Annotated in this window: 52 protein-coding genes and 1 pseudogene (1 of these 53 running past the window's edge); 27 read left to right on the forward strand and 26 right to left on the reverse strand. The window is 60.2% G+C overall.

Annotated features, from left to right (window positions below; translation table 11 throughout):
* The 16 genes and pseudogenes from PY649_RS27430 to PY649_RS27505 all read left to right on the forward strand — a co-directional run.
* A pseudogene (locus tag PY649_RS27430) lies at nt 1-135 on the forward strand (S-(hydroxymethyl)glutathione dehydrogenase); the annotation flags it as partial.
* A gap of 322 nt (nt 136-457) precedes the next feature.
* Entirely contained in the window at nt 458-958 is a 501-nt protein-coding gene (locus PY649_RS27435) for an NADH-quinone oxidoreductase subunit J family protein (protein ID WP_285872034.1), read from the forward strand.
* On the forward strand, nt 958-1260 hold the full coding sequence (gene nuoK, locus PY649_RS27440; RefSeq protein ID WP_285872035.1) for an NADH-quinone oxidoreductase subunit NuoK: 303 nt from the start codon (nt 958-960) through the stop codon (nt 1258-1260). Before PY649_RS27435 ends, nuoK begins: the two co-directional genes overlap by 1 nt.
* Nucleotides 1261-1264: 4 nt before the next feature.
* Entirely contained in the window at nt 1265-2731 is a 1467-nt protein-coding gene (locus tag PY649_RS27445; protein WP_285872037.1) for a monovalent cation/H+ antiporter subunit D family protein, read from the forward strand.
* Nucleotides 2728-2982: a hypothetical protein gene (locus PY649_RS27450; protein WP_285872038.1), complete on the forward strand. Its 255-nt coding sequence runs from the start codon at nt 2728-2730 to the stop codon at nt 2980-2982. The genes PY649_RS27445 and PY649_RS27450 overlap by 4 nt, the downstream gene beginning before the upstream one ends.
* The gene (locus PY649_RS27455; RefSeq protein WP_285872039.1) at nt 2975-4750 is read left to right on the forward strand and encodes a Na(+)/H(+) antiporter subunit D; all 1776 of its coding nucleotides are present in this window, start codon (nt 2975-2977) and stop codon (nt 4748-4750) included. The genes PY649_RS27450 and PY649_RS27455 overlap by 8 nt, the downstream gene beginning before the upstream one ends.
* A 9-nt stretch (nt 4751-4759) precedes the next feature.
* On the forward strand, nt 4760-6235 hold the full coding sequence (locus tag PY649_RS27460) for an NADH-quinone oxidoreductase subunit M (RefSeq protein WP_285872040.1): 1476 nt from the start codon (nt 4760-4762) through the stop codon (nt 6233-6235).
* Complete coding sequence (locus tag PY649_RS27465; protein ID WP_285872041.1) at nt 6232-7671, forward strand: NADH-quinone oxidoreductase subunit N; 1440 nt, start codon at nt 6232-6234, stop codon at nt 7669-7671. The genes PY649_RS27460 and PY649_RS27465 overlap by 4 nt, the downstream gene beginning before the upstream one ends.
* A 155-nt stretch (nt 7672-7826) precedes the next feature.
* Nucleotides 7827-8192 carry an NADH-quinone oxidoreductase subunit A gene (locus PY649_RS27470; RefSeq protein ID WP_285872042.1) on the forward strand — a complete coding sequence of 122 codons (366 nt, stop codon included), beginning with the start codon at nt 7827-7829 and terminating at the stop codon, nt 8190-8192.
* Nucleotides 8180-8683, forward strand: coding sequence for a NuoB/complex I 20 kDa subunit family protein (locus PY649_RS27475; RefSeq protein WP_104827771.1), 504 nt, complete (start codon nt 8180-8182; stop codon nt 8681-8683). Before PY649_RS27470 ends, PY649_RS27475 begins: the two co-directional genes overlap by 13 nt.
* Nucleotides 8680-9243 (forward strand): NADH-quinone oxidoreductase subunit C, encoded by a 564-nt coding sequence (locus PY649_RS27480; RefSeq protein ID WP_285872043.1) that lies wholly within the window; start codon nt 8680-8682, stop codon nt 9241-9243. Before PY649_RS27475 ends, PY649_RS27480 begins: the two co-directional genes overlap by 4 nt.
* A 1-nt stretch (nt 9244) precedes the next feature.
* A complete protein-coding gene (nuoD, locus tag PY649_RS27485) occupies nt 9245-10459 on the forward strand; it encodes an NADH dehydrogenase (quinone) subunit D (protein ID WP_285872044.1) in 1215 nt (404 codons plus the stop codon).
* Between the two features lie 17 nt (nt 10460-10476).
* Nucleotides 10477-10989 (forward strand): NADH-quinone oxidoreductase subunit NuoE, encoded by a 513-nt coding sequence (nuoE, locus tag PY649_RS27490; protein ID WP_285872045.1) that lies wholly within the window; start codon nt 10477-10479, stop codon nt 10987-10989.
* Nucleotides 10990-10993: 4 nt separating this feature from the next.
* Nucleotides 10994-12259: an NADH-quinone oxidoreductase subunit NuoF gene (gene nuoF / locus PY649_RS27495; protein WP_285872046.1), complete on the forward strand. Its 1266-nt coding sequence runs from the start codon at nt 10994-10996 to the stop codon at nt 12257-12259.
* Nucleotides 12260-12291: 32 nt separating this feature from the next.
* On the forward strand, nt 12292-14871 hold the full coding sequence (gene nuoG / locus PY649_RS27500) for an NADH-quinone oxidoreductase subunit NuoG (protein WP_285872047.1): 2580 nt from the start codon (nt 12292-12294) through the stop codon (nt 14869-14871).
* 180 nt (nt 14872-15051) lie between these two features.
* A complete protein-coding gene (locus tag PY649_RS27505; protein WP_285872048.1) occupies nt 15052-17349 on the forward strand; it encodes a cation:proton antiporter domain-containing protein in 2298 nt (765 codons plus the stop codon).
* 64 nt (nt 17350-17413) lie between these two features.
* On the opposite strand, the gene PY649_RS27510 is transcribed toward PY649_RS27505, so the two are convergent.
* Nucleotides 17414-18058: a glutathione S-transferase family protein gene (locus PY649_RS27510; protein WP_285872050.1), complete on the reverse strand. Its 645-nt coding sequence runs from the start codon at nt 18056-18058 to the stop codon at nt 17414-17416.
* Between the two features lie 424 nt (nt 18059-18482).
* On the opposite strand from PY649_RS27510, the gene PY649_RS27515 reads away from it, so the two are divergent.
* Nucleotides 18483-18947 carry a YbhB/YbcL family Raf kinase inhibitor-like protein gene (locus PY649_RS27515; protein WP_285872052.1) on the forward strand — a complete coding sequence of 155 codons (465 nt, stop codon included), beginning with the start codon at nt 18483-18485 and terminating at the stop codon, nt 18945-18947.
* 277 nt (nt 18948-19224) lie between these two features.
* On the opposite strand, the gene PY649_RS27520 is transcribed toward PY649_RS27515, so the two are convergent.
* The 3 genes from PY649_RS27520 to nuoH are packed head-to-tail and all read right to left on the reverse strand — an operon-like array spanning nt 19225 to nt 21292.
* Complete coding sequence (locus tag PY649_RS27520; RefSeq protein ID WP_285872053.1) at nt 19225-19665, reverse strand: CBS domain-containing protein; 441 nt, start codon at nt 19663-19665, stop codon at nt 19225-19227.
* 43 nt (nt 19666-19708) lie between these two features.
* Entirely contained in the window at nt 19709-20275 is a 567-nt protein-coding gene (locus PY649_RS27525) for an NADH-quinone oxidoreductase subunit I (protein ID WP_285872055.1), read from the reverse strand.
* 30 nt (nt 20276-20305) lie between these two features.
* A complete protein-coding gene (gene nuoH, locus PY649_RS27530) occupies nt 20306-21292 on the reverse strand; it encodes an NADH-quinone oxidoreductase subunit NuoH (protein ID WP_285872056.1) in 987 nt (328 codons plus the stop codon).
* A gap of 334 nt (nt 21293-21626) precedes the next feature.
* On the opposite strand from nuoH, the gene PY649_RS27535 reads away from it, so the two are divergent.
* Nucleotides 21627-23588, forward strand: coding sequence for an elongation factor G (locus PY649_RS27535; protein ID WP_285872057.1), 1962 nt, complete (start codon nt 21627-21629; stop codon nt 23586-23588).
* Nucleotides 23589-23658: 70 nt separating this feature from the next.
* Here PY649_RS27535 and PY649_RS27540 read toward each other — a convergent pair whose 3' ends face one another.
* Both PY649_RS27540 and PY649_RS27545 read right to left on the reverse strand, forming a co-directional pair.
* Nucleotides 23659-23865: a hypothetical protein gene (locus PY649_RS27540; protein WP_285872058.1), complete on the reverse strand. Its 207-nt coding sequence runs from the start codon at nt 23863-23865 to the stop codon at nt 23659-23661.
* A gap of 333 nt (nt 23866-24198) precedes the next feature.
* Nucleotides 24199-25269 (reverse strand): LLM class flavin-dependent oxidoreductase, encoded by a 1071-nt coding sequence (locus PY649_RS27545; RefSeq protein WP_285872060.1) that lies wholly within the window; start codon nt 25267-25269, stop codon nt 24199-24201.
* Nucleotides 25270-25539: 270 nt separating this feature from the next.
* On the opposite strand from PY649_RS27545, the gene PY649_RS27550 reads away from it, so the two are divergent.
* Both PY649_RS27550 and PY649_RS27555 read left to right on the forward strand, forming a co-directional pair.
* Entirely contained in the window at nt 25540-26295 is a 756-nt protein-coding gene (locus PY649_RS27550) for an SDR family oxidoreductase (RefSeq protein WP_285872062.1), read from the forward strand.
* Complete coding sequence (locus PY649_RS27555; RefSeq protein ID WP_285872063.1) at nt 26292-27185, forward strand: sigma-70 family RNA polymerase sigma factor; 894 nt, start codon at nt 26292-26294, stop codon at nt 27183-27185. Before PY649_RS27550 ends, PY649_RS27555 begins: the two co-directional genes overlap by 4 nt.
* On the opposite strand, the gene PY649_RS27560 is transcribed toward PY649_RS27555, so the two are convergent.
* On the reverse strand, nt 27186-27497 hold the full coding sequence (locus tag PY649_RS27560; RefSeq protein WP_285872064.1) for a potassium channel family protein: 312 nt from the start codon (nt 27495-27497) through the stop codon (nt 27186-27188).
* 191 nt (nt 27498-27688) lie between these two features.
* Entirely contained in the window at nt 27689-28783 is a 1095-nt protein-coding gene (gene cax / locus PY649_RS27565) for a calcium/proton exchanger (RefSeq protein ID WP_285872065.1), read from the reverse strand.
* Nucleotides 28784-29162: 379 nt separating this feature from the next.
* Between cax and PY649_RS27570 the strand changes: the two genes are divergently transcribed.
* Nucleotides 29163-29345, forward strand: coding sequence for a hypothetical protein (locus PY649_RS27570; RefSeq protein WP_285872066.1), 183 nt, complete (start codon nt 29163-29165; stop codon nt 29343-29345).
* A 26-nt stretch (nt 29346-29371) separates the two neighbouring features.
* Here the strand turns inward: PY649_RS27570 and PY649_RS27575 are convergent, their stop codons facing one another.
* The gene (locus PY649_RS27575; protein ID WP_285872067.1) at nt 29372-29770 is read right to left on the reverse strand and encodes a winged helix-turn-helix transcriptional regulator; all 399 of its coding nucleotides are present in this window, start codon (nt 29768-29770) and stop codon (nt 29372-29374) included.
* 97 nt (nt 29771-29867) lie between these two features.
* Here PY649_RS27575 and PY649_RS27580 point away from each other — a divergent pair, with 97 nt between their 5' ends.
* Complete coding sequence (locus PY649_RS27580) at nt 29868-30914, forward strand: quinone oxidoreductase family protein (protein WP_285872068.1); 1047 nt, start codon at nt 29868-29870, stop codon at nt 30912-30914.
* On the opposite strand, the gene PY649_RS27585 is transcribed toward PY649_RS27580, so the two are convergent.
* The 5 genes from PY649_RS27585 to PY649_RS27605 form a co-directional block, all read right to left on the reverse strand.
* Nucleotides 30888-31691, reverse strand: coding sequence for an arginine deiminase family protein (locus tag PY649_RS27585; protein WP_285872069.1), 804 nt, complete (start codon nt 31689-31691; stop codon nt 30888-30890). The two genes, PY649_RS27580 and PY649_RS27585, sit on opposite strands and share 27 nt — an antisense overlap.
* Before the next feature lie 31 nt (nt 31692-31722).
* A complete protein-coding gene (locus tag PY649_RS27590; protein ID WP_285872070.1) occupies nt 31723-32574 on the reverse strand; it encodes an alpha/beta fold hydrolase in 852 nt (283 codons plus the stop codon).
* Nucleotides 32575-32697: 123 nt separating this feature from the next.
* On the reverse strand, nt 32698-34305 hold the full coding sequence (locus PY649_RS27595) for a bifunctional AfsR/SARP family transcriptional regulator/alpha/beta hydrolase (RefSeq protein WP_285872071.1): 1608 nt from the start codon (nt 34303-34305) through the stop codon (nt 32698-32700).
* A 108-nt stretch (nt 34306-34413) separates the two neighbouring features.
* Nucleotides 34414-35796: an aldehyde dehydrogenase family protein gene (locus PY649_RS27600; protein ID WP_285872072.1), complete on the reverse strand. Its 1383-nt coding sequence runs from the start codon at nt 35794-35796 to the stop codon at nt 34414-34416.
* A complete protein-coding gene (locus PY649_RS27605; protein ID WP_285872073.1) occupies nt 35793-37445 on the reverse strand; it encodes an acetolactate synthase large subunit in 1653 nt (550 codons plus the stop codon). The genes PY649_RS27600 and PY649_RS27605 overlap by 4 nt, the downstream gene beginning before the upstream one ends.
* 515 nt (nt 37446-37960) lie before the next feature.
* On the opposite strand from PY649_RS27605, the gene PY649_RS27610 reads away from it, so the two are divergent.
* Nucleotides 37961-38494: a DUF1269 domain-containing protein gene (locus PY649_RS27610; RefSeq protein WP_285872074.1), complete on the forward strand. Its 534-nt coding sequence runs from the start codon at nt 37961-37963 to the stop codon at nt 38492-38494.
* A gap of 78 nt (nt 38495-38572) precedes the next feature.
* Here PY649_RS27610 and katG read toward each other — a convergent pair whose 3' ends face one another.
* Nucleotides 38573-40771, reverse strand: coding sequence for a catalase/peroxidase HPI (katG, locus tag PY649_RS27615; RefSeq protein ID WP_285872075.1), 2199 nt, complete (start codon nt 40769-40771; stop codon nt 38573-38575).
* A 332-nt stretch (nt 40772-41103) separates the two neighbouring features.
* Here katG and PY649_RS27620 point away from each other — a divergent pair, with 332 nt between their 5' ends.
* Complete coding sequence (locus PY649_RS27620) at nt 41104-42042, forward strand: hydrogen peroxide-inducible genes activator (protein ID WP_285872076.1); 939 nt, start codon at nt 41104-41106, stop codon at nt 42040-42042.
* A 28-nt stretch (nt 42043-42070) separates the two neighbouring features.
* Here PY649_RS27620 and PY649_RS27625 read toward each other — a convergent pair whose 3' ends face one another.
* The 4 genes from PY649_RS27625 to PY649_RS27640 all read right to left on the reverse strand — a co-directional run bounded on the left by PY649_RS27625 (nt 42071) and on the right by PY649_RS27640 (nt 46552).
* Nucleotides 42071-42667, reverse strand: a complete 597-nt coding sequence (locus PY649_RS27625) for a class I SAM-dependent methyltransferase (RefSeq protein WP_285872077.1) — start codon at nt 42665-42667, stop codon at nt 42071-42073.
* A gap of 170 nt (nt 42668-42837) precedes the next feature.
* Complete coding sequence (locus tag PY649_RS27630; RefSeq protein WP_285872078.1) at nt 42838-43686, reverse strand: nickel-binding protein; 849 nt, start codon at nt 43684-43686, stop codon at nt 42838-42840.
* A 539-nt stretch (nt 43687-44225) separates the two neighbouring features.
* Nucleotides 44226-44432, reverse strand: coding sequence for a hypothetical protein (locus PY649_RS27635; RefSeq protein ID WP_285872079.1), 207 nt, complete (start codon nt 44430-44432; stop codon nt 44226-44228).
* A 137-nt stretch (nt 44433-44569) separates the two neighbouring features.
* Nucleotides 44570-46552: a mechanosensitive ion channel family protein gene (locus PY649_RS27640; RefSeq protein ID WP_285872080.1), complete on the reverse strand. Its 1983-nt coding sequence runs from the start codon at nt 46550-46552 to the stop codon at nt 44570-44572.
* Nucleotides 46553-46809: 257 nt separating this feature from the next.
* Between PY649_RS27640 and PY649_RS27645 the strand changes: the two genes are divergently transcribed.
* From PY649_RS27645 to PY649_RS27655, 3 genes are all read left to right on the forward strand, one after another.
* Complete coding sequence (locus tag PY649_RS27645; protein ID WP_285872081.1) at nt 46810-47043, forward strand: hypothetical protein; 234 nt, start codon at nt 46810-46812, stop codon at nt 47041-47043.
* Nucleotides 47044-47168: 125 nt separating this feature from the next.
* The gene (locus PY649_RS27650; protein WP_285872083.1) at nt 47169-48920 is read left to right on the forward strand and encodes a tetratricopeptide repeat protein; all 1752 of its coding nucleotides are present in this window, start codon (nt 47169-47171) and stop codon (nt 48918-48920) included.
* Nucleotides 48921-49020: 100 nt separating this feature from the next.
* Nucleotides 49021-50499 (forward strand): MltF family protein, encoded by a 1479-nt coding sequence (locus tag PY649_RS27655; protein WP_285872084.1) that lies wholly within the window; start codon nt 49021-49023, stop codon nt 50497-50499.
* Between the two features lie 94 nt (nt 50500-50593).
* On the opposite strand, the gene PY649_RS27660 is transcribed toward PY649_RS27655, so the two are convergent.
* The 7 genes from PY649_RS27660 to PY649_RS27690 form a co-directional block, all read right to left on the reverse strand.
* Complete coding sequence (locus tag PY649_RS27660) at nt 50594-51547, reverse strand: HAD family hydrolase (protein ID WP_432761418.1); 954 nt, start codon at nt 51545-51547, stop codon at nt 50594-50596.
* Nucleotides 51548-51620: 73 nt separating this feature from the next.
* Nucleotides 51621-52580 (reverse strand): formylglycine-generating enzyme family protein, encoded by a 960-nt coding sequence (locus tag PY649_RS27665; RefSeq protein ID WP_285872086.1) that lies wholly within the window; start codon nt 52578-52580, stop codon nt 51621-51623.
* Nucleotides 52581-52699: 119 nt separating this feature from the next.
* A complete protein-coding gene (locus tag PY649_RS27670) occupies nt 52700-53989 on the reverse strand; it encodes a BatD family protein (protein ID WP_285872087.1) in 1290 nt (429 codons plus the stop codon).
* Nucleotides 53986-55539 (reverse strand): vWA domain-containing protein, encoded by a 1554-nt coding sequence (locus PY649_RS27675; RefSeq protein ID WP_285872088.1) that lies wholly within the window; start codon nt 55537-55539, stop codon nt 53986-53988. The genes PY649_RS27670 and PY649_RS27675 overlap by 4 nt, the downstream gene beginning before the upstream one ends.
* On the reverse strand, nt 55536-56525 hold the full coding sequence (locus PY649_RS27680; RefSeq protein ID WP_285872089.1) for a vWA domain-containing protein: 990 nt from the start codon (nt 56523-56525) through the stop codon (nt 55536-55538). Before PY649_RS27680 ends, PY649_RS27675 begins: the two co-directional genes overlap by 4 nt.
* Entirely contained in the window at nt 56512-57036 is a 525-nt protein-coding gene (locus tag PY649_RS27685) for a DUF4381 domain-containing protein (protein WP_285872090.1), read from the reverse strand. Before PY649_RS27685 ends, PY649_RS27680 begins: the two co-directional genes overlap by 14 nt.
* Nucleotides 57036-57671, reverse strand: partial view of a DUF58 domain-containing protein gene (locus PY649_RS27690; RefSeq protein ID WP_285872091.1) — the 3' portion only. Its footprint extends 315 nt past the window's final position; only the last 636 of its 951 coding nucleotides appear in the window; the start codon falls outside the window, past its right edge; the stop codon is at nt 57036-57038. The genes PY649_RS27685 and PY649_RS27690 overlap by 1 nt, the downstream gene beginning before the upstream one ends.

Below are 57671 nucleotides of genomic sequence, written 5' to 3' on the forward strand. Positions count from 1 at the left end.
ATCGTCGACTGGTACATGGAAGGCAAGATCCAGATCGACCCGATGATCACCCACACCATGCCGCTCGAAGACATCAACAAGGGCTTCGAGCTGATGCATGCGGGGGAAAGCATCCGCAGCGTGGTGCTGTATTGAGTGCTGCAGCGAACCGGGAAAACAGGACGAGAAACTGCCTGTCGCGATAGCTCGATCCAAGGCCGATAAGTTCACACTGTCGCTCAGTCTCGCGAACCATAACCGCGGGGCTGAGCGGCCATTTTGCTCCCAATATGTGCTTAGCCGGCTTCCGAGGCGTCTTTCGGCGCATTCAGGCCTCGCGCGATTGCGTCGTCAACGATAACAATCTTGTTAAATATCCAATACTAGGGCACAATTTACGAATGCACCTGAAGTGCGGAGCTGTCTCAAATCCGGCCGTCTCGCGCCGCGTGAGAGCTCGCGTGGGAGGGTCGCGTCGATGGATCAGGGGTTTTTTCTTCTGTTCGCCACGGTGTCCGTGATCGCGGCCGTAATGGTGGTCGTGGCGCGGAATCCGGTTCACAGCGCATTGGCGCTGATGGCCTGTTTCCTGCAGATCTCCGCAATCTTCGTGCTACTCGGGGCGCCGCTGCTCGCGGTCATCCAGATCTTTGTCTATGTCGGCGCGATCATGGTCCTGTTCCTGTTCGTGATCATGATGATCGACGTGCGCGAAGCGGTGTTGCAGCGGTTCTTGCCGGGCGGCAATCTGTCAGCTCTGGTGCTGCTCGTCCTGCTCGGGATTGAGATGCTTGTGCTGGTGCTCCGGAGCGGTCGCTTTTCGGTCACGGAGCCCGTCGCCACGGGCGGCGGCGATCAAATCAGGCAGCTCAGCACGACACTTTTTGCCGACTATCTTCTGCCGTTCGAAGTCGCCTCCGTCATTCTGCTGGCGGCTCTGATCGGCGCCATTGTTCTGGCGCGCAAGGAGTCGGGGTGATGGTTCCGCTCTGGTGGTATATTTTGCTCGGCGTGGTCCTGTTCGTGATCGGAGCGGCAGGCGTGTTGCTTCGGCGCAATATTCTGGTCGTGCTGATGTCGCTGGAGCTGCTGCTCAACTCGGTCAACATCAATTTCATCGCTTTCGGGCGTCAGTACAACGATTTCCGCGGGCAGATTTTCGCGATCTTCGTCATCGCCATCACCGCAGCGGAGGTCGCCGTCGCCCTCGGCATCCTGGTTGCCCTTGTGCGGAACAAATCCACCCTCAAGGTCGACGACGTGACCATGATGAAAGGATAGCGGCTTGGACCCGGTGACATCGATCCGGCCACTGCTTGCCGTCGCCGTCCCCGGCCTGGCGGCCCTGATAATACTGTTTCTGAACAACCGCGAGAAACTTCGCGATCTCGTCTCGCCATTGGCCGCGGTCGTCCTGTTCGCGATTGTTGCCTCGATGGCCCCCACGGTACTCGCGGGCGGGACCGTCGATTTGCGCTTGTTCGAGATTCTGCCGGGGGTCGAGTTCGCTTTCAGGGCCGACGCGCTCGGCATGGTATTCGCCACCATCTCTTCGCTTCTGTGGATCGTGGCCGCGATCTATTCCATCGGCTATATGCGGCACCTGAACGAGCATGCGCAGACCCGGTTCTTCGCCTGCTTCGCCACCAGCCTTGCGGCGGCTGTCGGGGGCGCCTTCGCCGCCAATCTGTTCACGCTGGTCATATTCTACGAGGCGCTCAGCCTCGTTACCTATCCGCTCGTCTATCACCACGAGGACGAAGAGGCATGGAAGGGCGCCCGCAAGTACATCGTCTATTTGGTGGGAGCCTCGAAAAGCATCTTGCTCGCCGCGCTGGCGCTGACCTACTCCATTGCGGGGTCGCTCGATTTTGTGCAAGGGGGGCTGTTGGCGGGCGTCAATGCCTCGGCGGCACTGCTGACGGTGGTCTATTTTTGCTATCTCTTCGGCTTCGCCAAGGCGGCGGTGATGCCGATGCACGCCTGGCTGCCTGCTGCGATGGTGGCGCCGACGCCGGTCAGCGCGCTCTTGCATGCAGTCGCCGTCGTCAAGATGGGCGTATTTTGCCTGCTGCGGGTGGTTTTCCATGTCTTCGGCGTCCGGCTGGTCGGGGAGCTGGGCCTCGGCATCGCCACCGCCTATCTGGTCTCCTTCACGATCCTGATGGCGTCGATCTACGCTCTGACGCGGGACGACCTTAAGGCGAGGCTTGCCTATTCAACCGTTAGCCAGCTCTCCTACATCGTGCTGGGCGCAGTTCTGCTTTCGCCGGTCGCAATGGTCGGCGGGATTATCCACATGGCCGCGCACGCATTCTCGAAGATCACGCTCTTTTTCTGCGCCGGGTCGATCTACTGCGCATCCGGCAAGCGAAACATCAGCGACATGGCGGGCATCGGCCGCCGGCTGCCCTGGACGATGGGCGCGTTTTTCATCGCTTCGCTGAGCATGATCGGGATACCGCCGACGGCGGGCTTCATCAGCAAATGGTATCTGACTATGGGCTCCGTGGAGGCCGGGCAGATCGCGTTCGTGGTCGTGCTCCTGATGAGTTCGGTCCTGAATGCAGCCTATTTCCTGCCGGTCAGCTACGCCGCCTTTTTCGGGACGGAGGCGCAGGAGAGCCCGACAACGACGATCCGTGAAATTCCGATGGTCACGATCCCGCTCGTCGCGACTGCCATCCTGTCGGTGCTGATGGGCATCTTTCCCGGCTATTTCCTCACCCTGGCGGATGGAGTGGTCAAATGATCAAGCATGTCATCCACTTCTTTGGCGACGAAGAATATGCGAGGCCGCGGCGCCGGCTGTTCTATCTGGTGCTCATTCTGATCGTTGCTGCTGACTTTCTGGTCTCCCGGGAAAATGCCGAATATCTGTGGGATCGCGTGCCTGGCTGGTCCGCTGTCTACGGCTTCGTCTCCTGCATAGTGCTCATCTTCGTTTCCAAGTTTCTCGGCCACCGGGTCGGGCTGATGCGGCGCGAGGATTATTATGACTGACTTCGTCCATCCGGCTCTGCTCTTCATACTCGGTGCTCTGCCGATCCCGTTCCTCGGCGGGTCGATCCGCAAGGCCTACCTGCTGCTGATCCCCACGCTCGCGATCCTCGCCGTGCTCACGATGCAGCCCGGCAGCTATGGCGAGGTGCGGTTCATCGGGCAGGAACTCCTGATCGCGAAGGTCGACAAGCTGAGCATCGTCTTTGCCACCGTTTTCACCATCATGGCGCTGATCGGCACGGTCTATGCACTGCACCTGACGGACGCCGGCCAGCATGTGGCGGCCTTCATCTATGTCGGCGGCGCGCTCGGTGTGGTGTTCGCCGGCGACTACCTGACCCTCTACATGTTCTGGGAAGCCATGGCATTCGCTTCTGCCTACCTGGTTTTCGCGCAACGCGGCGGGCCGGCGATCCGGGCGGGGTTCCGGTATCTCATGGTCCATATCACCGGCGGCGTCGTTCTGCTCGGCGGCATCATTCTCCACGGGCTCGCTACCGGCTCGCTGCTCTTTGGCCCAATGGGGCGGGGGCCGATCGAAAGTGGGATGGACGTCGGCGCCTATCTGATCCTCGCCGGTTTCATCCTCAATGCGGCGGTGCCGCCGCTCAACGCCTGGCTGACCGATGCCTATCCGGAGGCGACCGTCACCGGAGCGGTGTTCATGAGCGCCTTCACCACCAAAACCGCAGTCTATGTCCTGGCGCGTGCGTTTCCGGGCACCGAGCTTCTGGTCTGGCTCGGCACCATAATGGCGCTTTACGGCGTCATTTATGCGGTGCTGGAGAATGATTGCCGGCGGCTTCTTGCCTATCACATTGTCAGCCAGGTGGGCTACATGGTGGCGGGGATCGGCATCGGGACCGAGATGGCGGTGAATGGTGCCGCCAGCCATGCCTTCGCGCATATTCTCTACAAGGCGCTGCTCTTCATGGGCGCCGGCGCGGTGATCCACGTCACCGGGCGGCGCAAGCTCACCGAACTCGGCGGGCTCTACAAGACCATGCCATTGACGGTGGCACTCTACATGGTCGGCGCTTTCGCGATCTCGGCATTTCCGTTCTTCTCGGGCTTTGTCACCAAATCGATGGTGATAGCCGCGGCCGGAGAGGATCATCGTGCGCTGGTGGTGCTGGCGCTGACGATGGCATCGTCCGGGACGTTCCTGCATACCGGCCTCAAGCTCCCGTACTACATGTTTTTTGGCACGGATCGGCAACTGGAGGCGCGGGAGCCGCCGCGCAACATGCTGATTGCGATGGCCATGGCGGCGGTGCTGTGTATTGCGATCGGCGTGTTCCCCCAGCCGCTCTATGCGCTTTTGCCCTATCCGGTCGATTTCCAACCCTACACCGGCCTCCATGTCATGGAGAGCCTCGGCCTGCTGATGTTCACTGCCCTGGGATTCGTGCTCTTCCTCAAGGCGCTTGATCCCGAGAACACGATCAGCCTCGATACCGACTGGTTCTATCGCAAAGCAGCGCGCGGTTTCATGTGGCTCGCCGATAAACCTTTCGCGCGCTATGAAAAGGCGGTGAGCGACCTGTCCGAGACCGCGGCGCTGCCCTTCCTGCATGGCGCGGCACGGGCGGGACTGCGGATCGATCTCACCGGCGTCGACGCTGTCGTGAACGGTGTTGCCCGCTCGATCCTGCGTAGCGGCGGGCGGCTGCGGCAGCTCCAAACCGGCGTCGTCACCCATTATGCGCTGGCGATGATCGTCGGCGTGACCGCAGCCATTGTCGTCTTCGCAGTGGCGTGGCGGTAAGGGGGTGCCATGGCATTCCCGCTCCTTACCTTCATCGTATTCACGCCTGCTGTCGGGGCCGCGGTTCTGATGTTTCTGCGCGGCGAAGATGCGGTGCGCTGGGCTGCGCTGGGCGTCACCCTCTTGGATCTCGTTTTCTGCATCGTCATGCTGGCTAGCTTCGACACCACCAGCAGCGCGATGCAGTTCACCGAGACGCGCCCGTGGGTGCCTGCACTAGGGATCACCTATGCGCTCGGAGTCGACGGGATCAGCGTGCTCTTCGTGTTCCTGACCGCCCTCTTGGGTTGGATCTGCGTGCTTGCCTCGTGGGTCGCGATCGACCGCAAGGTCAAGGAGTTCATGATCAGCCTGCTGGTCATGCAGACGCTGATGCTGGGCGTATTCTGCGCGCTCGACCTGTTCTTGTTCTACGTCTTCTGGGAGGCAATGCTGATCCCGATGTACCTGATCATCGGCGTCTGGGGCGGCGAGGGACGGTTCTACGCGGCGTTCAAATTCTTTCTCTATACGTTGGCGGGCAGCCTTCTCTTCCTGATCGGTGTCATCGTGCTCTATCTGCACAGCGGCAAGACTTTCGACATCCTCGCCCTGACAGCGCAGGATTTGCCGTTCCAGGTTCAGTCCTGGCTCTTCTTCGCCTTCCTAGTCGCCTTCGCGGTCAAGGTGCCGATGGTGCCGGCCCACACCTGGTTGCCGGACGCCCATGTGCAGGCACCGACGGCAGGCAGCATCATCCTCGCCGGCGTGCTCCTGAAGATGGGCGCCTACGGATTCCTGCGGTTCTCCCTGCCGATGCTGCCGGCAGCATCGGTCTATTATTCGCCGCTGATGCTCCTGCTTTCGGCGCTTGCGATCGTCTATGGCGGGTTGCTGGCGCTGGCGCAGGACGATCTGAAGAAGCTGGTGGCCTATTCCAGCATCAGCCACATGGGCTTCGTGACGCTCGGGATTTTCGCGCTGAACCTCCGCGGACTCGAGGGCGGCATTCTGCAAATGTTCAATCATGGCGTAACGACGGGCGCGTTGTTCCTCTTCGTCGGCTTGATCTATGAGCGGACCCATACGCGCAGCATTGCGGATTATGGCGGGTTGATGAAGCTAGCGCCCGTCTATACCGCGTTTCTTGCGCTGTTCACCCTGTCGTCGATGGCGCTACCGGGAACGAATTCTTTCGTGGGTGAGCTGTTGGTGCTGTCCGGCGGGTTTGCGGCGAACCTGGCCGCCGGCGCGGCTGCCATTCTGGGTGCTTTGCTGGGGGCGGCCTATCTGCTCGGTATGTATGGGAAAGTCGCACTTGGTCCGCCCAGCGTCGGTTTCCAGTTCAAGGTACGCGACGTGAATGCCCGCGAAATGGTCGCGATCTTGCCGTTGGCAGTCTTCGTGCTTTGGGTCGGGTTCTATCCGAAACCCTTCCTCAGCATCATCGATGGCTCCGTGCAGCATCTGTTGGCGCAGGTGCACGCCAAGGGGAGCGGCCAATGACCAACGCCATGCTCTTTCAGTCGATCCTGGCGAGCATACCCGAGATCGTGGTGGTCACGGGGGCTTGTATCCTGCTGATCCTGGGACAGTTTGTGCGTAAGGAGCAGCAATATCTCCTTGTCTGGGCTTCCATCGCGGTCGTACTGATCGCCGCGATTGCGACGCTCATGCTGGCGGGCGAGGTGCGGCCGGCCTATGCGGGCATGTTCGTCGCCGATCGCTTTTCGGTTTTCTTCAAGCTCGTCTTCTACCTGGCCACCATTCTGACATTCCTCCTTTCGCGAAAATATGCCGACATCGAGGGGATCGAGAACAGCGAATATTATGTTCTGCTGCTCTTTGCGCTTTCGGGAATGATGATCATGGCCTCGGCGACCGATCTTCTGTCGATCTACGTGGGGCTCGAACTGATGGTGCTCTGCACTTATGTGCTGACCGGCTTTATGCGGCGTGAGCGTCGGTCGAACGAAGCGGCGCTGAAATATGTGATCCTTGGCGCGGTCTCGACCGGGATCTTCCTTTACGGCGTTTCCCTGGTCTACGGGCTTACCGGAACGACGCAACTGGACGCGATGGCTGCGGCCGCGAGCGGTCACCCGCTCGATCCAGGATTGCTGCTGGCGGTGGTGTTCATCGTCGCGGGGCTCGTCTTCAAAGTCGGCGCCGTCCCCTTCCATATGTGGCTGCCGGACGTCTATGAGGGCGCGCCGACGACGATCACCGCCTTCATGTCGGTTGGCCCCAAGGCGGCGGGGTTCGCGGTGATCCTGCGCGTGTTCCTCAACCCTCTCGTCGCAGCCTCCGACGTTTGGATCATCGTTGCGGTCATGGCGGTGGCGACGATGGCGCTCGGCAGTTTCGTCGCACTGGTCCAGGATAATTTCAAGCGCCTCCTGGCCTATTCCAGCATCGCCCATGCTGGGTTCGCCATTTTCGGCGTGGTGGCCGGTGGTCCGGATGGCATCGCCAGCGTGATGCTCTACCTGCTGATCTACTCTTTCATGAATCTCGGAATTTTCGGTACCGTCATCATGATGCGGAACGCCGAATTTTCGGGCGAGGCCATCGAAGACTATGCGGGTTTGGCCAAGTCGCATCCCGGGCTTGCGCTGCTGATGCTGCTCTATCTCTTCTCGCTGGCCGGCATCCCGCCGACGGCCGGCTTCTTTGCCAAGTTCTACGTGCTGGTCGCGCTTGTCGAACGAGGTTTCGTCACGCTTGCGGTGATCGCTGTGCTGCTGAGTGCCGTTGCCGCCTACTTCTACATCCGTATCGTCATGGTGATCTATATGCGCGAGCCAGGGCGCGCCTTCGCCCCGGCGCTCACGCCCATGGTGCGCGCCGCGCTCGCCTTTACCGCCGTCGGCACCATCGGTATCGGCCTATTTCCGTCGTGGTTTCTGAGGCTTGCCCAATATTCGGTATTCGGCGGCTGATCGATTGGATTTGCAATGATCGGGCTGACGGAATAAACTCTGAGGTTAGGAAAGGATTGCCCAAGTCGCTTTCCGGGCGACCGCAAAATCGGCCCCAAATGAGGTCCGTCGCCGCCCGAGGAAAGCCCTTAGCTGGGTGATCGGTGCAGTGCGACATGACTGCGATGGAATTCCTGCCGGTTCTTTTTATGGTCGCCGGAGTAGTCCTGGTGGCGATGGTGACGTTGTTTGTTTCCTCGCTGCTGCGTCCGTCCAATCCCTATCTGGCGAAGAACATGCCCTATGAATGCGGCATGGACGCAGCCGGCGAGGCCGCCGGTGGCCGTTTCAGGGTGCCGTTTTTCATTCTCGCGATCCTGCTGGTCGTCTTCGATGTCGAGGCGATGTTCCTCTTTCCCTGGGCTGTCGTCCTCAAAGAGATCGGGCTGGTCGGCTATGTCGAGATGTTCGTCTTTATGGTGCTGCTGCTTGTCGGCTTCGCCTATGCCTGGCTGAAAGGAGCGCTGGAATGGGAGGCGTAAACAATGCAATCCGCGACAGCGTTCTGTTCACCACAGCCGACAGCATCATCAGCTGGAGCCGGAGATCGGCGCTGTGGCCCGAGACCTTCGGCATTGCCTGTTGCGCCATCGAGATGATTTCGGCGGGCTGCGCTCGCTATGATCTCGACCGCTTCGGCGTGGTGTTCCGGCCTTCGCCGCGGCAGTCCGACGTGATGATCATCGCCGGCACCGTGACCCGGAAATTCGCGCCTGTCGTGCGCCGGCTTTATGATCAGATGCCGGAACCACGTTGGGTGATCGCCATGGGCACCTGCGCTATTTCGGGCGGGGTCTATAACACCTACGCCGTGGTGCAAGGCTCGGAAACCTTCGTGCCCGTCGACGTGCATGTGCCCGGTTGTCCGCCGCGGCCTGAGGCGCTGATGCACGGCTTTCTCCTGCTTCAAGAGAAGATCAAGAGGTCCCGAGCGTTGGCGGGGACGCCTCTCGACCGGGTTGCGACGTCATGAGCGCGGAGCAGTCTTTCGATCGCGATCTAATCATGGAGCGGTTCGGGGGAGCAATCGAGGACCTCGGCGTCGCACACGGTATTCATGCCTTTGCTGTCCCGCCCCCTATGATCGTCGAGTTCTGCCGGTTTCTGAAAGAACATCCGACGCTGCAGTTCAATTTCCTCTCGGACATCTGCGGGGTCGATCATTACCCCGAAACGCCGCGGTTCGAGGCGGTGTACCACCTCTATTCGCTTCCCAACAGATGGCGGGTTCGCATCAAGTGCCGGCTCGGGGATCCCCCGCGGGTTCCCTCGGTCACGGGAGTATGGCGCACGGCCAACTGGCATGAGCGCGAAGCCTGGGACATGTACGGCATCGGGTTCGACGGACATCCCGATCTGCGCCGAATCTACATGTGGGAGGGCTTTCAGGGCTTTCCCCAGCGCAAGGATTTCCCCCTGCGCGGCTACAAGGACAAATTGAATCCCTTCGGTGCCGAAGGTCCGCCGCCAACACAGCCTGACCTCGCCACCAGGGACATTCCGCAGGGAGGCCGTTCTACGCCGGAAAGTTGAGATGACTGAAGTCACCGAGCTCAGCAGGCCGGAAGGCGAAGCGCTTAATACCAAGGAAGTGCTTCTCAATCTCGGCCCGCAGCACCCCAGCACTCACGGGGTTCTTCGGCTCGTCCTCCAGCTGGATGGCGAGTATGTCGAGCGCGTGGACCCGCATATCGGCTACCTCCACCGCGGCACCGAAAAACTGGCGGAGAGCTTCACCTACACTCAGATTTTCCCGCTGACGGACCGGCTCGACTATCTCTGCCCGCCTTCGAACAATCTGGCCTTTGCACTGGCGGTGGAGAAACTCCTCGGCATAGAGGCGCCGCCGCGGGCGCAATATATCCGCGTGATGATGGCCGAGCTGGCGCGGATATCCGGCCATCTCCTGATCACTGGCGCGTTGCCGATGGACCTGGGCGCCATGACCGCGCTCCTTTATGCCATGCGCGAGCGCGAAATGATCATGGACCTGATGGAAATGATTACCGGCGCGCGCATGCACACCTCTTTTTGCAGGGTTGGCGGGGTGCGCGAAGATCTGCCTGATGGTTTCCTTCCCAAGATCAGGGAGTTCTGCGACATCTTCCCGAACCGGATTCGCGACTATGAGCGATTGCTCGAAGATAACAGGGTGTTCCTGAAGCGCACGCGAGGAATAGGCGTGATCTCCGCCGAGGACGCCATCGATCTCGGCCTGAGCGGCCCAAACCTGCGTGCTTGCGGAGTCGACTGGGACATCCGTCGCGACGAGCCCTACGAGATTTATGACCGGCTCGATTTCAACGTCATAACCCGCAACGAGGGCGATTGCTACGCGCGCTGGCAATGCCGGGTCGACGAGATGCGCGAAAGCCTCCGGATTATCGAACAATGCATCGAGCAGATGCCCGAGGGACGGTTCCTGATCGACATGCCGACAATCGCCTTCCCGCTGGACAAGGATCGGGTGCACTGCTCGATGGAGGCGCTCATCCAGCATTTCGACCTGTCGGCCTACGGCTTTAACGTGCCGAAGGGTGAGGTCTATTCGGCGATCGAAGCGCCAAAGGGCGAGCTCGGCTTCTACATCATCAGCGATGGGTCGCCAAAGCCGTTCCGCATGAAGGTGCGGGCACCCTCGTTCGTCAACCTTCAGGGACTTTTCGGGGTCACTAATGCTCGCTACCTGGCGGACATGATCGCCGTGCTCGGCAGCCTCGACCCCGTGATGGCGGAGGTGGACAAGTAGCAGGGGATTTGGACGCGATGACCATGCGCGAAAAGATCGAAGAAGCCGCAGTGCGCTATCCCGACCGGCGCTCGGCGATCATGCCCGCGCTTCTGATCGCGCAGAGGGAACATGGCCATCTGCCCGGCCCGGTGCTCGAAGAGGTCGCCGATATTCTTGGAGTCGAGCGGATCTGGGTTTACGAACTTGCGACCTTCTACACCCATTTCCATACCGAGCCGGTGGGGACGTTCCACCTGCAGCTTTGCGACAACGTCTCCTGCATGCTGTGCGGATCCGAGGCCCTGCTGAGGCATATGGAGGATGTCCTCGGGATCAAGAAGGGCGGCACGACGGCGGATGGGTTGTTCACGCTTTCGACCGTCGAATGCCTCGGTGCCTGCGAGATGGCTCCGGTGATGCAGGTCGGAGACGATTACAACGGCGAGCTCGATGTCACGCGGATAGACGCGCTCTTGAACAGCCTCCGCGCGACAGCGGCGCGTGAAACGAACGTTGATCATGCCTCTGTCCAGTCGCCGGGAGAGTAGCGCTATGTTCGAGCCGGTTCTTCTCAAAAACATCGATGTTGCCGACGGCCGCTCGCTGTCGAATTATGAGGCCGGCGGGGGTTACCAGGCGTTGGCGAAGGTGCTGCGCGAGTACACACCGGACGAGGTCATCGACCTCGTCAAACGGTCCAACCTGCGCGGTCGCGGCGGCGCCGGATTTCCGACGGGCATGAAGTGGAGTTTCGTGCCGAAGCAAGCCGGCAGGCCGAAATATCTGTGCTGCAACGCCGATGAGGGCGAGCCGGGTACCTTCAAGGACCGGATCATCATGGAGCGCGACCCGCACCAGCTCATCGAAGGGCTGGCAGTCAGCGCCTATGCGATTGGAGCCGAAACCGCCTACGTCTATGTCCGCGGAGAATATGTGATGGCGATACGTCACCTCGAGCGGGCGATCGCCGAGGCTCATGAAAAGCACTATCTGGGAAGGAGCGTCCTGGGCTCGGACTTTAATTTCGCGATACACATCCATTGCGGCGCCGGCGCCTATATCTGCGGCGAGGAGACTGCCATGCTCGAGTCGCTCGAAGGCAAGCGGGCGCAGCCGCGATTGAAACCGCCATTTCCGGCCGTGGCCGGGCTCTATGCCAGCCCGACCGTGATCAACAATGTCGAGACGCTCGTTTGCGTGCCGCATATCATTTTGCGGGGGCCGGACTGGTTTCGAGGTATCGGGCCGGACAAGAGCCCCGGACCGAAGCTTTATTGCCTCAGCGGGCAGGTGCGCGGACCTGGCCTCTACGAGTTGCCGATGGGCATACCACTGCGCGAGCTGGTCGAGGACTACGCCGGTGGCGCGCTGCCGGGGCGGAAGATCAAGGCGGTTATCCCCGGCGGGGTTTCCGCGCCGGTGATTCCGGAGCGCGGTCTGGACGTGGGAATGGACTTCGACTCGCTCGCCGCTGTCGGCTCGATGCTCGGCTCGGCCGGGGTGATCGTGATCGATGACTCTACCTGCATGGTCAAGGTCGCCACCCGGATCATTGAGTTCTTCCACCATGAGTCCTGCGGCAAGTGTACGCCCTGCCGCGAGGGGCTGGACTGGGTCGTGAAAGTGCTGCACCGGATCGAAGCAGGGCAAGGCGCGCCGGGCGATCTGGACCAGCTCAAGGCGCTCTGCAAAGGCATTTTCGGCAATACCTTCTGTGCTCTGGGCGACGGTGCGGCCATGGGGCTGAGGGCGGCGCTGGAGCATTTCGAACCCGAATTCGTCACCCATATCGAGGAGCACCGATGCCCCTTCCACTGAATAGTGCTTTGGGTGAGAGGTGTGAGGAAGCCATGGTTAGCATCACGATCGACAAACAAACGCTGGAAGTTGAGGCTGGCTCGACAGTGCTGCAGGCCGCCCAGCGTTTGGGCATCGACATACCGACCTTCTGCTATCTGAAGCGCCTGCCGGCGCTGGCCTCCTGCCGCATGTGTCTGGTGGAGATCGAGGGGTTGCGGCGGCTGCAGCCCTCCTGCGCCACCCAGGTCACTGATGGCATGGTGGTGCGGACGAACACGCCGCAGATCGAGGAAACGCGCTCCTCCATGCTCGACATGCTGCTTGCCAACCACCCGCTTGATTGCCCGATCTGCGACAAGGGCGGCGAATGCGAGCTTCAGGACATGGTGATGGCCTACGGCCCGCGTGAAAGCCGGTTCCGCGACGACAAACGTGTGTTCCACTCCAAGGATATCCGCCTCAGCCCGGTGATCATCATGAACGTCAACCGCTGCATCCAGTGCCAGCGCTGCGTCCGGATGTGTGAGGAGGTTGTCGGTGCGGTCGCGCTCGGCACCGTCGAAAAAGGGATGGACACGGCCGTCACCGGCTTCGAGGGCAGCCTCGCAAGTTGCGATCAGTGCGGCAATTGCGTCGAGGTCTGCCCGGTCGGCGCGCTGATGAGTTTCCCTTATCGCTATAAGGCGCGGCCCTGGGATCTGATCGAGACGGACACGATTTGCCCGCATTGCGGCACCGGCTGCCAGTTGACGGTGGGCACGCGCAAGGGCGAGTTCATGCGGGTACGCTCGAAATGGGACGAGGGGGTCAATCACGAAACGCTCTGCGCGCGGGGACGCTTCGGCCTCGATTTCGTCGCGAGCCGGGACCGGATCAAGCGGCCGATGATCCGTCGTGACGGGGCGCTGGTGCCCGTTTCCTGGGACGAAGCAGGGGACTATCTGCGCCGGCGCTTGTCTGCCGTCGAGAGCAAGGCTGCTGGCGGGCTGGCGTCGCCGCGCTTGCCGAACGAGGTGCTTTATCAATTCCAGAAGCTGATGCGGACGCTATTCCGGACCAACAACATCGACTGCTCGACGCGCTGGTCCACGCCCTTCGATGTACTCGGTCCGTTGGCGGCAAGCTTCTACAGCCGCACACCGCTCGAAGACGTCATCGGCAGCGACTGCGTGCTCATCGTTGGCGGCAACGTTACTGAAGAGAACCCGGTCACCGAATATCTGCTGCGGGACGGCGCGCGGCGGCGGCATACCGCTTTGCTCATGCTTTCGGCGCGGCCATCCCGTCTGGACGCCGATGCCCGCGCGGTCGTTCGTGTCCCGCCGGGCGGAGAAGCGGCAAGCCTGGCAGCGGTGGTAGCTGAGCTCGTGGCGGCCGATCAGACCTTGCGGAGCGACGTCTTGGCCGGCATCAGTGCAAAAATCGGCAGGCCTGCGGAGAGCGCCGGCGGTGACGGGCTGGATCGTCTGGCGTCCGCGCTCAGGGAGGGTCGCAGCGTCACCGTGCTTGTCAGCGTCGACCTCTTGAGATTGCCGGAAGCGCGGGCGACGCTGCAGCAGCTCAACAATCTACTGCAGGTTCTGCGCCTGCTCGGCAAAGGCCCTGCAATGCAGTTCCTCTTCGACCGCGCCAACCAGATGGGCGCCTGGGACATGGGGGTTCTGCCGGCGGCCTTGCCGGGATTGCAGGCGGTCGACGACGATGAGGCGCGCGCAACTCTTGCACGGCATTGGCGTGCCGAAATACCGTCTGAACCCGGCGCGGGTCTCGACGCCATGCTGGAACTCTGCGTCGGCGGACAGATGGGCATGCTCTACGTCGCCGGTACCGACCCTTTGGTCGCCTATCACGACAGGGATTTTGTAGCCCGGGCACTTGGCGCCGCCGACCTCCTGATTGTGCAGGACACTTTCTTCACGGATACGGTGGGCCTGGCGGAAGTCGTCCTGCCCGCGGCAGGTTACGGCGAGGAATCCGGCACCTTCACTAACAATGAAGGCCGGATCCAAAATCTCCGCAAATTCCGCGAACCCGTATTCGAGGCGCGAGGCAACCTGGCGATCTTCGACTTCGTCGCCGCACTTCGCGACCAAGCACTGCAGCGTTCGACGCAAGGCGAAGTTTTTGCCGAGATTACCAAGCTGGTCCCCGCCTATCAGGGTTTGACGCAGGAGCAGCTCGGCGCCGATGGCGCCTTCACCAAGTCGGTCCCGACGCCGCCGTCCGGCGCTTTCTTCGAGCCGCCATCTGCCCCGAACGTGGCCGGCCCGCTCATGCTGGTCACCGGTAACGGCTTGTTCCACAACGGATATCTCTCCGAACGCTCGGAGATCCTGAATACGATCGCGGATGATCCCTATGTCGAAATGAGCGGGGATGATGCTGCCCAACTTGGTCTTTCGGATGGCGATCAGGTGATCGTGCGATCCGCTCAGGGCGAACTAACGGCGAAGCTTAGAGTCAACAGACGTTTTCCCAGGGGCCTCGTGTTTGTTCCCGAAAACTACAGAACGTTGCGTCTCAACATGCTGATGCGGCGGGGCGAATACCCATGTCCGGTGAACGTACAAAGGGTCCACGCAGCCTCCGAGAGCGGTTTAGCTTTTCATGGAAGCGCAGAGCCGCTCTAATCTGATCGCGCGAACTCGAACGACTAACCGGGTTTGCGTTTCAATCTCCCCGGAATTCCCTCTGCTTCTTCACATCTTGCCCGTAGTGAGCGGTTCCCTATATCCGCGCGATTTCGAGCAGCTTGGAACGTCGCAGGAGTTCGCACGTTCTCACTTCGAAGTTTTGCGGTGCCAAACAGAATGATATCCAAATCTCACCTCAAGTCGCTTCGCCCGTGCCTTTCGGCGATGCTCGCTGGCGGCATCTTTTTCCTGTGCTCTGAGGCGTTTGCGGCTGAAAGCACAAAGGCGGGTGGGGCATCCGAGGGCTTGTTTCTTATTCAGATTATCATCCTGGTGATCGTCGGCCGGTTGCTTGGCGAACTTATGGTGCGGATTGGCCAGCCGTCGATCATGGGCCAGATTCTTGGAGGCGTCCTGCTTGGTCCTTCAATGTTGGGGACGGTTCTGCCTGACCTCCAACAGCAGCTTTTCCCACCGGCGGGAGCACAAAACAACATGACGGAGGCCGTGGCGCAGCTGGGCATCCTTTTCCTGCTGCTGCTTGCGGGGATGGAAACCGACCTCGGCCTGGCGAAGCGCCTGAAGAGCGCCGCTCTTGCCGTATCGTTGACCGGTATCGCTATCCCATTCGCCTGCGGCTTTATATTGGGGGAACTCGTTCCGGATAGCGTTCTTCCCTATCCCGAAAAGCGACTGGTGACATCGCTCTTCCTCGGAACAGCGCTTTCCATTTCCTCTGTCAAGATCGTAGCATCGGTCGTCCGAGAGATGGACTTCATGCGGCGTAACATCGGTCAGTTGATCGTGGCGTCCGCAATTATCGACGATACAGTCGGTTGGGTCGTCATCGCAGTCACCTTCAGCCTGGCCCAGCGCGGCACGGTAGATTTTAAGACCCTCACGATGAGCGTGGTCGGGACGTTCGCTTTCATGGCCTTCAGCTTCACGATCGGGCGGCGGTTGGTTTTCGAGGCAATCCGGTTGACCAACGATAAATTTCGCAGTGATCTCCCCGTCCTCAGCGCCATCATCGCCATTATGGGCGGTATGGCCATCATCACCGATCTGATTGGCGTCCATACCGTGCTGGGCGCGTTTGTGGCCGGAATATTGGTAGGAGAATCGCCGATCCTTACGCGCCAGATCGACGGACAACTCCGCGCTTTGACGACAGCTCTCTTCATGCCGGTATTTTTCGGCCTCACCGGATTGAAGACCGATCTGAGCGTTCTTGGCAATCCGACCACCCTCATGCTCGCCATCGGCCTTGTCGTCATCGCGAGCGTCGGCAAATTCGGCGGCGCATTTGTTGGTGCGAAGCTCGGCGGCTACTCGAACGCCGAAGCGATGGCCCTTGGCAGCGGCATGAACGCTCGAGGATCCACGGAGGTCATCGTTGTCTCGATCGGCCTTTCGGTGGGTGTCCTAGACGAGAAACTGTTCTCGATCATTGTGGCAATGGCGGTTGTCACGACAATGGCAATGCCACCGTCTTTGCGGTGGGCGCTCGCGCGCCTGCCGATGCGTGCGGATGAGCGCGAACGCCTCGAACAGGAGAAGTTCGAGGAGAGCAGCTTTCTTGGAAATTTTGAAAGAATCATGCTGGCGGTCGACATAACGCCGAGCAGCAATCTCGCGGCGCGGATCGTCGGCCACTTTGCTGCCGAGCGGAAAATGCCTGTGACGGTTCTCAATATCGAAGCCGATGCGGGCCAACAACAGCGGCCGCAGGCTGGTCCATTGGAGACGACGGCGGCTGAGGCGGGAACGAAGGCCGTCGCGGACCGCGTAACGTCAACTGCAGATGAGGCGATCAACTCGGAGGGAGGCACGGGACGGACGACGCAAGGTGACATTCACGTCAATACGAAATTGAAAGACAGCGATTTGGCGAAGGTTCTGGGGGAGGGCTCCGAGCAGGGCCACGACCTTTTGTTCATCGGCGTGGAGCCAGTCTCGGGCGTAAACGGCGGTTTCGACGATCGGCTTTCATTGATGGCTTCCGCCTTCAAAGGCACCGTTGCCATCGTCTCGTCTCGGGGCCGAAGCATACCTCAAGACGACAAGAACATGCGCATATTGGTGCCGATAAGCGGCACGCAGCGCTCGATCAGGGCCGCGGAATTCGCCTTCCTCATCGCTAAGGTAACGGGATGTTCGATCTCAGTCTTGTATATCGAAGAGGCGATGCAAGCTCATAGGCATCAACGGTTGAGCGACAGCCGATACAGTTATCTCGAAGCGTTCGAAAAAATTGACGAAATTGCACGCTTTAATAGCGTCACCGTGGAGAAGATCGTTCAGGAGGGGAGCTCTCCGGAGCTTTCGATTCTCAGTCAATCCCGCAAGGGACGTTATGATCTAATTGTGCTCGGTGTTTCGAGGCGGGCAGGCCCGCGCTTGTCTTACGGTCGCATTCCCGACACACTTGCCGAGGCGGCCGACCGTTCTTTCATCTTCGTTGAGACCGAGTGACGGATAGAGGCTGGTCTGAAAAAGCTTGAACCGCCGGATGGGGATGTTGTCTCGACCAAACCCGTCAAACGGCCGGTGCGTTGATCGCAAGCTGCGCGGCGAAAGCCCGGATATAAGCGGGCCGAGCCTCCCCGCGAGCGACATAGGCAGCCAGGTTTTGATATTCGTCCAGAATGCCTGACATTCTTAGTCGCAGCAGCACTGATACCATCAATAAATCGCCGACGCTGAACGCACCGTCGAGCCAGTCGGCGACGCCTAAGTGAGCCGAGAGTTTGTCCAGCCGAGCGCGAACACGGTCCTTTACCAACGGCAAGCGCTCCTCGCTCCAAGACTTGTCACTTTCGAATATTTTTGCCGTCGACAATTCGAGGATCGGCGGCTCGACGGTGTTAAGTGCGGCAAACATCCACGTGATCGCGCGTGCCCGGGCATCGCGATCCTTCGGCAGCAAGCCCGCATGCTGCTCAGCAAGATGAAAGACGATCGAGCCGGTCTCGAACAGCGAGAGAGAGCCCTCCTCATAGGTAGGGATCTGGCCGAAGGGGTGGATGGCCAGATGATGAGGCCCCTTCATCTCTGCGAAGGAAAGTAGACGAACCTCATAGGGCTGCCCCACTTCTTCGAGCGCCCAGCGAACGCGCGTATCGCGCGCCAGTCCCTTGCCGCCATCGGGCGATCGTTCAAATGCTGTGATGGTGATTGTCATCGCCGTTTCCTTGCTTGGGCGAATTACTTCGCCTTCCTATCGCGAGGACGAATGGGCAGCCCGGAAAACGACATCGGCCTTGCACTATTTTCATTGCAGGCCGCCGATCGCGAATGCCCGCGACACGATCCCTGCGATTTCGCCCGAATCGATCGCAATCACAATGTCGAAGAACGGGGAACAATGGCGGGTCTGACGGCTTAGTTTTTCCTGGGAGGAATTCTTCCGGATATTCGACCAGAACGAACTCGCCTTTCTCTATCAGGACTAGACGGAAAGCGGCGGCACTAGCCGGTTCACGAAAGTCGTCAACCGCCACTGACCGCTCCCGCCATTCGGAGCGAGAATCGGACCATGGTACGAGGCTTCAATCAGGGAAGCGGTCAAAGGAAGCGATCACCCCAGACATTGAAAGGAGAATGCCATGGCTTTGACATTGATCAGCAAGGCCTTTGCGCCGGATCAGCCGATCCCCAGGAAATATGCACGGGCGGGCGAGAACCTCTTTCCGCCGCTTGCCTGGAGCGGGGCTCCCGATGGAACCAGGAGCTTTGCTCTGGTTATTGAGGATCCCGATGCTCCCAGCGGCACTTTTCGCCATTGCGGTATTGCCAACATCCCGGCGCAATGGACCGCTCTTACCGAAAACGCCGATACGGCGCCGGATCGGGCGCCGCGGTTCTACAAGAACGATTTCGGCAACGCTCGTTACGACGGCCCGCAACCGCCCCGCGGGGATCGTCCTCATCACTACATTTTCCGCCTTGTCGCCGTTGATGTCCCGAGGCTTTCGATCCCGGATGCCGCCGGCATAAGCGCGATGTGGGCGGAGGCGAAAAAGCACGCGCTGGCGGAGGCGAGCGTCACCGGCACGTACCAGACGCAGTAACCGAGGAAAATGACAAAACAAGATAGCCGGCTCTGGCACCGCAGGGGCTAGCACTTTCACGTCGTCATGGAAATAAACATAGACGTCGCGGCCACGGGCCGCGCGGATGAACCGCACATCATAGGCGCCACCGTCAAGGTCAATCATCATGACGATTCAATTTCGCTAGGCACCTCAAGGCTTGCGATGACAAACAGCATGCCCGGCGATTGGTGACGCCTAGACAAAAGACCCTCGATCTTCAAAATCAATCCGCACCATCTGCAGGACCGCACATCTAGTGATAGCGGGTCCCGGCAATGTATTCGTGCAGCGCCTCCTCGTTGCGCAGGGATTCCTCAAGCCGGTGCTTGACCACGTCGCCGATACTCACCACGCCGATGGGGGTGCTGCCATCCATGACCAGCACATGGCGCGTACGCCGTCTGGTCATGATCGCCATCACATAGGGCAGCAAATCGTCTGTCGAACAGGTCGCCACATTGCGGTTCATGATGTCGGCGACCCGCATCAAGGGTGCGTCGGTCCCGTATTCTGCCACGGCGTTGCAGCAGTCCCTCTCCGACAGCGTGCCCAGGCATTCTCCGGGCCTGCGGCCGACGACGACGAAGCCGATGTTATTTTCCCGAAATAGCCGCAGGACCTCGACCATCGGCCGATCCGGCCTGATCGAGATGAGTTCGGGAGATTTGTCCTTCAAGATCTGGCAAACATGCATCTGAGCCTCCTGTCTGCACACTCCGGCTGTACGGCAGGCGCGTTCACGTTCGCCGGATATTCCGCCACCAGTTGTAACCCTGCGGCTCGCTCGTTTCGATCAGAACGCCCTGTTCGGTGTTCAGACGCGCAGCGACCACGCCGCCGCCGGTTATAGCCTTGCCCGGCTTGCCGAGCAGATCCTCGCGCCCGATCACTAGGTCACGGGATGAATAACTCGAGAATTCGTACTGCTGGCCAAGCGCGATCGCGTCCGCGGGACAGGCGTCTTCGCACAACCCGCAGAACAGGCACCGGGCCGTATCGATCTCGAATTTTGCCGGGTGACGTTTGCCCTTCTCATCTTCGTAAGGAATGACTTCGATGCAGTCGCAGGGACAAATCCGCGCGCAGAGTTCGCAGGCCACGCATTTGATCTCGCCCTCATCGTCGCGCTTAAGGAAGTGGTGCCCGCGGTAACGGGAGTAGGGCAGCCATTTTTCCTTGTCGGGATATTGCATGGTCACAGATCTGGAGAACATGTAGCCGGAGGTCAGAGCCAAGGCTTTCGCGAGATCGGCGAAGAATGCCCAGCCGATCCATGTTCCAAGTCTGTCTTGTGCGCGCGACATTGTCGCCTCGCTGCGGAGCCACTGTGGCCCCTAAAGGAAAGCAATACCGGTTAGGATTATGTTCGCGATCGATAGAGGAAGCAAGACTTTCCATCCGATCGCCATCAGCTGGTCGTAGCGGTAGCGGGGGAAAGTGAAGCGGAACAACATGAACAAATAGACGAAGAACGCGACCTTCAGTAGAAACCAGAGGATCGGCGGCAGTGGGATTAATATACCGTTCCAGCCGCCGAAGAACAGGATCACCACCAGCACCGACATCAGCAACATGATCGCATATTCGCTGACCATGAAGAACGCAAAGCGGATACCGCTGTATTCGGTATGGAAGCCGGCCCCCAGATCGCCTTCCGCTTCCGCCAGGTCGAACGGAATACGTTGCGCTTCTGCCAGTCCGGCGACGAAGAACACGAAGAAGCCGATCGGCTGATAGACGATATTCCAGACATGAGATTGTGCTCGGACAATCTCGAGCAGACTCATGGACTGCGCCAGCATCACCACGCCAATGACCGAGAACCCCATCGGGATCTCGTAGCTGATCATCTGCGCGCAGGTCCTGAGGCTGCCCAGAACGGCATATTTGCTGTTAGCGGCCCAGCCGCCGAAGATGACGCCGTAAACCTCGATCCCGATCACCGCGAAGATGAAAAGGATCGCCACATTCATGTTGGAAACGTGGAGCGAGATGTCGGTGCCAAGGACCGAGACATTTTCGCCGAAGGGGACCGCGACGAACACCACAAAGGGTGGCACGAGCGCCAGAATCGGCGCCAGTTTGAACAGGAAGCGGTCCGCCTCTGCCGGAATATGATCTTCCTTGGTGAGGAGCTTGATCCCGTCCGCCATCGGCTGTAGCAGTCCGTGCCAACCCACGCGCATAGGCCCCATCCGCTGCTGCATGTGTCCGGCGATCTTGCGTTCCAACCAGGTCAGCGGCAAGGGCAGCAGCAGGAGGATCGCAATCAGAAATGCGACCTTGAAGACGATGAGGCCAAGGGCGACAATAAGTTCCATGATCCGCGGCTACTTGTTCACGGGTTGAAACGTGCGACCGGAATTCGGTTCCTTCTCTGCATTGGGCACTCTGCACACTTGTCGCTTACAGAGTACAACGGCGACGCACCTCATACAATGCCATCACTATTTGCCTGGCCAGGATATAAAGCTCGAACCCTTTCGCACACGATTGCCGTTGGTAGGATCTGCGGTTCTCATCGTTCGGGAGGTTTTTTACTCGATAGTGGGGCAAGGGCCGAAACTTTGATCAACAAGAAAATTGCGCCTTGCCGCGGTTCAGGGCATCCTGTGAGGGCTGAAAAGTGTGCCTATGGCAGTTGGAGGAATGCCGATGCGTTGCTTTACCGTACTTGGACCCTCGCAGACTGGAAAATCGACGGTCGTCGAAAAGCTCGGCTCGCTGGAGGGAACGCCGAGAAAATCCAGCTCTCCCTACGGACTGAATGTGACAGAATTCACCTTCGCAAACGAAGCGTGGTGTGCGCTTGATGCGCCTGGACCGAACGAAGCGTTGGCGCATGTCCAGCACGCTCTTCTTGCCAGCGACGCCTGCATTCTATGCGTTTCATCGGCTCCCGAGGAGGCCGTGCTCGCCGCGCCTTATCTGCGCATAATCGAGGCTTCGGAGACGCCTTGCATCCTTTTCGTCAATCGGATGGACGAACCGAGAGGGCGGCTAAGGGATGTGATCGCAGCGCTTCAAGACTATGCCAACCACACTCTTCTGCTTCGCCAGATCCCGATCCGCGAGGGAGATAGGATCGTGGGCAGTTGCGATCTGATTTCGGAACGGGCGTGGCGCTACCGGGAAGGCCAGACTTCCGCGTTGATCGCGATCCCGGAAAGCGCCGCCGAGCGCGAGCACGAAGCGCGAAACGAGCTCCTGGAACACCTGTCCGAATTCGATGACTGGCTTCTTGAGGAACTGATCGAAGACCGAGAGCCGCCCAGCGACGCGATCTATGCCATTTCATCACGAGTTCTCAGGGAAAACAGGATCATTCCAGTCCTGATCGGTTCCGCAAGCCATGGCAACGGCATGATGCGGCTGATGAAGGCGCTGCGCCACGAGGCGCCGCCGGTAGCGGCTCTTCGACAGCGTCTTGCACGCGCGAGCAATGTCGATGATGGCAAACTGGCCGCCGTGAGCTTCCATGCCTATCATCGCCAGAATATCGGCAAGACGGTGCTCGTGCGCGCACTTGGCGAAGGTTTGCGGCAGGGTGCATCATTGGGCGGCTCCAGCCTCGGCGCCGTGCAGAGCCTTGCAAACGGGCGATCCAATTCGGCGGTTGCGCCGGCGCCAGGGGACGTGTTTGCGGCCGTCAAGTCCGACCATCTGCCTGTCCCCTCGCTCTTGACGCTTGACGCGGTGGTCGCGCCGCCGGAGTGGACGGAGCCGCCGACGCCGATGCTTGAAAGGATCCTCGTGCCGGGGAGCGAGCGCGATGAAAACAAGCTCTCCGAAACGCTGGCAAAACTTTCCGAGACGGATCGCGGCCTAACGGTTCTGCAGGAGGAGAGCACCGGCGCCCAACTGGTCTGCGCCCAAGGGCCGGTGCATCTGCGTGATCTCTGCCGAACCCTGTCCGATGTCTTCCACATCGACGTAACCGATCGTACGCCCAGCCCGATCTACCGCGAGACAATCGCGAAACCATCCGAGGTTCATTACCGCCATCGCAAACAGACCGGTGGTGCCGGACAATTCGCCGATGTGAAGCTGAGTATCCGCCCCAATGAGCGCGGCCGGGGCTTCAGCTTCAGCGAAACCGTCAAGGGTGGCGTCGTTCCGCGCAACTACATCCCCGCCGTCGAAGCGGGCGCGCGCGAAGCGATGGAGAAAGGGCCGCTCGGCTTCCAGGTCATCGATGTCAGCGTAACGCTTTACGATGGCCAGCACCATGCCGTCGACAGTTCGGAACACGCCTTCCGGACCGCGTCGAGGATGGGAGTGCGACAGGCGCTTTCCGAAGGATCGGCTGTTTTGATGCAGCCGGTCTTCCGCAGCGAGATTCACATTCCATCGGTCTATTCCGGCAACCTCGTCCAGATCGTCTCCGCCCTCAAGGGCCAGGTTCTCGGCTTCGACCGCGATGAAAGCGCCAAGGGATGGGATATCTTCCGGGCGCTCGTTCCGGGCAGTGCACTCGACGATCTGGCGCGGACGCTGCGCTCGGCGACGCAAGGCATTGGCTATTTCTCCAAGACCTTCGACCATTTCGAGGAACTATATGGCAAGGAAGCGGACGCTATCGTGCGGGCGCACGAGACACAACGCGTCGAACACTGAAACCTTTGCGGCTGGACGCACGCAACATTTCAGCAGGACTCTCGGGTTCCTACCCCGGGCGACCGTTATGTCAGCTTAAGGGAAGCCCGCGCTGTAGGGCGACGTGCTCAAGGACCTGCTTGACCTGGAGTGCATCTGTGGGTGGCTGGCTGATCACACCCGTTGCCGCTGCCTTGAGCGTCTTATTAAGGTGATCGATCGCGATGATCAGCTCATCGTCACCGATAGCAGGATTGTCGACGATCGAATCCACGAGATGTGCAATCTGCCAATACATGTTTCATTCCCCTTCAGTCATTGAAGCAAATGAAAGGTACACGATTCTCCGGAATGGCAGTTTTGCACCGGCGTGCATGGTTGCCAGTTGATAAACGGCATCCCGCCAATGTTGGACAACCGCTTGATGCCTTTACGTCACGTGTGCCGCTTTAGGACATGCATGCTGTGGAAAACCGCCTCCCGCATATGGGCTGGAATTTGGAAGGCCACGGTTCGCGGCGGCGGCAAGCGGCTCATAGGCGGTTGGCCGAGCCTTCGCCCAGGATGCGCGAACGGCCAATTTGTCCTTGTCGACGTCAACGAAATATCGAGTGAGGCGCGGGCTGCGGCCTCAGTTGTGCAACAGCGGAAGCAATTGACTGCCCTGCCTCTTGATCTCGGAGAGGTACGGCGTGTCGGAGAGCACGAAGTGGGTGATGCCGAGGTCCTGGTATTTCCGCAGCGAACTGGCGACGTCGGCCGCTGAACCGACCAGCCACGTCGTGCCGGCGCCACCGCCGCCAAACTTCCCGGGCGCGGTATAGAGGTTGTCGTCGAGGACATCGCCGCGCGTGTGCAGATCGAGCAGTCGCTGCTGGCCGACCGCCACCGCCCGGCGGTGGTCGTTCCAGCCGTCGCCCTTGCTCGTGGCCATTTCCGCGACCTTCGCCTCGGCGTCGGCCCATGCCTGCTCAGTGGTGTCGCGGACCAGCGTGGTGATCCGCAGTCCGAATTCCAGTGGAGGAAGGTCGCGGTCCAGTTCCCTGCCTAAGGCTCTCAGCCGCTCGATCCGTTCGCGAACGCCGCCGAGAGGTTCACCCCAGAAGAGCTGGACATCGGCCTCGGTGGCGGACACACGCTCGGCTGCCTCCGAGGCTCCGCCGAAATAGAGCTTGGGGTGCCGGCGGTCGCCGCGAACCTGTATGCGCGGTTCTACGGTGGATTCGGTGACGCGGAAGTGCTCGCCCTCATAAGTGACGTTCTCTTCGGTCCACAGTCGGCGAACCAGCCGCATGAATTCCTTGGTGCGGGAGTAGCGGTGCGCCTGGTCGCCCTCGCTGTCGCCATAGGCGGCGAGGTTATCCTGGCCCGATACGATGTTCACGCGTACGCGCCCGCCGGTGAGGTGGTCCAACGTCGCCGCGGCGGCAGCAAAATTCGCCGGCCGCCAATAGCCCGGGCGGATCGCGATGAGCGGCTCGAAGGTTGTGGTTCGCGCTGCGAGCGCCGTCGCGACGGTGAAGGTGTCGGGCCGGCCCCAGCCGGTTCCGATGAGTGCACCCTTCCAGCCGTGCTCCTCCAGTGCCTTCGCGTGGTCGGTCAGCGTCGCGAGGCTATTGTGGTTGTCGACGGCGGAATCGCCGCGATGGCCGGCTTTGACGTCGTTGGGGATGTACCAGAGAAATTCGGAATTGTTGCTCATGATGTAATAGGCTCGATGTAGTCTACTAATATTATAGATTATAAAACCAATTCCGATCGCAAGGAAATTGCGGTCATGCCCGATAATGACCGACAAAATAGAATATTCTTCCAAATTTCATCGTGTTCCGATGACACCTGCCGTCAGCATGAAAAGCCAAACAAGCCGGCTGAGAGCGGCATATTCGTTTTCGTGCGCTGAGGTGCATTTTGTCTGACTCTTTTGCCAGGTCTCATTCGTCCTTCTTTCAGGATTGCGAAGGAGAACGTGATGAGCCTGAAAAACAAGCGCGTGGTGGTCACCGGTGGAACCCGTGGCCTCGGACTGGGACTGGTGGAAGCTCTCGTTGATGAGGGGGCTAAAGTCTGGGTGGTGGCGCGTGGCGCCGCCGATCTTGAAAAGGTGCGGACACGATTGGGGGTGGAGACGGTTTCGGCCGATATCACCGACGCGTCGTCCGCCAACAGCATCCTCCGGGATGTGCATCCGCAGGTGTTGGTTCTCAACGCCGGGGCGGTGCCGCGCATGGCGCGGTTCGATTGCACGAGTTGGGAAGAGTTCACCGCGACCTGGGACACGGACGTCAAGGGCGGCCTCTACTGGATGCAGGCCGCGCTGAACCTTCCGCTTGCTCCGGGCAGCCGCGTGCTGGTGAGTTCGAGCGGCGCGGCACAACAGGGATCGCCGATGTCTGGCGGCTACGGAGGCGCCAAGCGGATGCTGTGGCTGATGACCAAATACGCCAATGGCCTGTCCGAACAGAACGGCCTTGACATTCGCTTCCAGGCGATAGTGCCTAAGCAGATGGTCGCGGGGACAGGCGTCGGTGGGGCGGGTTCCAACGCCTACGCCCAGGCAATGGGAATAGAGCAGGAAGCCTTCCTCGCTCGGTATCCTGCCATGCCGCCGCGCCAATTCGGCAGTCACGTCGTTCGGGTTCTGACCGACGCGACGTATGATACAGCGCTTGCAATTGGCATAAGGGGTGACACGGGCGTCACCGTTTTGGAAGAACAGGCGGCATGAACCAAAAACAAACCGCGGGCCTCGATGAGGAAAGCTTTCTTGCCATGGTCAGCGAGCTCCGGCCCGAGCTTCATCGCTATTGCGCGCGCTTGACCGGCTCGGTCATCGATGGCGAGGATGTGCTGCAGGAGGCGATCGTAAAGGCCTATCAGACCCTTGGGACCTTGAAGGCAAAGGAAGCTTTGCGCGCGTGGTTGTTTCGTATCGTCCATAACCGCGCGCTCGACTTTCTGCGCAGTCGCGCTTTAAGGGCTACCGAACCGTTGGAGGCGGCCTCAGAGATGCCCGATAACGATGCGCCCGATCCTTTGGAGACGCTGATGCGTCAGGAAGCGATTACAACGGCCGTATCGCGGTTCGTCGAACTTCCGACGATCCAGCGGAGCGTCGTCGTCTTGAAGGATGTTCTCGACCAATCGCTCGACGACATCGCAGGTCTGCTCGAGATTAGCGTTGATGCGGTGAAGGGCCACCTCGCTAGAGGGCGGACCCGGCTGAGGGAGATCAACGCACGGGCGCCGAAACGTTCGGCCAACCGAGCGCACTCGCCGGAAAACCAGCGCTATGTCGAGCTATTTAACCGGCGTGACTGGGAGAGCCTTCGGGCGCTCCTGGCCGACGACGTCAAACTACATCAGGCCACGCATGCGGTCCGCTCCGGGGCTGATGTAGGCATGTTCTTCACGATCTATGCGCGGAATTCAGCAATTCACCTTGCCGTTGCATGGCTCGAGGGACAAGAGGTGATCGCCGTGTTCGAAAATGGTCCGGCGCCAAGGCCGCACCACTTAATGCGGATTGAATGGCGGGACGGGCAGATCGCCTTCATTCGTGACTATCGTTACGTCCCCTACATTCTGGAAAGTGCGGAACTGGTTCTCGATGGTTGATTATTCCTCATCGTGCTGGTCTGTCGCGTTCAGCGCCTTCACGGCGACGGCCGCGACGAGCCCAGTCAGCACGATGCCCGCAAAACCGATCACTAGTGCCAGCACGCGCGCCGAGACATGTTTGGGCGAAAAATCGCCATAGCCAATGGTAAGCCCGGTCACGAAGGTGAAGTAGAGGGCCTCGTCGAGCCGCCAATCCTCTATGCGCCAAATGACAAGCCCGCATGCAACCATTACCGAGATCACCCCAGACAGGATTGGCCAGACCACACGAAGTTGCTGGAGGAGCGAGACGAAGAATAGGCGCCTCATCCGCTTCGAGTGTCCCCTATTGCGTTTTGGTGCTGACACGACTTTTGACCTCTCTGCGGTTCAGTGTCGGAGAGCCGTGAAGGGAGGGGCCTTTTGCGGCGGCCAACAGGCGCCAATGTATCCCGCCCATCCTCCACTTGCTGCAGGCAATGGCCTTGCTAGAGCGCGCGAAACTCTATCGCAGGTCGAGTTCACTTCACCGCCGGTGGCAAGATATACAGCGTCATGGCAAAGATCGCATACACCATTAACACCAATACGCCGATGAACCATGCCGACCGTCCGCTGTTGGTGACGAACATCGCGGTAATGGTCGCAAAGAGCACCATCACCACGGCACCCGGCCAGAACTGCAGGTCCATCGGTGAGGGGCCGATCAGATAACTCACCAGCACCAAAACGGGTGCGACGAACAACGCGATCTGGGAAGCGCTCCCCAATGCGATACCGACGCTGAGGTCGAGCCGGTTCTTGCGCGCGCCGGAAAATGCCGAAGCCATTTCCGCGGCGGCGCCAACCAGTGCGACGACGATGAAACCGACAAAGGCGGCCGTCATTCCGAAAGCTTCGGCTGCCTTTTGCACGGATTCGACGAAGATCTCACTCACCAGCGCCACGAGTACGGTGACACCGGCAAGTGTGGCCAGTGCCAAACCGATCGGCCACGGCGCTTCATTTTCTTGATCATGCTCCGCTCCGGCGAAGACCTCACGGTGTGTCCCGAGCGTGAACAACAGCCCCAGTCCGTATCCGATGATGAGCAGAACGGCCAGGCCGAGGCTCAGTTTTTGGGTGGCTGCAGCAGCCGATGTCGAGTCCATTTCGGCAATCGCCGAAGGCATCAGCAGCGCAACCGTGGCCAGAAAAAGCAGGCCCGATTGAAGTCGCGCGTTAGCGCGGTTGAACTCCTGCAGGTGGTATTTGAGCCCGCCAAGCAGAAACGAGGCGCCCAGCATGAATAGCGTGTTGGTTACGATCGCGCCGGCGATGGATGCCTTTACCAACGTATATTGCCCGGCGCCTAGGGCAGCCAATGCGATGACCAGTTCGGTGAGATTTCCCAGGGTGGCGTTGAGCAGCCCGCCGGCGGCGTCGCCCGTCTTCGCGGCAACGGATTCGGTCGCGTGACTTAGCAAGCCGGCCAGTGGCACAATGGCAAGTACCGACAGGACAAATAGCGCGGTATGGGCTTCGGGGGCGAGTGCCGCGGCAACGAAAACCACCGGCACGGCGACCAACAACCAGAGCATAGGGTTGTGGCGAATCTCTTTCAAAAGGGGGCCCAATTGTCTACTCCCGTTCGGACGCCAAAATGGCTCGGTCTTCGCCGATGCCAATAACCCACGCCTTACCGATAGGCAGACGTCGGGCAATCTATTCGTCGTACTGCTCGCGGTGTGGCGAGGGCATCATCATGGATATGTCGAGAGCAATCAGGTCCGCCGATGGATAGCCGAAACTTACGTGGCCGCCGGATTGATGCTCTGGATTATACCAGCGTTCGCGACGGGATTGCAAACTGCATCGTGTGCAATCTTGTTCAGCCGTTCGGGGTAGCTCGGCGTTCGAAGCGGCAGCACCGTCGGATGTTTTTTATCCGCTTCCTGTCGATGAGAAGTGCACGGCTAAATTGAATCTACGTGATCACCATGTAGGGATTTCGCGATGTTCAAAGTCTTGCTCGCTACCGCACTACTGGTGAACGTTGTCGTCCTGCGCAGACACGGTAAGAGGGATGGCGAAGGACGCAAAGGAGACCGGCCGGGCGATGGGTTCAAGCGCCCACAGGGTCCTGAAGGCTTCGTCGAATTGACGGGATCGGGCGTGCTGACGTCCACCACCGGGTGAGTGGACCATAGAGACCTACGTCACAGTCAGGCCGCGGTGTTTGCGCGAGCCTGGCTCGCTCGTGGATGGACAATGCAATCGGCCAATTCGTCCAACTCGTTTTGTTCCTCCGCGTGACGCTGACCCCAACGGCAAAGTGCCAGGAGCACCGGCTCCAGTGCAAGCCCGAGCTCCGTTGCCGTATATTCCACGCGGGCAGGGACCTCGGCGAAGACCCGGCGCCCGACGAGCCCATGCTCCTCCATTTCCCGCAATTGCTGGATCAGAACCTTCTGCGTGATGTCGGGCATCATGCGCTTCAGCTCCGAAAGGCGTTTCGGGCCGTCAAAGACATAGTAGAGAATGACCGGTTTCCAGCGGCCGGCGATGACTTTCAATGCGCGTTCGACCGGCAGTTTCGGCAGTCTCTTCGTCGGATCCGCCATGGTCACCTCCTGGTGGGTATGGAACGAAAGAGTGTGTATTTTGGCGTGAATTCTATAGCTAAACCGTGCCTCACAGCATTTCAACGTGAGGTCTGCCATGAGAGCCGTTCAATTCAGCCGCTTCGGTCCGCCGGATGTCCTGCAAGTCGCCGAGATCCCCTTGCCGGAGTTGGCGCCGGGTGAGGTGCTGGTGCGGGTCCACGCGGCCGGCATTAACTATTTCGAAGTGCTGATGCGGGCCGACCGCTACGCCGTGACGCCGGAACTGCCGATGATCCCGGGCGTCGAAGTGGCTGGCATCGTCGAGCGGATTGGGGTCGGGGGCGATCCGGCGTTGCTTGGCGCTCGCGTCGGTGTTCCGCTATTTGCCCTTGGACGCGCCGGAGGTTATGCGGAGTTCGTCGCGGTCGACGGCGCTTCCTTGATCAGCCTGCCCGATTGCATCCGCTTTGACGATGCCGTCGCATTAATGGTTCAGGGCTTGACGGCGCTGCACATGACGCGGCGCAATCCTGCGAAAGGCAAGCGGGTTCTTGTAACAGCCGCCGCGGGAGGCGTCGGTTCGCTGCTCGTGCAGTTGGCGAAGCGTGAAGGCGCCCGCCAGGTGATCGCCGCGGCCAGCACGAGGGAGAAACGGGAATTCGCACTTTCGCTGGGCGCCGATCTGGCGATCGACTACGGCGAAGCGGATTGGGCCGATGCCGTCAGGGCGCAAACCGATGGGTTCGGCGTCGATCTCCTGTACGACACCGTCGGCGGCGCGGTGACGAAGGCGGCTTTGCGAGCGCTCGCCCTGGCTGGCGGATTGGTCTTCGCCGCCCTCGGTCGTTTCGATCTCGGCAAGAGCGACATGGATCAATTGTTTCAGCGGAACCAGTCGCTAACAGGGTTTTCTCTATTGCCCCTGCTTTCACCGGAAAACGTCAGGGCCGACCTTGCAAAGCTTTATGAACTCGCTGCCAGCGGTCAAATCAGCGTCTCGCAAGGCGGACAATTTCCGTTTCACGAGGCCTGGCGTGCGCACCAGGCGTTCGAAGATCGCGCCGTTGGCGGAAAGGTCGTGTTGGTGCCCCGAGGAACCGGTTGCCGCATGAGGACCGCTCGATTCCCGGCAAGGCTATTGGCCGTCACGATACCAGCGTAGCGACAGGCAAGAGAGACCTGCATCGATCCTGCCGATTTCCGCGGTCTTCATCGGGACGATCCTGTAACCGAGCTTATCGAGAATTTCGAGCGTACGCGGGTAATCGGAAGGCACCATGAGGACGTCATTGACACGCAGCGCATTCGCAGCCGGCTCTTCGCCTTCCGGAATAATGATCTGCTTGAAGTTCTTAAAGACGCCGGAGCGTGCAAGACGGGCCGTCGCGAGCACCGTTTCTTCGTCCAGCAACGAGCAGTCCGTTTTAAAATGAAGCACGCCTTCCGGCGTCATAACTAATTCGGCTTTGCGGCCGAGCTTGTCGATGCAACCGGCGAGAGCCTCGGCGCCCGCCTTGTCGGTTCGTGCCGAAAGGCCGATCATGACGCTCTTCGGCGTTGTCAGAACATCGCCGCCGTCCACGTATCCATGACCTGGGAGATCGAGGACGGTGTCGAACATGTCGCGCAAGGCGGGTGCGATTGCCGTTGCTTCGCCAGTGCGGCTTGCCGCACCCGGCCGAAGCAGGATCGCACCTTCGGTGAACACGAGTGCGGGATCCTCGACGAAGATAGAATCCGGGAAGGCCTCGAGCGTGGGCAGGATGGTCACCTCAACGCTGGCTTCGCGCATCGCGGCGATGTAACCATCATGCTCCGCTTTCACGCCCTCATAAGTCGGGCTGGCATGGTCGCCGGCACGCAGGCCGTCGACAACCGACCGCGATGGCTCGCGAACGATCGCGGAGTTGAAATGATAAACTGATTTGGGTGAAGCCATTTCCAACTACCTTTTTTGCCGTTCAGCGCTTTTATCGTGATTGTCCGTGGTTGTCGAAATGCGCGTCACGAGCAAACTGATATAACTCGCTGTTGAACCTACCAGGATTCTCCAGAAACGGTGCATGCCCGGCCGCGGCATACCACGATGCTGTCGCCCTTGGGCAGGATGCCAGAAGGTGCCGCCCCATGGCCGGCAGGATTACCGTGTCCTCTTCGCCTTGCGTCATAAGGACAGGAAGTGCAAGTGCGGTTAGCACATCGTCGGAATCGATCTCGCGGGCGAGCAGAGCAGCCCGAATCTTCGCCGGCACGGTCATGTTCCAGCAAATTGCCGTCTCGAGCAGCTCGGAAGGCAATTGCGAATAGGTGCAGCCGCGTACGAAATTGCGGATTGCTTCGATGTTGGTGGGCAAGTCGTCGCTCGTGGCGCCAATGACATGGTCGAGAAAGCCCGGGCCTATCAGGGTGCCGAGCGCCGCCTTGTTCATGGTGGTCGCCGCGCCCACGAAATTGATGCCTGAAATACGGCCAGGTCCATGGGCGCGAAGATAGTCGCAGATGATGTAGCCGGCATAGGACCAGCCCACGAGAACCGGACTTGCAAGGTTGAGCTGATCTATGACGGCGGCGATATCGTCTGCCCAGAGCTGCGGATCGGTATAATGCGCCGCTTCAAGCGGGGCGTCCGACATGCCGTGACCGCGCAGGTCCATGGCTACCAGGCGAAAATCCTCGGCAAGCGCGCTTTCGTATTGGCTTTTCCAACATAGGTGGTTCTGTGACCATCCGTGGATGAAAAAGATCGTCGGCGCGTCTTCTTTGCCCCACTCGCGAACATGCAGGCGCAATCCTGCGCCGCCGGTTACAGTATGAATCCTCATCGTCGTGCCTCCCTGTGAGCGTCGAATTCAGCAGTAAGCATCCTATTTTGCACGCGTGAGAAAGAGTGTGGGAGCGAGCGTTGAAAATGCCGACCCAATCGTTGAAAGAGTGCAGCTAACAGGTCAAGGCACCCTAACCTGCACCTCCGCCGTTTCGGCGACGAATCGCCTCACTTCGCGAACAAACTGCCGGAAAGCGGGCTCTTCGGCGAGGAGAATGTGATTGGCGCTGTCGAGATCGACAAATCGAGCCCCAGGGATTCCGGCTGCAAACTCCCTTCCGGACTGAAAGGGTACGACAGCATCTTGCCTGGCATGCAAGACGAGCGTCGGAACCGTCACTTGCGACAGGACGTCCGAAACGTCGATCTCCCCGAATGCTTCGTGCAGGCGACCGGCGTTGCCAGGCGACACCGAAATGCGCTGCAATTCGTCAAACCAATCCATCTGAACCTGGCTCGCCCCCGGAATGAACATTGCCGTGAACAGATGCCGAAACACCGGATTGTTCTGGCCCCAGCCTTCCCGGATCAGCGCGGTCATCGCCTCATGCGTGGCGACTTCATGGCTGTCGCTTCGCTTGCGCCACCCCTTTACAAATCCGCCGTATAGGATGAGCCCTGAGAGCCGTTCAGGATGTCGGACGGCATAGGCGACCGAGACGGCGCAGCTTTGCGATACGCCGAGAAGTGTGAATCGGTCGAGGCCCGCCGCATCGACCACGCTCTCCAGGTCCGCGATCATCGCCGAAAACGAGAGATCTTCGGCGACCCAGTCCGAGAGACCGTTGCAACGTTCGTCGTAACGTACGAGCATCGTTTTTTCCGAAAGGGCGTCGATCCAATGCCTCCACACCGGGCTTTCCCAATCATGCTGGAGGTGCGACATCCAATGTGCTGCGCGCACAACCGGCGACCCGTGTCCACACGCCGCGTAGGCAATCGTCACCTGGTCGGCGGTCTTGCAGAAGCGAATATCCTGCGATCTCTTGCCCGACATCGCAGATGGCAATGGGGCGTCTGTTTCAGAGGTGTGGGAGTTGGATCCTGATCCCGGCGCTGAAAGTCCAAGCGACGCGTATGCAGTATCGCGACGAAACTGCACCGGCCCGGCCGCGGAGGTTGAAGGCTCCTTCCGCTGCTCGGGCGGGTCGGCGTCGGCTATCTCTTCGATAAGCCTGTCGAGCACCATGGAATGTACATGCATTCGCTCGGGACTGTCGCGAAGGCGTCGGATGAGGGCGCGTAGGATCGCCGCGTGCAGCCGAAGTGCTCTGTCTCGGTGATATAGGCGCCACGCTTCGAAGTTCGGGCAGTGCGGCAGGCATAGGCCTTCGAGAAATTCACCGCGAAATGTCGTCGCCAGCGACTCTAATGTCTCCGTATCCAGGACGTCGAGGTCAGCGGGTGGAAGGGAAACCATGCCCTTGAAGTCTACGCTGATTGTCTGGGGGCTGAGATGAACGGAATTGTGGTCCGCATGCAGACGCTCATGACCTTCCGCATTTACGATTGGCCTGAGTTTGTGAAGGCTCCACCTCAAGGAAGCCCGAGGGTCGTCCGGAACTTCCCAGAACATCTTGCAAAGGTGGTCGCGACGCTGGGGTCTTCCGATGACGGCCAGATAACCGAGAAGGGCGCGGGTCTTCTTCGACTGCGGCAGAGGCACAAGCCGTCCCTGCTGCCTGACATTGAGTTCGCCCAAGACCTCGATCGTTAGCTGGTCGACCATGATACACCGACTTGACGGTAGTCTTCGGTCAACAGCTTAGAACAATGCGGTTCAAAGTGAAATCAGCCCGGTTGCCGCCAGATGATCAACGGCAGGGCCCTAACGCTCTTATCGCCGTAGAACGATCATCTTTTCCTCAGACATATCCTTCATGGTCCAGGGAATGCCGCCCACGCCATAGCCAGACTCCTTGCGGCCGGCGAATGGCATCCAGTCTGTCCTGAACGCCGTATGGTCGTTGATCATGACGGCGGAGGCTTCCAATCTTTGCGCAGCCGTCAGGGCGGGTCCGATATCCTGCGCAAAAACGCTTGCCTGGAAGGACCATCGGACTCCGTTCGCTGCTTCGATGGCGGAACCGAAGTCCTCGTAGGCGTAGACACAGACCACGGGCCCGAACACCTCGAGCTGCGAGACCTTCGCCTCGGGCGGCGGATTCAGCAAGATGGACGGCTTCAGCGTCGTTTCCGAGAGATGTCCGCCGCCGATCACGCGGGCCCCGGCAGTGGTCGCCTCGTCGATCCATTCGGTGACCCTGCTCGCTTCGCGCGGATGGATGAGCGGTCCGACCTCGGTATGGGGAAGTAGCGGATCGCCAACCCGAAGTGCGCCCACACGCGCCGAGAGGAGCTCGACAAATTCATCGAAACGCGCACGGTCGACGAAAATGCGTTGGGTGGAAACGCATACCTGGCCGGCGTGATAATAGGCGCCCTTCGTGATCGGCTCGATAATCGTCCCGATATCGGCGCTGCCATGGATCAACACCGGAGCTGCGCCTCCGTGTTCCAGCGCACATCGCGTGCCGGGGGGAAGCTTGCTCCTGAGATACCATCCGACTTTCGCCGATCCGATAAAGCTGAGGAATCTCACGCGCGGATCGGTCGCGAGTTTCTCCGCCAGCAGGTTGTCGTCGGTGATGAGCGTCTGACACCAGCGTTCTTCCAGTCCGGCTTCGCGGAACAGCGCCACGAGAGCGAGGCAGCTCAGGGGTGTCGCAGCCGCCGGTTTTATGATGACGGGGCATCCGACCGCTATGGCAGGTGCAATTTGGTGGACGATCAGGTTCACGGGATGGTTGAATGCGGAAATCGCGGCCACGACGCCGATGGGCTCCTTCGTCGTAAAAGCCCATCTGCCTTCGCTTGCCGGCGTCAGCCCCATCGGGATTTCTTTGCCGGCGAAGTTCCTTAGCTCGTCGGCGGCGTTGCGAAGGCCGTCGGCAGCTCTCGCGACTTCGACCGCGGCATCCGGATAGGGTTTACCTCCTTCCAGCGCGATCTGCTTCGCGAAGGTTTCTGCCCGCGCGTTTAGAAGGTCGGCAACCTTCCGGAGGATGGCGACACGCTCATATGTCTTGAGCCAGCCGTCCCGGTCTTTGAACGCTGCAGCCGCTATCGCAATCTTGGTCGCGAGCGCCGGCGCATCGTCCATAGGTATTTCACGCACGGGCGAACGGTCGAAGGCTTGAAATACGGTCAAAGTGCTCATGCTGTCTGCTCCGGCAAAACGGGAAGTCTCTTGCTTAGTTCGTCAACGAGGACGCGCTTATTCTCGGAATAATCGACTGGGACCACGACGAGATGAACCCCGCCTTCTAGGAACGCCTGCTCCAGTGTGGGAACGAAGTGATCGATGCGTTCCACGCGATGGCCCTTGGCCCCATAGGCTTCGGCATAGGTCACGAAGTCGGGGTTTCCGAAAGTCATGCCGTAATCCGGGAATTCGTCGACCGCCTGCTTCCAGCGGATCATCCCATATGCACTGTCTTCCAGCACCAGAATGACAAGGTTGAGCTTGAGGCGAACCGCCGTTTCGAGTTCCTGGCTGTTCATCATGAAGCCTCCATCCCCGCAGACCGCCAGCACCCTGCGATGCGGATAGAGCAGAGCGGCCGTCATGGCAGATGGAAGGCCCGCACCCATGGTGGCGAGCGCATTGTCCAGTAGCAGCGTATTCGCAACTTGCGTCCTGTAGTTCCGGGCAAACCAGATTTTATACATGCCGTTGTCGAGTGCCACGATGCCATCGGGCGGTATGACGGTGCGAACGTCATGGACGATCCGCTGCGGTGTGAAACGATCTTCCTCCGCGCGTGCGGCGACTCTTGCCAGGATTCCTGAGCGCAGCGGCAGAAGGGCTTTCGCGTCTGGAAGCTGCCCTTCAAGCCTGTCGGCGAGCAGCTTCAGCGAGGGACCGATATCGCCGATAACCTCCGTTTGCGGGAAATAGACCTGCTCAACCGTTGCCGGCTGATATCCGACGTGGACCACCTGAGGACCGGTTTTTCCCATGATGAACGGCGGCTTCTCGATGGTATCGTGGCCGATCGTCACGATCAGATCCGCCCGCTCGATCGCTTCATGGACGTAATCGCGTTCGGAAAGCGCTGCCGTACCGATATAGAGTTCGGTGCCGCCGGATACCGTGCCCTTGCCCATTTGTGTGGTGAAATAGGGGATCCCGGTCCTGATGACGAAATTGGCCAGATCCGATGTTGAACGCGGCCGGGAGGCGGCAGCGCCGAGCATGATGAGCGGCCGTTTCGCATGCCGGATCAACTCGGCCGCCCGATCCAGTGCGTCCGCATTCGCGACGGGCAGCTCTACAGGATGAGGCGGCACCATCGGGACCGGTGCGCTTTCCTCGGTGGCGATATCCTCCGGCAGCTCCAAATGGACAGGTCCCGGCCGTTCCTCCTGCGCAATCCTGAACGCCTCGCGCACCAGCGTCGGTATGATCGACGGCGAAACGATCTGGCGGGAAAGCTTGGTCAGCGGTCTCATGCTGGCTACGACATCGACGACCTGGAAGCGCGCCTGGCGCGAAGACAGAACGCCCTTTTGCCCGGTGATCATAATCATCGGCATGGCGCCCAAGAGAGCGTAGGCAGCACCTGTCGAGAGATTGAGCGCGCCGGGGCCGAGGGTGGAAATGCACACGCCGGGCTTTCCTGTCAGTCGGCCGTAGGTCGCGGCCATGAAAGCGGCAGCCTGTTCGTGTCTGGTCAGCACAAGCTCGATCGAGGATGTCCGGATCGCCTCCACGACGTCGAGGTTCTCTTCTCCGGGAATGCCGAATATGCGTTCGACCCCTTCATTTTCCAACGCGGCGACAAGAAGTTCCGATCCTTTGGGCATGCCGATCTCCGAATGGTTGGTCAGTCATCATCCATGCCCGCACCTGCCGGGCAAGGCCTTTGTTGGCGGCGCAACCGTTGGGCCGGAAAGCTGGTAGCCTCCGTCTCACGATACGGAGGGGAGCCCAACCAACCAAGCCGATGCGGCTGCATAAGCGACTACGCTATTGAAGCGAAAGGACACCGGCGACGCAATTTTTCGTCACCATGGCATTGGAGCGCCCGTCTTCAAGGTTGCCGCGGCTCTACTTGCCGGGAGAATAGCGCCGCTATCTCTTCCAGGGCAACCCAACAATGCCGTGAAACATCTGGAGGTGTAACGGCCGGAGGTGTAGCATCCGCAGGTGTAATAGTATTGAGAGTGCATTTCAGGTCGGGCTCTTTCATCGACCTCTCACACGGTTGTGGTAACAGCAGGAAGCAGGTTGTAGCTGCAGTTCGTTTCGTGGACGAACCGGGGACGAACCAGGTTGCAGCGCAAGGTTCAGATCGCGATCTCAACACGGAGGAATTTCCATGTCAGAACTCGTAGTGCTCGGCTTCGATGACGTAAACAAGGCCGATACGATCCTCAACAGACTGTCACAGCTTGAGAAGGAATACCTCATCGATCTCGAGGATGCCGTGGTCGTCGTACGCGACGGCGCAGGCAAGGTTCGCCTCAAGCAGAGCGTGAACCTAGCCGCTGCAGGCGCGACGCGTGGTGGTCTTTCCGGCGCGTTGTGGGGCGCGCTCGTGGGCTTGCTGTTTCTCAACCCGCTGGCCGGGATGGTGCTTGGCGGCGCCTTCGGAGCGGGGTCCGGGGCGCTCGCTGGGTCGATCACCGACTACGGCATCAATGACGATCTGATCAAGAAGCTGGCTGAAACGATTCCGGCCAACAGCTCCGCGCTTTTCCTGCTGGTACGCAAGGTCCAGCCGGAAAAGGTGCTTGAGGAGTTCAAGGGCGAGCATGCACGCATCTTGCGCTCGTCGCTATCGCCAGAGCAGGAGCGAAGGCTTCAGGACGCACTCGCCACGGGCACGGTTCAAGCATCGCCGGCCAGCTGACGGGGCAGACAATCTTTGCACACACCTCAGTCGGGCGCGGCCGAAACCCAGCCGCGCCCGACTAGTTTTCCATGCGGATCAGATCAGATCGAAGCGATCTGCGTTCATCACCTTCGTCCAAGCTGCCACGAAGTCATGCACGAACTTCTCTTGCGCGTCGCTTTGGCCGTAAACTTCGGCAAGCGCCCGGAGCTGGGAGTTCGAACCGAAGACGAGATCGACGCGAGTGGCTGTCCACTTGACGTCATCGGTGTTGCGGTCGCGTCCCTCGAACACATATTTCGAGTCCGAAGAAGCCTTCCACACCGTCCCCATGTCGAGCAGGTTGACGAAGAAGTCATTGGTAAGCGTTTCCGGGCGCGTGGTGAAAACGCCGTGCTGGGACTGTCCGGCATTGGCGTTCAACACGCGCATGCCGCCGACCAGGACCGTCATTTCCGGCGCCGTCAGCGTCAGAAGCTGCGCCTTGTCGATCAGCAACTCCTCGGGCGAGATGGCATATTCGCCCTTCTGATAGTTACGGAACCCGTCGGCGATCGGTTCCAGAACGGCAAAGGATTCCAGATCGGTCTGTTCCTGCTTCGCGTCGGTGCGGCCCGGTGCGAACGGAACGGCGATGTCGTGGCCGGCGTTCTTCGCGGCCTTTTCGACCGCCGCCGAGCCGGCGAGGACGATCAGGTCCGCGAGCGACACCTTCTTGCCGCCGGACTGGGCGTCGTTGAACGCCTTCCGGATGCCTTCAAGCTTCTCGAGCACGGTCGCGAGCTGAGCCGGCTGGTTGACCGCCCAATCCTTCTGTGGAGCAAGACGGATGCGCCCGCCGTTCGCACCACCGCGCTTGTCGGAGCCGCGGAAGGTTGCTGCCGAGGCCCAGGCGGTCGAGACCAGCGCCGAGACCGGCAGTCCCGATGCGAGGATCTTGTCCTTGAGATCGGCGATGTCATGCGCGTCGATCAGCGGGTGATCAACGGCGGGGAGGGGATCCTGCCAGATCAGTTCCTCTGCCGGAACCTCCGGGCCGAGATAGCGCACGCGCGGGCCCATGTCGCGGTGGGTCAGCTTGAACCAGGCGCGGGCAAAGGCATCGGCGAACTGATCCGGATTTTCCAAGAAGCGCCGCGAAATCTTTTCATAGGCCGGGTCGGCGCGCAGGGCGATGTCCGTGGTCAACATGGACGGCGCATGACGCTTCGACTTTTCGTGTGCATCTGGCACGGTACCGGCGCCGGCGCCATGTTTCGGTGTCCACTGATGCGCGCCGGCCGGGCTCTTCGTCAGTTCCCATTCGTAGCCGAACAGGTTCCAGAGGAAGTTGCTGCTCCACTTTGTCGGCGTCGTCGTCCAGGTGACTTCCAGGCCGCTGCCGATCGTGTCGCCGCCCTTACCGGTGCCAAAGCTGCTTTTCCAGCCCAGGCCCTGCTCTTCAATGCCAGCGGCCTCGGGTTCAGCGCCGACATGCGCTGCGTCGCCTGCCCCGTGGGTCTTGCCGAACGTATGTCCGCCCGCAATGAGAGCGACGGTCTCTTCGTCGTTCATGGCCATGCGCGCGAAGGTCTCGCGGATGTCCGTGGCGGCTGCCAACGGATCAGGATTGCCGTTCGGGCCTTCCGGGTTGACGTAGATCAGACCCATCTGCACGGCGGCGAGGGGATTTTCGAGGTCTCGTTCACCAGAGTAACGCTTGTCGGCGAGCCAGGTGTCTTCGGCGCCCCAATAGACGTCTTCCTCCGGCTCCCACACATCCGGGCGGCCGCCGGCAAAGCCGAACGTTTTGAAGCCCATCGACTCCAGGGCGACATTGCCGGTGAGGATCATCAGGTCGGCCCAGGAGATTCTGTTGCCGTATTTCTGCTTGATCGGCCAGAGCAGCCGGCGCGCCTTGTCGAGGTTGACGTTATCCGGCCAGCTGTTGAGCGGGGCGAAACGCTGCTGACCTGCGCCTGCGCCGCCGCGGCCATCGCCGGTGCGGTAGGTGCCTGCGCTATGCCATGCCATGCGGATGAAAAGTGGACCGTAATGGCCGAAGTCGGCCGGCCACCACTCCTGCGAATCCGTCATCAACGCGCGAAGGTCCTGTTTAAGGGCATTCAGGTCGAGCTTCTTGAATTCCTCGGCATAATTGAACGCCTTGCCCATCGGACTGGACAGGGAGGAGTTCTGATGGAGGATCTTGAGGTTCAACTGGTTTGGCCACCAGTCCCGGTTCGATCTCCCGCCGTGGGCCGTATGTGTGTGCGCGACCGGACATTTGCCGGCAGTCTCGGCTTTCGTATCCATATTTCTCTCCCTCGTAGTTACTTGAATTGAGCCGTCCAGAGTAAAGTCATCTTGTATCCTCTGGAAAGCGACCCGGTTTCGTGGCCAGCGCGATGACGACATGCCAGATACATGGAATATCCTCGTTGTTTCGGGCCTTCTTCGCAGCTGGCTGTCCTGAAGCAGCCTGGGGTGCCGGCGTTCTGGATAGTCTGGGCGTCAATGAGCGGCACGTTGCCGGCGGTCATTGTATGGACCAAATGTGACAACACCTCATTTCCGTCGATGTATCATACCCAAGCTGCTTCATTAATTTAAGTTGGATTTACTGATTGCGGCGATAAGGTGGAGTTATGACGAACTTGACACTCAAGCAGCTTCGCTATTTCGAGGCTTTGGCACGGCACGGTCACTTCGGACGCGCGGCGGATGTCTGCGCGATCTCCCAGCCTGCTTTGTCGATGCAAATCAAGGAATTGGAAGAATCGCTGGGCACGGAGCTCTTCGAAAGAGGCATGCGCCAGGTGCGGCTAACCAGCTTCGGAGAAGCCTTTGCACTACGTGTCCGCGACATCCTGCGCTCGGTCGATGAACTCGGAGATCTGGCGCGCGCCTCGCAGGATCGGCTCGTGGGGCGGCTGCGAATAGGCGTCATCCCGACGATCGCACCCTATTTTCTGCCTCAGATCATCGCCAATCTTACCCGCATGCATGACGGGCTTGATATCCACATACGAGAGACGCTGACCTCCAGGCTGGTGCAGGAGCTGACAGACGGCCGGCTTGACGCGGCCATTGTTGCATTGCCGGTATCCGAACCCTCGCTGACCGAGGTTGCGCTGTTTTCGGAGAATTTCGTGCTGGTCCGGCCCAGCGAGGACGAGGGCAAGCCGGTACCCAATCGCGAAGCGCTCCGCGAAATGAGGCTGCTTCTGCTGGAAGAAGGACATTGTTTTCGCGATCAAGCTTTGTCTTTTTGCAATATGCGCTCGATGCTTCCGCGAGAACTGCTGGACGGCAGCTCTCTCTCTACCCTGGTTCAGATGGTCAGCGCCGGTATTGGCGTCACCTTGATTCCGGAAATGGCTGTATCGGTGGAAACGCGCTCGGCATCGGTGTCTGTTGCTCGCTTCAATACGCCCCAACCCTCGCGAACAATTGGGATGATCTGGCGCAGGACAAGCCCCTTGGCCAAACAGTTCCTTGAGATTTCCGAAATCGTTCGTCAGTCAGCCGATGCGATGCGCGAGCAACATGATCTGATACCTTCGTCGCTACAACTGAGCGGCTAAGAGAGGGCGGTCTTGAGGCCTGCATGGATCACCCCACGCGCTCCAGTATGATGCCGTAGTGATAGGGCGGTAGCTCCTCGACGCGAACCGTCCGAAATCCCGCAGGTTCGACCACCTTACTGACTGCGTCGTGCGACATGCGCATATCCGTCCTCGGCCCGCGCGGCTTATCGAGCACGATGGTCTGCTCCCGGGGCAGCGGATGCCAGTTGACGATCGCGAACAGGCCTCCGGGCCGCAGAACATGCCAGACCGCCCGCGCGAGGCCTGGCTGGTCGGGAACGCCATGGAACGTGTTGGCCATCAGCACATAGTCAACGCGTCCGTCAAGCAGCGATGCGATCTCACGGGCATCAGCGTTGATCCATCGGCGGACGGTCGCCCCGAGGCGCTCGACCTCGACCTTTGCCTGTTCGATCATTTCGAGATCAAGATCGAGGGCATAGATGCGGCCATCGACGAGCTTGGCGAGCGGCGCGGTGAAATAGCCATCGCCACAGCACAGGTCGAGGACGGTCATGTCAGGCCGAATGCCGAGCTGCTCCATTACCTCCGTCGGTCGGGGCCACAGTGCGGCCCACCAATCCCGGTCCGGCATAGAGGTCGAGGGGAACAGATCGTCCATCGTTCTTCTCCTTCTGCGGCGACCCCCATTTGGCGTCGGCGGCAGAACCTATATCGCACCGAACCGGCTCGATGCTAGGTTCGGCCCGTTGCCATCGCAACTCGTTCAAAGGATTGCTCGAAACCCCATCCTCAGGAGATCCGTACCCCAATGGACGCGCAGGCGTATGGCTACGCGGTGCGCGAACTCGATCGTTGTACGCCGGCTTTGGTCCAGTCACATTGGAAGATCAGCACAGGTTTCGAAAAACCCTTCAGGCGCCGCCGTGTCGCACGTGTGAAGAGGTCGGCGGCGCCGTATTCCCGAAAAATGCTCTCCGACACGAGGACCTGGTCGGTAGCGGCCGCGGCGCATAGACGCGCTGCAAGCTGAACGGTTGAGCCAAACAGATCGTTGCTGTCTTCGACTGGCTCGCCGCAATCCAATCCGATGCGTATATGAATGGGCTCGGGATTGCCTTGGTTGTAACGCTCGAATTCCTGCTGGATCGTTATGGCGCAATCGACGGCGGCGGTGATGGAGACAAATGTCGCCATTATGCCGTCGCCGGTGTGCTTCACCTCGTGGCCTGAAGCTTGCCCAAGGCATCTGCGCACAACGGCGTCATGTGCCCTGACCAGCTCGATCGCCATGCGGTCGCCGAGGCGCGATGTCATTTCCGTCGAGCCGACAATGTCGGTGAAAAGGATCGCCCTGTGGCCTGCATCCATTTCGGCGGAGGATTGCCCGGGCGGCGTCTCCGGGTCGTGTATTCGGCCGAGAAATGCCTCGACAGCCGACAACGAAACCTCGACAACTTCGGCGGCGACGAAGCCATGCGCCTCGCGGTGCACGCATAGGGCGGTTTCCATGTCGGGGGCGTCCATGAGGCAAAATGCAGTTCCGCGCCGCTGATCGAACCAGTATGTGAGGAATTTGACCCCGTACCGATCTTGAATGTCGAGGTCCTTGCGATGTGCTTCGGCAACGTCGGCTGCTGTGGTTCCCGAAAGATCATGCCGATCCATGAAGATAGCCATTATTCGCCCCCGCTGGAATCTTCCGCCTTTATATAAGGATATCCTAATTATAGAGCGTGGCCCAGCCCGTCCTTGGGATGGGTGCGAGCAAGTGTCCTGACGGGCATTGCCGACGGGCGGATTTTGCACGCTGATGCGACAGCATCGATAATCTTCAGCCATCATAGAGTTGCCCTCCGTCCGGGGTGAGACGGAGGGCACGGAGCATGGGCTCCATTGCGCGTTATATTGCTAGGGGGCACCTTAACGCATGAATACAATATCGTTTTGGAAGATGTTTTTATAGAGAAATATTTGGCTAGTCTTGATTAATTCATTAGGTGTGGGAAAGGTTACTGTAATTGATGGGGTTGTGCCAATTTTCTAGCATCAATTTGAGTATTTCACTGTCCACTAGCGCGCCATTTCTGGCGTCTGGGTCCCGCCTGGGTGCCGGGCTGAACGATTCCGTCGGAGTTATAACGTCAGATTCGGCGGAAATAGCTCGTTAGTTGCTGTTCGGATCGGCCTCTGGTTTCCGCGTCGGTCCATGCCGAGACCTACGGACGATGGTCCGGTCCGCGCCGGATTCCGAACCACCGCCACACGGTCGGTCCGTAGATCATCGCAGCGATAAAGCTCGCTAGCATCACAAGCGCGATGCCGAGCTGCACGACGTCGTAGCGCAACGTGCCTTCGGCAACGAACCAGCCCGCAATGACTCCTGCTATCGCGAAGGGCAGGCGGGCGAGAATGGGGAACCACATGGCGACCTCCATAGGCTAGAGAAGCAACAACCGCTTCGCGATCGGCCCGAGCTGATGGTACGACAGATAGGACGCGCCGACGACCAGCAGCGGAAGGCGCGGGGACGAGAACGTGCTCGATGTCGTCGGCGGCCATGTCAGCCCTCCGGCATGGCGGCCTTCGCCTGCTCCGCCTTGGCCGCGGTGACCGTGGCCGAGGCGGCAGCAACGGCAGCGGCCTTCTCCTCGCCGCCGACCTGAACGGTCGGCGTCGCGAATTCGATCCCGTTTGCCATGAAGACGTCGCGGATCATGGTGTAGGCGCGGCGGCGGATCATGGACTGATGTCCAGGCGCGGTGGTGAAAGCGAAGCTAATTTCCATCCCGAAATCGCCGATCTGTTCGACCCCCTTCATCTTCACCGTCTCGATGATGAAGGGTCCGAGTTCCTCATCTGCCAGCAATTCGGCGCCGACGCCTTTCACCAGCTTCTTCACTTTGGCGACATCCGTGTTGAAGGGGACACGGAGCATGAACTTGTCGATAACCCAGTCTCTGCTCATGTTCTGGACCGCACCGAGAGAGCCGAAGGGGACCGTGAAAATCGGACCGCGATGATGACGCAATCTGACCGAACGCAGGCTGAAGGATTCGACGGTGCCCTTATAGCTGCCGCTCTGAATGTATTCGCCAACCCGGAAGGCGTCGTCCAACATGTAAAAGATGCCGCTTATGACGTCCTTGACCAGCGTCTGCGATCCGAAACCCAGGGCCACGCCGAATATGCCGGCTCCGGCAATCAGCGGGCCGATCTGAACTCCCAATTGGGCAAGCACTGTGAGTACCGTTGCCGCCAGTACAAAAACCGCAAGCGCATTTTTGAAGATCGGCAGGAGGGTGGCAATGCGATGCTGGCTCGCAGCTTCGCCGCCATGAGCCGAAGGGTCGGCGGAGAATGTCTGGAGCTTATCGTCTATGAAGCCCCTGGTGATATGCCAAATGAGATCGGCGACCAGGAGAACGACGACGCTCTTTAGAAGGCCGTAGAAGATGGCAGTTAGCGTGGGGTCCTGATGTGCAACGGAGTCGGGATTGAACTGCCAGACGACCGCCAGCCACCCCGCCGCTATTGCGATGACGACCGCACGGCTGCCGCGGACCAGGAAAATGGTTCGAACGCGGCTCTGGTGGGAGCCGTCTTCTGAGGAAATCGCCCCTTCAATCGATCGCCCGACGGCTTTCAAGATGCCGGGCAATATGAGTGCATAGATCCCAATCCAAACCAAACCTTTGAGATTAAGACACCACAGCACCCAAAGGGCGACGAGGAACAGGGTGAGAGCGCCCTTGATCACGCGGGATTTCGTGGATGTCCGCCAAATGGCTTCCACTCCTATCAGTAGGAGCACTACCGAAAGGCAGTAGGAGATGGCCATCGTGACGGTGGGATCAACACCCAGCGGCGTGCCAAGGCTCCTGGTGGCGATCGCGAGTGCGAGAATGCCCATGAAGAGGCGCACGCGCCAGAGCAGTCGATCGTTGTCGACGCAGAACACCGCAAATACGGCTAGAAAGCGGTAGGCCACGAAGGCGATCAGGTAGACGAGCAGCGTGATGCGTGCCAGCGGGGGCCAATCGAAGGCAAAGAAGATCACCCCGATAACAAGAGCAAAGATAACCACCGGAAGGAGCTTGGCTCCGGCGGCGGCGAAAGCGCCGGGCGCCTTGGCAAACCGAACCGCGCGGATCCGCAGGAATAGCTGTTCCGCCGCGGCACCGATTGCGACCAGAACCGCGAAGATGGCCATGACCGGCGCGTAACCGTGCGACATTGCATCCGCCCTTGTTCGGGCGGACGCGGCCGCAATTTCAGTGGGTATGCGCGGGATCGCTGATATGACGGTACGAATGCGGCTGCGCGTCTGGTTGTCCCAGTCTTCCAGATCCGAGGCGGGCGCCGCGGACGTTGACGGAGGCGCTGTTGCGCTCTTTGGCTTTTGGCTTTCCAGCCATGCCCTGACATCCGGGTCCTGCAGGAGGCGCACCAGATCATCGATCTTCGGTTGAGCGGAGGGTGTGGTCTGCGCATGCACCGTTGTCGAGAGAAGAAGAGCGAAAAGGACCGCTGCCACCCATCTCATATTTCGTCCCCTTCTCCGCTGCTTTTGACGGAAATAAGATCACAAATTCTTCTGTAATGCGAGTACGCAACGGTAAATGCCGGCGTAACATTCAGCCGATCCATCGCGGCACCAGGCGTTTACTGTAACGTACTTACGGAAATCGTGAGACCGCATAGTATGTCTTCCTTCAACCCGAATGGAGAGCAAAACGGTCTATGGGCACGGGCAGCACAAAGTCGCTGGATGAGGCCGCCCGGCGGGGACTTTGGAGGCTTATGCTAAAGCTGCCGGCGATGCGCGGGCGCCTTCAGATTCTTGGCGCCAAGTCGTCCGCTCTCCAGGACCTCTTCGAAGCCTATGAGGACGCAAGCGTGACACTCGAGCGCCTGCTCAAGGAGCCGGACGGCAACGCTCGCTTGATGATCCGCGAATATGAGACGATCTGCAGCGAGATCGAAAACGACGTCATCGAATACTGTCTTGGGCACAGCCCGGAAATACCAAGATAGGACGGAGAAGCGTCCGAAAACATCACGTTTCGGTTTTGTTAGCGTCTTGGCTTGCAACCGCCTGTCATCTGCGCAATATATTCGTCTGTTCTCATGGACTTGGACCAAGCGTAGCGGGGGCTGTAATGCACGCTGAGGAACATGGCACAAGGGACTGCGAAGTCACGGAAACCGAGGCGCGCGCTGAAGTCGAGCGGCTTCTTTCCGACATCAGGTTCCATGCAACGGAGCGCCAGCGCGCCATATTGCGCTATCTCGCCGAGCGGCATTTCGGCGGACATGACGATGGAGTCAAGGCCTACTCGATCGCAATAGACGTGCTTGGCAGATCAAGCAGCTTTGAACCCTCCCTCGACCCCATCGTGCGGATCGAAGTCAGCCGTCTACGATCTGCGGTCGCGAACTATTACGAGGCTTTCCGACAACCAGACTGCGTTTCGATCGACCTGCCAAAGGGAAAGTACGTCGTCGTGTTCTCAAAGGCGGCGGTGGATGAACCTGCGGAGAGCGGCGAGGCCGTGGAAAACGGCGAGCAGGAAGCGGAGCAAGCATATTCCGCGACGCCAGTGGAAATGGTCATGCCGGCAGCGGGCCGTGCCGCGCGGCCCAGGAAATGGATCACTCCGCTGTCGGCCGCTGCGATGTTTTGCGTAGCTGTGTCGGCTGCCACCGCTGGATGGCTCTATACCCGTCCGGTGTTTACCATGAGGCCGGCGGTCTCGGTCAGCATCTCCGCACCCGATCAGCAGCTGGAGGGGGAAGCGACCTTGACACGCGACATGCTGATCACGGCGCTGACCCAGTTCCAGACTCTGACGGTGACATCGGAGGACGACGCCACCGGGTCGGTACCGCCCCCATTGCATGTCCAGCCGGGGCGATCCTACCGCATAGACATGAAGTATTACGGCGACAATGGCGACCGGAGTGTCTGGTGGCAGATCGTCGACTCCGGATCCGGGGACCTCCTGAAGGCCGGGCTCGAGAAGGTCGACGGAGATGGAAAGAGCCCGCAGGCGGTAAGCGGCGAGCTGGTCGCGGAATTGTCGCGGCGGTTCGCCACGACCCGCGGTGTGATCAACAGCATCGAGATCCGCCACAATGCGATCGGGGCGCTTGGAAATGCCTGCATTTTGAGAGCGGAATTCGAACTCGACGACGGCGGCCCTTCCGACGTCGCCGCAACGTCCGGATGTCTTGAACGGATGGTGGCGAAGGAGCCGTCCAATGCGGATGCCGCCGCAACGCTGTCGCGCGTGCTCATCGCGAAGGAGGAGGGCGTCGTCCCGGAAGAAACTGTCGCCCGTTCGCTCATGCTCGCCAATCGCGCCGTGTCGCTTGCACCGGCCTCGGACCGCGCGCAGATCGCCCTGATGGTGGCGCAGTTCGACGCTGGGCGCATCCAGACCGCGATAAGCGCCGGAAACCGTGCCTTGGCTCTCAATCCCAACAATCCCGACGCCACTGCCAAGCTCGCAATGGTCCTGTTCGCGGCCGGTTACTGGCAGGGAGCGGCAGGGATGGCGGAAGCCTCTGCAAAGTCGGTGGATGTCGTTCCGCACGATGCCCTGCTTGTACTTGCATTGGACGCCTATCGAAGAGGGAATTGGTCGGAAGCCTCATTGCTTGCCGAGCAGGTTAACTGCAGCGATTTCGTTGTCAGGGCGCTCAGGGCCGCGTCTCTCGGCCAGCTGGGATCGGATGCGGCGGCAGAACGGTTGGCGCAACTCCGCAGCCGGAATCCAGACTTCGAATCCAACTTCCGCAACCTGATCGCGGACAGGCGCTACCAGCAGACATTGGTCGCCTCCATGGAGGAGGGGCTGAGGAAGGCCGGTGCTCACCTGAGCTCCGAAGGCTTGGCGAGTGCGTTCTGAAATATTGACGCACACCAATTTGCCGTAACGTACTTGTGCGCGTCGGCAGCTTTGCGAAGCTCGGCGAGTCATCCGGGTGGGATGATGGGGCAGAGCAAAAATGAAAAGAAATCGCATTTCGGCGTCTGCCGGCGGCTGGGCACTATCGGTCATGCTGGCAATGGCTATGTCATTCGTTGTGCCGATGATGTCGCCACCGGCAATCGCCGAGGAGATCAGCATACCGGTAAAGGGTGGGACCTATGATCTCGACGTCATGGAGAAACGCCGTCTTGTCCGAATTCTGGTCCCCTTCAGCAAGACAATCTACTTCGTCGACAAGGGGCGGCAGCTTGGCACGGCGGTGGAGTTCGGCCAGGCCCTGGAGGCTTACCTCAACACCGGACGGAAGAAGGAAATCGAGCACATCCGAGTGGCCTTCATACCGGTGCCCCGCAACAAGCTCCTTGATGAGCTCAATGACGGCGTCGGCGATATCGTTATGGCGAATCTAACCATCACGCCACAACGGCAGGCGATCGTCGATTTTACTGATCCTCTATTCGACAAGGCGACAGAAGTGCTTGTGAGCGGTCCGGCTTCCCAAACTGTAACAGGGATCGACGACCTGGTCAGTGCGCCTCTTATGCTGCGGCCTTCGAGCAGTTACTGGACCCACGTAGAGGAGATCAACAAAGCACGCACCGCAGCAGGGAAGCCGCCGATTCAACTGCAGCCCATCGACGAGAACCTCGAGGACGAGGACTTGATGGAAATGGTCAATGCCGGTCTGCTGCCATACACGGTGGTCGACCAATATAAGGCGGCAATATGGGCGGAAGTGTTTCCGGACATCAGGGTACGTTCGGACGTGGTCATTTCCGATGCCGGTAAGATTGCTTGGGCGGTCCGAAGGAACAGTCCTTTGCTCCTGGCGAAGCTGAACCCATTTGTGGCGACGCACCGCATCGGAACGACCTTCGGCAACATTCTCAAGACGCGGTACTTCAAGAGTGACAAGATCGTCAAGCGTGCCTATTCCGTGGCCGATGTCCAAAGGTTCCTGCATGTCGTGGACCTCTTCAGGCAGCACGCCAATACCTATTCCTTCGACTATCTGATGCTGATCGCGCAGGGTTATCAGGAATCGCAACTCGACCAGCAGCGGCGCAGCGCGCGCGGCGCGGTAGGCATCATGCAGCTCCTTCCGGCGACTGCGGCCGACAAAGCCGTCGGCATAACCGGCATTGACAAGGATGAGAGCAAGAATATCGAAGCGGCGTCGAAATATCTTCGTTATCTCGTTTCGACCTACATTACGGACGCCGGCATAACCGACAGGGACCGGCTGCTGTTTGCCTTTGCCGCCTACAATGCCGGGCCAGGAAATCTCGCGAAGTTCCGCAAGAAAGCGATCGATATGGGATTGGACCCTAATGTCTGGTTCGGCAATGTCGAAAACGCGGCGGCCGCCATTGTCGGTCGCGAGACCGTGCAATATGTGAGCAATATCTACAAATACTATGTCGCCTACTCGCTCCTCGCCGCGCGCGACCAGGCACATGCAACGGCCGTCGGAGCCAGCGAGGGTGGAAAATAGGCTTCCAGTTTAAGGACGCGCTCCCGACCATTTGTACGGTGGTTGCTATTTCCGGAACTCTGATCCGTCGAACAACGACAGCCGGGGGTGCTGTTCACTCCCATCCGAAGATCTTCCGCCAGTCGGCCTTCATGTCGACGACTAGCCAGTTCCGCCTCTCCGCTTCGTCCAGGGCCTTGTCCAGCTTGCCGAATGCCGATTGCCGGTCATAAGCGTATTCGCGCGCGGCGTCGGTGTGATGGATCAGCATGGCGAAGCCAGGTCGCTTGCCCGCGGTCACCCAGCGCAGCATCTCGTAGTCGCCGTCCGAATTGCCAGCCACGAAAATCGGCTTTCTGCCAATGAACTGATTGATGCCGACTGGTTTACCTGGACCGTCATCCACGAAATCGATCTTCGGCAGCCGCCTCAGAACCGGAACGTCGTCAACCAGGGTGTATTCCGTGGTGATCGTACTGCCCACGACCTGTTCCGGTGGAATGCCATAGATCTTTTCCGTTATTGGACGCATGAACTCAACACCGCCGCCGGAGACGATGTAGGTCTTGAAGCCGTTGGCGCGCAGATAGTCGAGAAGCTCCCGCATCGGCGCATAGGTCATCTCCGTGTAGAGCCTCCCGGTCTTCGGATGCTTCGCTGTCGCGAACCAATCGGTGACGATCTTGGAAAATTGGTCGGTGGTCATGCCGGCATGCGTTGCCATGCCCAACTCGACAATGCCTTTCTCGCCGCTTTTGGCGACGCCCTTCAGGTCTCCGGCTAGGACGGATTTGAATGGCTCCTGCTCTTTCCATTCCGGGTGCTGCGGAGCCAGATCCTTGACCCGATCAAGCATAAAGCCGAGCTGGGTGTAGAACGGCTGCTCCACCCAGAGCGTCCCGTCATTGTCGAAGACCGCGATGCGATCCTCGGGCGCGACATAGCCTTCGCCGCCCTGCGTGGTCGTCGCGTTGACGAAGTCCATGATCCGGGTTTTTGCAGCTGTATCGTTCCAGGAAGGCAGCGATTCCTGCGCCAGCACTGGAGATATTGCGCCCGCGACCAGCATGATCAGTGCCACGAGCAGCGATGCAAAGATCGCGTCGGAGGTCTCCAAGCGGTTTTTCATCGGGCCTCTCCTCTTAAGCGGGAACTCTCTTCACGCACCGGAAGCCGACATGGCTCGTCGAGGTATCCTCAGGCTCGGCATGCCGGGCGGCAGGTCGGTAGCGGCGGCAATAATTCGGCGCGCAGAGATGCGAGCCACCTTTCAGTACGCGGCGCGGTATCCGTATTTGCGGCTGCCTTGGATCGTAGCTCGCTTCGATATCGCCGCCGCGCGGATTTGTCGGGACGCAGCAGGATTTGGCGGCTGGCTCCGGATGCCGCGTTGACCAGTAATCGGTAGTCCATTCCCAGACATTACCGATCATGTCGTAGAGGCCGTAGCCGTTCGGCGGGAAAGATCGGACGGGCGAAGTGCGCTCGTGGCCTTTCGGCTTGGTGGAGTGTGTCGGGAAGGTACCCTGCCAGGTATTTGCCATAGCCACCCCGCCCGGCATCAGCTCATCGCCCCATGCAAATTCGGCATCATCCAATCCACCTCGCGCGGCCAACTCCCATTCGGCCTCGGTGGGGAGGTCGAGCCCAGCCCATTCCGCGTAGGCTTTCGCATCGACATAGGCGACGTGGACGACGGGATGATCGAGCTTGCCCCGGAGATCGCTCAGCCCTCCGAGCGGCCGCCGCCAGTTGGCCCCGAATTTGAACGACCACCATTGGGTGATGTCCGATCCGCTGACCGTCTTGGGCTGATGGAACACCAGCGATCCGGCTTTCAACATCTTCGGCAACGCGCCCGGATAATCCTTCGAATCAGGGGTTTTCTCGGCGAACGTGACGTATCCAGCGGCCTTCACGAACTCCATGAATTTCCGGTTGGTGACGAGGGTCTCCTCGATCCAGAAGCCGTCGACCTTCACGGGATGGGCGGGGGCCTCTTCCGGATAATGATCGTTTGAGCCCATGGTGAAGGTGCGGCCGGGAATCCAGACCATACCTGCCGGTGCTTTCGCGGGTTCGTCCTCGAATGCCAATGACATCACAGCCTCCGAATTTCGAAGGCTGTAGCTTCGCGCCTGACAAGTGGGAGGGGAAGTACGTTACTGTAAATTCCTGCGTCAACTACGCAATGGAGGGCACATGCAGGCGTCCGTTCGGGTCAAACCGGATTGAGGTCTGGCAGGACAGGCTTTGTCGCGGAAGTAGTGGACGAACCGCGTATTCCAACAAGGCTGGCAAGCCGTTTCCTATCGACTTCAACGGCGGTCTTTCCTCGAAACAGCCCTTCTGCGAGGATGGCGACCTGGCGCGAGAGTTCGGGCGAGTTCTCCGATGAGAGCCAGTCCGCCAGTGTCCGGTGCCCGAGCTTTGCGGACCATGCCTGCAATCCGGCATAGATCGCCGCGGGATCTGCTGTTCGGATCGTCCGACGCAATTGTCCGAGCTGGTACCGAGGGGAGTGTCGTCTCCTCTCATCGCTCTCGGAAATCCAGTTCGCAACCCGGAAAGCCATTCGACGTGCGGGCCGGAAAAATATAGCGAGCAGCACGATGATGGCGGCGCCGGCGACGATGAGCCGAGCTAGAATTCTGAGCAGTCCGTTCTGGTCGTCCTCAAGTTCGGGTGTGATTGCCTGCTGCGTCGCGGCTGCCGCGGCGACCACGACTTTCACCGCGGATAGGGTTGCCAACTTTCGGGCGTGGTCGCCTGCATCGAACCAGGGATAGGAGAGGGAGGGGATATCGAAACTCCCCGGGGTCTGTGCGGTATAAACCACCACCTGTATGCGCCGGCTGCCGGCCCCCCGATCGGTCGCGACGCCGTCTTCAACCTTCGGCGGCTTTTCGTACTGCCGCAAACCGGGCGCCGTTCCGACGCCGACGGGCGGGATCATCATCGCCTGCGTGTCGTTAGCGAAGACGGTAATGGTTCGGACCAATGCATCACCTGCCTTCAGGGTCGACGGGTCGCGGTCGAAGGACTGCGTCAGTGTCAACGCGCGCGCGGCAAAGACCGGCGCCGTAGCCGCGCCGTCCGCCGTTGCGACGACCTGGAAGCTCGTGGAAGGCGCACGCGCCGTCGCTTTCGTCGGTCTTCCGTCCTGCGAGTAGCCGAGCTCGATCGCGATTTCCGGCAGGGTGAAGGTCCCCGCAGTCTCGGGCACGACGACGTAGTGTCGGCTGATCCCGGAATACTGGACGCCATCCACTGTCTGGATGAGGTTCTGCGCGCGTTCATCCGGAAGCGTCACGAGCGCATTCGCAACATTGAAGAGCGGAAATTGCGGCGGCGACGTGAAGAAGTCGGGGACGAAAACGTCGACGGTGACGTGCACCTGCTGGCCCGGTACGATCTGTCCGTCACCATCGACTGTGACCTGGGCGAACGGCTCCGCCGCAATCGCCATGCGGGATGCCGCCAGCCAGAAAAGAACCACCAGCAATCTCATGGCTTCCTCTTCTCTACTTCAAGCGAGAACTTTCGCGCCATAAGGTCGGCCGGGCTCACCTGAAGGTTCTTCATCCACATCTCCGATGTCTGCTCTGCGATGTTGATCTGTCCTTCCTTGCCTTTTTTGCCCTTGTCATCGAACTGCACGCTGTCCGGCTTCTCGTTCGGCTCCTGCTGCTCCTCTTGCTCCTTGTCCTTCTGCTCCTTCAGAAGGCGCTCGGCGATCACGAGGTTAGCCTGTGCGTCGGGCCAGTCCTTTCGTCTCTCAAGTGCTTTGTTGAATGCGGCGACGGCTTCCTCAAACTTCAACAGGTGGAGAAAGGCGTTCCCTTGATCGTACCAGCTTTCGGCTCTGTCGACGGAGGCGAAGGCGTCGACTGCGTCGGCGAACTTTCCGGCCCGGTAAAGAGAGACGCCCCTCCACATCGGATCGGAAAAATGCGACGCCGCATCGGTGAAGTCGCCGCGTTCGAATGCCAGGCGCCCCTGCTGGTCCGGTGTCAGCCACATGTCCGTGAATTCGGCTGCCGTCACGTCGCCGGGCGAAAGCAACCGAAGCGCCAGAAGCAAGGCTCCCGTCCGCACGACCCAACCCCTCCTGAAGCTCAGCGCGAGAGCGACCACCACGGGCAGGACGAGCCACCAGCCGATGTCGCGCCACCGATCGCCCTCGGTCGCCTTCTTCTCGGCGAAGTTCGATCGGATCCGCTGTGACACCCAGCGGATATCGGTGTCGTCGGCTGTCGCTGTCGCCACGTCGGCTCCAGTCAACTTATGCAGGTTTTGCAGACCCTCGACATCGAGTTTGGCCAAGACCCTGTTGCCGCCTTCGCTGATGAATCCTTTCTCCGGTGTCTTCACCGGTCCACCCTCGGCCGTACCGAAGCCGAGTACGACGATGCCGCTTCCGCTGTTTCGCTCGAAGGCTTCGAATGCAGGCCGTTCGACGCCGTCGGTGATGAAGAGGATGGTCCCGGTCGCGCTTTCCCGGGCGAGCATGTCGTCGGCAAGCCTCAGGGCCTTTGCCGTATCCTTCCCCGGGACCGGCATGATGCGGGTTGCGAGCGCGTCGGTGTAGGTTTCGATGAGGGAGGCATCCTCGGTCAGCGGCAGGACGAGATGGGCGGTCCCGGCATAGGCGATGATTCCCGTGCGTGCGCCATTTCTGGAGGCGATGATATCGTGGATCTTCAGCTTGGCCCGTTCGAGCCGCGAAGGCGTGACGTCGATGGCATCCATCGTGGGGGAAAGGTCCATGGCGATGATCAGCGGAGCTGTATCTTCGACGAATGGAGGTTGCTCCCGCTCCCAGGTCGGCCCCGCTGCCGCCAAGATGCCGACGGTCAGGATAGCGGCCAGCAGCCATGACGGTCGGATACTCGACCCTCCGGTGACATCGACAATCAGCCGGTCGAGCAGGTGAGGGGCAATCATTGTCTTCCACTGATTTCGGACGTCGCCGGACCGGGACGATAACCACAGCACTGCGACCGGGAGGACAAGGCCAAGCAGCAGCCAGGGCCGCAGGAAGTGGAAATCCGCGATCATGCGGCGGCCCTCCTGCGCATAACCCCGGTGAGGCCGGATAGGATGTAGTAGGCGGAGAGCAGTCCGATTCCCGCAGCCAGCGGCCAATGGAACAGTTCGATCCGCGGTCGCCACGAGAGGTTCTTTTGGCTTTCGGGCGTGATCCGGTCGAGGACATTGTAGATTGCAGCGAGGTCGGACTGGTCGGCACCGAAGAAATAACGGCCGCCGGTGTCGCGTGCAATCTTCTGAAGCGTGGTCGTATCGAGCTTGTCTTCTCCGGCCGCTTCGGGATCGCCGATGCCGACGGTATGTACCACGATACCTTTCGACTTTGCGATGTCCGCCGCCTTGACCGGCGGCATTTTGCTGGCAGTGTCGTTGCCGTCCGTGAGTACGACCAGCACTTTTTCCGGAACCGTCGTCTTATCGAACATCCTTATCGCAAGCCCGATTGCGTCGCCCAATGATGTCCGCGGCCCTGCGATTCCCGGCAGAGTGTCGGCAATCATCGTCCGGACGAGCACGTGGTCCATCGTGAACGGCGCGAGCGGGTAGGGTGCATCGCCGAAGGCGATCAGCCCGATTCGGTCTCCCGATCGTTTGACGACGAAATCGCCGACTACAGTGCGAACTGCGTCAACGCGCGCCTCGACCGTTCCGTCCGGCGCGTGAAAGTCCTTGGTGTCCATGGACTGCGACAGATCGAGCGCCAGCAAAATGTCCCGCTGCGGCTCGACCTTCTCGATGGGCGGCTCTACGAACTGGGGGCGGGCCAGCGCGAGGATGATCAGACACCAGGCAACGCCCTCGCAAATGAACTGGGGCCGCGTCCGCCGCGCGACGACCGATCCTTCCGTCGGACGCACGCCGGCGGCTTCGGCAACCTGCTCGAAAAAGGGCAGGCGTACGGATGCTGACGTCTGGCGATACGCAGGCAGCAGCCACCGGACAAGCAGCGGTACCGGAAGAAGGAGCAACAGCCACGGAAGGTCAAGCTGATACATAATGACGCTCGATCCATCTGCGAGCGGCCGCGGCAATGTCGTCGCCGTCGTTCTGCGGCAATCCGTCGGTATCGGAACCGTTGCGGTATTCGGCGTCGTCGAGCAGCCGCGCGAGCTTATGCCCCGCACCGCCCTCTGCGTGATCGTCGAGGAACCGTACCCATGCCGCGCCGGACAAGGAGGCGACCTCGTCGCGAGGCCATGCCGCCAGAGCCGTCCTTTTCAGAAGACCGGCAAGTTCCTGGATCGCGTCCTGACGGGTTTCAGGGTTGCGGATCCTGATCTCGATCCCTTCCAGGATACGCCGCGCCTCCCTCCGGTAGGCATTGGCGCGGTAATGCCGAAGCCAAAGCAGGAATGCGATCATCAGTCCCGCAAGAAGGATCAGCCCAAGGACCATCCAGCCCCAGGTCTGAGGCGTCCAGGAGACAGGCGTCGGCATGGCGATGTCATGCAGCGAGCGCAGCGCTGTTTCCGTCATCGGGTCCGGCCTTGGCGTTTGCGGTTCCATCATCGCCTCCGCTGTCGCCAGGCGGATTGTTCGAGCAGGCGCCGCAATTGAGGAGCGGTCTCCTCGGCCGCCGATACCGGGAGCATGGGAAGGCCGAGTTTGCGCTGCCAGGCCCGAAGCTCGCGTCCGCGGTTGCGGGCGAACCTGTCGATGGCGCGGCGGACGTCCGACTGCCGCAAGGCGAGCTCCGCCTGCAGGCCGCCGCCGCTGACGACGATATCGCCGGACTTCGGCAATTCGAGCAGGAAAGGATCGTAGACGAGCAGGCAGATCACGTCGTTGCGCGCGGAGAGCCTCAGCAACAGGTCGCGCGTCTGCGCCGTGTGTCCGTCGAAGTCGGAAATAACGACCACCAGATGGTCGTGATGAGCAATATTCGCCACCGCGCCGAGAACCACATCGATCTGTCCCGGTGCTGCGGCGGTGCTCGAGGCTACGTTCAGCTCGCCATTCTGCTTCGCCAATCTGTCGGCGAAGGCGATGACGGCATTGCGGCTGCGATGCGGCTTGACCTCGTCGATGTCGGTATCGTTGAAGACAAAACCGCCGACGCGGTCACCCGAGCCGAGGATGCGCCATGCGCAGAGCATTGCGGCCTCCGCGGCAGTGACGGATTTCATCGCCCGCCTGCTGCC

The organism is Rhizobium mayense (genome assembly GCF_030272705.1).
In the GTDB taxonomy this organism is placed as follows: Bacteria; Pseudomonadota; Alphaproteobacteria; order Rhizobiales; family Rhizobiaceae; genus Rhizobium; species Rhizobium mayense.

Coding starts and splice junctions, on each gene's coding strand:
- PY649_RS27505 (WP_285872048.1), top strand. CDS start 15,052: ATGATATCCAAATCTCACCTCAAGTCGCTTCGCCCGTGCCTTTCGGCG.
- PY649_RS27580 (WP_285872068.1), top strand. CDS start 29,868: ATGAGAGCCGTTCAATTCAGCCGCTTCGGTCCGCCGGATGTCCTGCAA.
- PY649_RS27640 (WP_285872080.1), bottom strand. CDS start 46,552: ATGAGATGGGTGGCAGCGGTCCTTTTCGCTCTTCTTCTCTCGACAACG.
- PY649_RS27595 (WP_285872071.1), bottom strand. CDS start 34,305: ATGGTCGACCAGCTAACGATCGAGGTCTTGGGCGAACTCAATGTCAGG.
- PY649_RS27660 (WP_432761418.1), bottom strand. CDS start 51,547: ATGCTGGTCGCGGGCGCAATATCTCCAGTGCTGGCGCAGGAATCGCTG.
- PY649_RS27540 (WP_285872058.1), bottom strand. CDS start 23,865: ATGTATTGGCAGATTGCACATCTCGTGGATTCGATCGTCGACAATCCT.
- PY649_RS27655 (WP_285872084.1), top strand. CDS start 49,021: ATGAAAAGAAATCGCATTTCGGCGTCTGCCGGCGGCTGGGCACTATCG.
- PY649_RS27600 (WP_285872072.1), bottom strand. CDS start 35,796: ATGAGCACTTTGACCGTATTTCAAGCCTTCGACCGTTCGCCCGTGCGT.
- PY649_RS27585 (WP_285872069.1), bottom strand. CDS start 31,691: ATGGCTTCACCCAAATCAGTTTATCATTTCAACTCCGCGATCGTTCGC.
- PY649_RS27550 (WP_285872062.1), top strand. CDS start 25,540: ATGAGCCTGAAAAACAAGCGCGTGGTGGTCACCGGTGGAACCCGTGGC.
- PY649_RS27670 (WP_285872087.1), bottom strand. CDS start 53,989: ATGAGATTGCTGGTGGTTCTTTTCTGGCTGGCGGCATCCCGCATGGCG.
- nuoG (WP_285872047.1), top strand. CDS start 12,292: ATGGTTAGCATCACGATCGACAAACAAACGCTGGAAGTTGAGGCTGGC.
- nuoK (WP_285872035.1), top strand. CDS start 958: ATGGTTCCGCTCTGGTGGTATATTTTGCTCGGCGTGGTCCTGTTCGTG.
- PY649_RS27465 (WP_285872041.1), top strand. CDS start 6,232: ATGACCAACGCCATGCTCTTTCAGTCGATCCTGGCGAGCATACCCGAG.
- PY649_RS27560 (WP_285872064.1), bottom strand. CDS start 27,497: ATGAGGCGCCTATTCTTCGTCTCGCTCCTCCAGCAACTTCGTGTGGTC.
- PY649_RS27680 (WP_285872089.1), bottom strand. CDS start 56,525: ATGTATCAGCTTGACCTTCCGTGGCTGTTGCTCCTTCTTCCGGTACCG.
- PY649_RS27520 (WP_285872053.1), bottom strand. CDS start 19,665: ATGCATGTTTGCCAGATCTTGAAGGACAAATCTCCCGAACTCATCTCG.
- PY649_RS27590 (WP_285872070.1), bottom strand. CDS start 32,574: ATGAGGATTCATACTGTAACCGGCGGCGCAGGATTGCGCCTGCATGTT.
- PY649_RS27570 (WP_285872066.1), top strand. CDS start 29,163: ATGTTCAAAGTCTTGCTCGCTACCGCACTACTGGTGAACGTTGTCGTC.
- PY649_RS27460 (WP_285872040.1), top strand. CDS start 4,760: ATGGCATTCCCGCTCCTTACCTTCATCGTATTCACGCCTGCTGTCGGG.
- PY649_RS27630 (WP_285872078.1), bottom strand. CDS start 43,686: ATGGCTATCTTCATGGATCGGCATGATCTTTCGGGAACCACAGCAGCC.
- PY649_RS27645 (WP_285872081.1), top strand. CDS start 46,810: ATGCTAAAGCTGCCGGCGATGCGCGGGCGCCTTCAGATTCTTGGCGCC.
- PY649_RS27625 (WP_285872077.1), bottom strand. CDS start 42,667: ATGGACGATCTGTTCCCCTCGACCTCTATGCCGGACCGGGATTGGTGG.
- PY649_RS27535 (WP_285872057.1), top strand. CDS start 21,627: ATGCGTTGCTTTACCGTACTTGGACCCTCGCAGACTGGAAAATCGACG.
- PY649_RS27650 (WP_285872083.1), top strand. CDS start 47,169: ATGCACGCTGAGGAACATGGCACAAGGGACTGCGAAGTCACGGAAACC.
- PY649_RS27455 (WP_285872039.1), top strand. CDS start 2,975: ATGACTGACTTCGTCCATCCGGCTCTGCTCTTCATACTCGGTGCTCTG.
- PY649_RS27435 (WP_285872034.1), top strand. CDS start 458: ATGGATCAGGGGTTTTTTCTTCTGTTCGCCACGGTGTCCGTGATCGCG.
- PY649_RS27605 (WP_285872073.1), bottom strand. CDS start 37,445: ATGCCCAAAGGATCGGAACTTCTTGTCGCCGCGTTGGAAAATGAAGGG.
- PY649_RS27635 (WP_285872079.1), bottom strand. CDS start 44,432: ATGTGGTTCCCCATTCTCGCCCGCCTGCCCTTCGCGATAGCAGGAGTC.
- nuoF (WP_285872046.1), top strand. CDS start 10,994: ATGTTCGAGCCGGTTCTTCTCAAAAACATCGATGTTGCCGACGGCCGC.
- katG (WP_285872075.1), bottom strand. CDS start 40,771: ATGGATACGAAAGCCGAGACTGCCGGCAAATGTCCGGTCGCGCACACA.
- PY649_RS27515 (WP_285872052.1), top strand. CDS start 18,483: ATGGCTTTGACATTGATCAGCAAGGCCTTTGCGCCGGATCAGCCGATC.
- PY649_RS27685 (WP_285872090.1), bottom strand. CDS start 57,036: ATGGAACCGCAAACGCCAAGGCCGGACCCGATGACGGAAACAGCGCTG.
- PY649_RS27665 (WP_285872086.1), bottom strand. CDS start 52,580: ATGTCATTGGCATTCGAGGACGAACCCGCGAAAGCACCGGCAGGTATG.
- nuoH (WP_285872056.1), bottom strand. CDS start 21,292: ATGGAACTTATTGTCGCCCTTGGCCTCATCGTCTTCAAGGTCGCATTT.
- PY649_RS27525 (WP_285872055.1), bottom strand. CDS start 20,275: ATGTCGCGCGCACAAGACAGACTTGGAACATGGATCGGCTGGGCATTC.
- nuoD (WP_285872044.1), top strand. CDS start 9,245: ATGACTGAAGTCACCGAGCTCAGCAGGCCGGAAGGCGAAGCGCTTAAT.
- PY649_RS27450 (WP_285872038.1), top strand. CDS start 2,728: ATGATCAAGCATGTCATCCACTTCTTTGGCGACGAAGAATATGCGAGG.
- PY649_RS27475 (WP_104827771.1), top strand. CDS start 8,180: ATGGGAGGCGTAAACAATGCAATCCGCGACAGCGTTCTGTTCACCACA.
- nuoE (WP_285872045.1), top strand. CDS start 10,477: ATGACCATGCGCGAAAAGATCGAAGAAGCCGCAGTGCGCTATCCCGAC.
- PY649_RS27575 (WP_285872067.1), bottom strand. CDS start 29,770: ATGGCGGATCCGACGAAGAGACTGCCGAAACTGCCGGTCGAACGCGCA.
- PY649_RS27470 (WP_285872042.1), top strand. CDS start 7,827: ATGACTGCGATGGAATTCCTGCCGGTTCTTTTTATGGTCGCCGGAGTA.
- PY649_RS27555 (WP_285872063.1), top strand. CDS start 26,292: ATGAACCAAAAACAAACCGCGGGCCTCGATGAGGAAAGCTTTCTTGCC.
- PY649_RS27675 (WP_285872088.1), bottom strand. CDS start 55,539: ATGATCGCGGATTTCCACTTCCTGCGGCCCTGGCTGCTGCTTGGCCTT.
- PY649_RS27480 (WP_285872043.1), top strand. CDS start 8,680: ATGAGCGCGGAGCAGTCTTTCGATCGCGATCTAATCATGGAGCGGTTC.
- PY649_RS27545 (WP_285872060.1), bottom strand. CDS start 25,269: ATGAGCAACAATTCCGAATTTCTCTGGTACATCCCCAACGACGTCAAA.
- PY649_RS27610 (WP_285872074.1), top strand. CDS start 37,961: ATGTCAGAACTCGTAGTGCTCGGCTTCGATGACGTAAACAAGGCCGAT.
- PY649_RS27510 (WP_285872050.1), bottom strand. CDS start 18,058: ATGACAATCACCATCACAGCATTTGAACGATCGCCCGATGGCGGCAAG.
- PY649_RS27620 (WP_285872076.1), top strand. CDS start 41,104: ATGACGAACTTGACACTCAAGCAGCTTCGCTATTTCGAGGCTTTGGCA.